At 72.8% G+C, this 50,589-nt stretch carries 55 protein-coding genes; 28 read left to right on the top strand and 27 right to left on the bottom strand.

From position 1 onward, the window contains the following. Positions 1 to 17: 17 nt before the first annotated feature. On the bottom strand, positions 18 to 479 hold the full coding sequence (locus tag FV227_RS12670; protein WP_147842697.1) for a tRNA (cytidine(34)-2'-O)-methyltransferase: 462 nt from the start codon (positions 477 to 479) through the stop codon (positions 18 to 20). A gap of 168 nt (positions 480 to 647) precedes the next feature. Here FV227_RS12670 and FV227_RS12665 point away from each other — a divergent pair, with 168 nt between their 5' ends. The 14 genes from FV227_RS12665 (at position 648) to coaA (ending at position 13,780) form a co-directional block, all read left to right on the top strand. After that, complete coding sequence (locus FV227_RS12665; RefSeq protein WP_147859056.1) at positions 648 to 2,531, top strand: ABC transporter ATP-binding protein; 1,884 nt, start codon at positions 648 to 650, stop codon at positions 2,529 to 2,531. A gap of 98 nt (positions 2,532 to 2,629) precedes the next feature. Beyond that, positions 2,630 to 4,066, top strand: a complete 1,437-nt coding sequence (locus tag FV227_RS12660) for an MATE family efflux transporter (RefSeq protein WP_147859055.1) — start codon at positions 2,630 to 2,632, stop codon at positions 4,064 to 4,066. A 214-nt stretch (positions 4,067 to 4,280) separates the two neighbouring features. After that, the gene (gene petA / locus FV227_RS12655; RefSeq protein ID WP_147842694.1) at positions 4,281 to 4,853 is read left to right on the top strand and encodes a ubiquinol-cytochrome c reductase iron-sulfur subunit; all 573 of its coding nucleotides are present in this window, start codon (positions 4,281 to 4,283) and stop codon (positions 4,851 to 4,853) included. 17 nt (positions 4,854 to 4,870) lie between these two features. Then, a complete protein-coding gene (locus tag FV227_RS12650) occupies positions 4,871 to 6,157 on the top strand; it encodes a cytochrome b N-terminal domain-containing protein (RefSeq protein WP_147725806.1) in 1,287 nt (428 codons plus the stop codon). A gap of 20 nt (positions 6,158 to 6,177) precedes the next feature. Continuing rightward, entirely contained in the window at positions 6,178 to 7,089 is a 912-nt protein-coding gene (locus FV227_RS12645; RefSeq protein WP_147725805.1) for a cytochrome c1, read from the top strand. A 263-nt stretch (positions 7,090 to 7,352) separates the two neighbouring features. Continuing rightward, entirely contained in the window at positions 7,353 to 8,228 is an 876-nt protein-coding gene (locus FV227_RS12640; RefSeq protein ID WP_147725804.1) for an S-methyl-5'-thioadenosine phosphorylase, read from the top strand. A gap of 88 nt (positions 8,229 to 8,316) precedes the next feature. Beyond that, positions 8,317 to 8,904 carry an imidazoleglycerol-phosphate dehydratase HisB gene (hisB, locus tag FV227_RS12635; protein ID WP_147725803.1) on the top strand — a complete coding sequence of 196 codons (588 nt, stop codon included), beginning with the start codon at positions 8,317 to 8,319 and terminating at the stop codon, positions 8,902 to 8,904. A gap of 87 nt (positions 8,905 to 8,991) precedes the next feature. Beyond that, positions 8,992 to 9,471, top strand: a complete 480-nt coding sequence (locus FV227_RS12630) for a DUF2628 domain-containing protein (protein ID WP_147725814.1) — start codon at positions 8,992 to 8,994, stop codon at positions 9,469 to 9,471. Positions 9,472 to 9,493: 22 nt separating this feature from the next. Beyond that, positions 9,494 to 10,156 carry an imidazole glycerol phosphate synthase subunit HisH gene (gene hisH, locus FV227_RS12625; protein ID WP_147725802.1) on the top strand — a complete coding sequence of 221 codons (663 nt, stop codon included), beginning with the start codon at positions 9,494 to 9,496 and terminating at the stop codon, positions 10,154 to 10,156. Positions 10,157 to 10,200: 44 nt separating this feature from the next. Next, positions 10,201 to 10,947, top strand: coding sequence for a 1-(5-phosphoribosyl)-5-[(5-phosphoribosylamino)methylideneamino]imidazole-4-carboxamide isomerase (gene hisA, locus FV227_RS12620; protein ID WP_147725801.1), 747 nt, complete (start codon positions 10,201 to 10,203; stop codon positions 10,945 to 10,947). 37 nt (positions 10,948 to 10,984) lie between these two features. Beyond that, positions 10,985 to 11,470: a DUF29 domain-containing protein gene (locus tag FV227_RS12615; protein WP_147725800.1), complete on the top strand. Its 486-nt coding sequence runs from the start codon at positions 10,985 to 10,987 to the stop codon at positions 11,468 to 11,470. Between the two features lie 11 nt (positions 11,471 to 11,481). After that, positions 11,482 to 12,258 (top strand): imidazole glycerol phosphate synthase subunit HisF, encoded by a 777-nt coding sequence (hisF, locus tag FV227_RS12610; RefSeq protein WP_147725799.1) that lies wholly within the window; start codon positions 11,482 to 11,484, stop codon positions 12,256 to 12,258. Between the two features lie 191 nt (positions 12,259 to 12,449). Next, positions 12,450 to 12,773 (top strand): phosphoribosyl-ATP diphosphatase, encoded by a 324-nt coding sequence (locus tag FV227_RS12605; protein WP_147725798.1) that lies wholly within the window; start codon positions 12,450 to 12,452, stop codon positions 12,771 to 12,773. Beyond that, complete coding sequence (gene coaA, locus FV227_RS12600; RefSeq protein WP_147725797.1) at positions 12,770 to 13,780, top strand: type I pantothenate kinase; 1,011 nt, start codon at positions 12,770 to 12,772, stop codon at positions 13,778 to 13,780. The genes FV227_RS12605 and coaA overlap by 4 nt, the downstream gene beginning before the upstream one ends. An 8-nt stretch (positions 13,781 to 13,788) precedes the next feature. On the opposite strand, the gene thpR is transcribed toward coaA, so the two are convergent. After that, positions 13,789 to 14,328: an RNA 2',3'-cyclic phosphodiesterase gene (gene thpR / locus FV227_RS12595; protein WP_147842691.1), complete on the bottom strand. Its 540-nt coding sequence runs from the start codon at positions 14,326 to 14,328 to the stop codon at positions 13,789 to 13,791. 2 nt (positions 14,329 to 14,330) lie between these two features. Beyond that, positions 14,331 to 14,981 (bottom strand): arylesterase, encoded by a 651-nt coding sequence (locus tag FV227_RS12590; protein WP_147725795.1) that lies wholly within the window; start codon positions 14,979 to 14,981, stop codon positions 14,331 to 14,333. 207 nt (positions 14,982 to 15,188) lie between these two features. On the opposite strand from FV227_RS12590, the gene FV227_RS12585 reads away from it, so the two are divergent. The 3 genes from FV227_RS12585 (at position 15,189) to FV227_RS12575 (ending at position 19,492) form a co-directional block, all read left to right on the top strand. After that, on the top strand, positions 15,189 to 15,881 hold the full coding sequence (locus FV227_RS12585; RefSeq protein WP_147725813.1) for an ABC transporter ATP-binding protein: 693 nt from the start codon (positions 15,189 to 15,191) through the stop codon (positions 15,879 to 15,881). Then, positions 15,881 to 18,451 carry an FtsX-like permease family protein gene (locus FV227_RS12580; RefSeq protein ID WP_147859054.1) on the top strand — a complete coding sequence of 857 codons (2,571 nt, stop codon included), beginning with the start codon at positions 15,881 to 15,883 and terminating at the stop codon, positions 18,449 to 18,451. The genes FV227_RS12585 and FV227_RS12580 overlap by 1 nt, the downstream gene beginning before the upstream one ends. Before the next feature lie 273 nt (positions 18,452 to 18,724). Then, entirely contained in the window at positions 18,725 to 19,492 is a 768-nt protein-coding gene (locus tag FV227_RS12575; protein WP_147727233.1) for a Bax inhibitor-1/YccA family protein, read from the top strand. Between the two features lie 285 nt (positions 19,493 to 19,777). Here the strand turns inward: FV227_RS12575 and FV227_RS12570 are convergent, their stop codons facing one another. After that, on the bottom strand, positions 19,778 to 20,152 hold the full coding sequence (locus FV227_RS12570) for a DUF2794 domain-containing protein (protein ID WP_147727234.1): 375 nt from the start codon (positions 20,150 to 20,152) through the stop codon (positions 19,778 to 19,780). Between the two features lie 414 nt (positions 20,153 to 20,566). Between FV227_RS12570 and bluB the strand changes: the two genes are divergently transcribed. Both bluB and FV227_RS12560 read left to right on the top strand, forming a co-directional pair. After that, complete coding sequence (bluB, locus tag FV227_RS12565) at positions 20,567 to 21,214, top strand: 5,6-dimethylbenzimidazole synthase (protein WP_147727235.1); 648 nt, start codon at positions 20,567 to 20,569, stop codon at positions 21,212 to 21,214. Positions 21,215 to 21,387: 173 nt separating this feature from the next. Then, positions 21,388 to 21,903: a L,D-transpeptidase gene (locus tag FV227_RS12560; protein WP_147727236.1), complete on the top strand. Its 516-nt coding sequence runs from the start codon at positions 21,388 to 21,390 to the stop codon at positions 21,901 to 21,903. Positions 21,904 to 21,923: 20 nt separating this feature from the next. On the opposite strand, the gene FV227_RS12555 is transcribed toward FV227_RS12560, so the two are convergent. Beyond that, the gene (locus FV227_RS12555) at positions 21,924 to 22,232 is read right to left on the bottom strand and encodes a cupin domain-containing protein (RefSeq protein WP_147727237.1); all 309 of its coding nucleotides are present in this window, start codon (positions 22,230 to 22,232) and stop codon (positions 21,924 to 21,926) included. 78 nt (positions 22,233 to 22,310) lie between these two features. Then, positions 22,311 to 22,562: a DUF1674 domain-containing protein gene (locus FV227_RS12550; protein ID WP_147859053.1), complete on the bottom strand. Its 252-nt coding sequence runs from the start codon at positions 22,560 to 22,562 to the stop codon at positions 22,311 to 22,313. Between the two features lie 78 nt (positions 22,563 to 22,640). On the opposite strand from FV227_RS12550, the gene FV227_RS12545 reads away from it, so the two are divergent. After that, on the top strand, positions 22,641 to 24,071 hold the full coding sequence (locus tag FV227_RS12545) for an RsmB/NOP family class I SAM-dependent RNA methyltransferase (RefSeq protein ID WP_147859052.1): 1,431 nt from the start codon (positions 22,641 to 22,643) through the stop codon (positions 24,069 to 24,071). A gap of 139 nt (positions 24,072 to 24,210) precedes the next feature. Next, the gene (panD, locus tag FV227_RS12540; RefSeq protein WP_147729911.1) at positions 24,211 to 24,672 is read left to right on the top strand and encodes an aspartate 1-decarboxylase; all 462 of its coding nucleotides are present in this window, start codon (positions 24,211 to 24,213) and stop codon (positions 24,670 to 24,672) included. A gap of 57 nt (positions 24,673 to 24,729) precedes the next feature. Here panD and FV227_RS12535 read toward each other — a convergent pair whose 3' ends face one another. The 7 genes from FV227_RS12535 to miaB form a co-directional block, all read right to left on the bottom strand. Beyond that, the gene (locus tag FV227_RS12535; RefSeq protein WP_147844555.1) at positions 24,730 to 25,302 is read right to left on the bottom strand and encodes a YgjV family protein; all 573 of its coding nucleotides are present in this window, start codon (positions 25,300 to 25,302) and stop codon (positions 24,730 to 24,732) included. Between the two features lie 173 nt (positions 25,303 to 25,475). After that, the gene (locus tag FV227_RS12530; protein ID WP_147859058.1) at positions 25,476 to 26,621 is read right to left on the bottom strand and encodes an MFS transporter; all 1,146 of its coding nucleotides are present in this window, start codon (positions 26,619 to 26,621) and stop codon (positions 25,476 to 25,478) included. Between the two features lie 44 nt (positions 26,622 to 26,665). Next, on the bottom strand, positions 26,666 to 28,252 hold the full coding sequence (gene lnt / locus FV227_RS12525) for an apolipoprotein N-acyltransferase (protein ID WP_147859057.1): 1,587 nt from the start codon (positions 28,250 to 28,252) through the stop codon (positions 26,666 to 26,668). Positions 28,253 to 28,323: 71 nt separating this feature from the next. After that, entirely contained in the window at positions 28,324 to 29,496 is a 1,173-nt protein-coding gene (locus tag FV227_RS12520) for a hemolysin family protein (RefSeq protein WP_147859051.1), read from the bottom strand. 36 nt (positions 29,497 to 29,532) lie between these two features. Then, on the bottom strand, positions 29,533 to 30,039 hold the full coding sequence (ybeY, locus tag FV227_RS12515; RefSeq protein WP_147729656.1) for an rRNA maturation RNase YbeY: 507 nt from the start codon (positions 30,037 to 30,039) through the stop codon (positions 29,533 to 29,535). After that, positions 30,039 to 31,160: a PhoH family protein gene (locus tag FV227_RS12510; RefSeq protein WP_246686511.1), complete on the bottom strand. Its 1,122-nt coding sequence runs from the start codon at positions 31,158 to 31,160 to the stop codon at positions 30,039 to 30,041. Before FV227_RS12510 ends, ybeY begins: the two co-directional genes overlap by 1 nt. A gap of 31 nt (positions 31,161 to 31,191) precedes the next feature. Beyond that, positions 31,192 to 32,574: a tRNA (N6-isopentenyl adenosine(37)-C2)-methylthiotransferase MiaB gene (gene miaB / locus FV227_RS12505; RefSeq protein WP_147729193.1), complete on the bottom strand. Its 1,383-nt coding sequence runs from the start codon at positions 32,572 to 32,574 to the stop codon at positions 31,192 to 31,194. A 103-nt stretch (positions 32,575 to 32,677) separates the two neighbouring features. On the opposite strand from miaB, the gene FV227_RS12500 reads away from it, so the two are divergent. Further along, positions 32,678 to 32,983: a type II toxin-antitoxin system RelE/ParE family toxin gene (locus FV227_RS12500; protein ID WP_147729197.1), complete on the top strand. Its 306-nt coding sequence runs from the start codon at positions 32,678 to 32,680 to the stop codon at positions 32,981 to 32,983. After that, positions 32,980 to 33,279, top strand: coding sequence for an addiction module antidote protein (locus tag FV227_RS12495; RefSeq protein ID WP_147729194.1), 300 nt, complete (start codon positions 32,980 to 32,982; stop codon positions 33,277 to 33,279). Before FV227_RS12500 ends, FV227_RS12495 begins: the two co-directional genes overlap by 4 nt. A 6-nt stretch (positions 33,280 to 33,285) precedes the next feature. On the opposite strand, the gene FV227_RS12490 is transcribed toward FV227_RS12495, so the two are convergent. The 4 genes from FV227_RS12490 to FV227_RS12475 all read right to left on the bottom strand — a co-directional run bounded on the left by FV227_RS12490 (position 33,286) and on the right by FV227_RS12475 (position 36,251). Beyond that, on the bottom strand, positions 33,286 to 34,161 hold the full coding sequence (locus tag FV227_RS12490; RefSeq protein ID WP_147729195.1) for a lysophospholipid acyltransferase family protein: 876 nt from the start codon (positions 34,159 to 34,161) through the stop codon (positions 33,286 to 33,288). 7 nt (positions 34,162 to 34,168) lie between these two features. After that, positions 34,169 to 34,690, bottom strand: a complete 522-nt coding sequence (locus FV227_RS12485) for a GNAT family N-acetyltransferase (protein WP_147859049.1) — start codon at positions 34,688 to 34,690, stop codon at positions 34,169 to 34,171. A 115-nt stretch (positions 34,691 to 34,805) separates the two neighbouring features. Beyond that, positions 34,806 to 35,495 (bottom strand): tRNA (adenosine(37)-N6)-threonylcarbamoyltransferase complex dimerization subunit type 1 TsaB, encoded by a 690-nt coding sequence (gene tsaB / locus FV227_RS12480; RefSeq protein WP_147844002.1) that lies wholly within the window; start codon positions 35,493 to 35,495, stop codon positions 34,806 to 34,808. Between the two features lie 189 nt (positions 35,496 to 35,684). Further along, the gene (locus tag FV227_RS12475; protein ID WP_147859048.1) at positions 35,685 to 36,251 is read right to left on the bottom strand and encodes a NifU family protein; all 567 of its coding nucleotides are present in this window, start codon (positions 36,249 to 36,251) and stop codon (positions 35,685 to 35,687) included. A gap of 284 nt (positions 36,252 to 36,535) precedes the next feature. Between FV227_RS12475 and rplS the strand changes: the two genes are divergently transcribed. Beyond that, the gene (gene rplS / locus FV227_RS12470; RefSeq protein ID WP_147729513.1) at positions 36,536 to 36,931 is read left to right on the top strand and encodes a 50S ribosomal protein L19; all 396 of its coding nucleotides are present in this window, start codon (positions 36,536 to 36,538) and stop codon (positions 36,929 to 36,931) included. A gap of 102 nt (positions 36,932 to 37,033) precedes the next feature. Here rplS and FV227_RS12465 read toward each other — a convergent pair whose 3' ends face one another. The 9 genes from FV227_RS12465 to FV227_RS12425 all read right to left on the bottom strand — a co-directional run bounded on the left by FV227_RS12465 (position 37,034) and on the right by FV227_RS12425 (position 45,087). Beyond that, entirely contained in the window at positions 37,034 to 37,858 is an 825-nt protein-coding gene (locus FV227_RS12465; RefSeq protein WP_147859047.1) for an FTR1 family protein, read from the bottom strand. Positions 37,859 to 37,898: 40 nt separating this feature from the next. Further along, entirely contained in the window at positions 37,899 to 39,302 is a 1,404-nt protein-coding gene (locus tag FV227_RS12460; protein ID WP_147729275.1) for a 4Fe-4S binding protein, read from the bottom strand. 3 nt (positions 39,303 to 39,305) lie between these two features. Beyond that, positions 39,306 to 39,686 (bottom strand): cupredoxin domain-containing protein, encoded by a 381-nt coding sequence (locus FV227_RS12455; protein ID WP_147729274.1) that lies wholly within the window; start codon positions 39,684 to 39,686, stop codon positions 39,306 to 39,308. 2 nt (positions 39,687 to 39,688) lie between these two features. Further along, positions 39,689 to 40,240 carry an iron transporter gene (locus FV227_RS12450; RefSeq protein WP_147844021.1) on the bottom strand — a complete coding sequence of 184 codons (552 nt, stop codon included), beginning with the start codon at positions 40,238 to 40,240 and terminating at the stop codon, positions 39,689 to 39,691. Between the two features lie 187 nt (positions 40,241 to 40,427). Then, the gene (locus FV227_RS12445) at positions 40,428 to 41,030 is read right to left on the bottom strand and encodes a HupE/UreJ family protein (RefSeq protein ID WP_147859046.1); all 603 of its coding nucleotides are present in this window, start codon (positions 41,028 to 41,030) and stop codon (positions 40,428 to 40,430) included. 82 nt (positions 41,031 to 41,112) lie between these two features. Beyond that, positions 41,113 to 42,228, bottom strand: coding sequence for an aldo/keto reductase (locus FV227_RS12440; RefSeq protein WP_147729793.1), 1,116 nt, complete (start codon positions 42,226 to 42,228; stop codon positions 41,113 to 41,115). Positions 42,229 to 42,260: 32 nt separating this feature from the next. Further along, positions 42,261 to 42,941, bottom strand: coding sequence for a nickel pincer cofactor biosynthesis protein LarB (gene larB / locus FV227_RS12435; protein WP_147859045.1), 681 nt, complete (start codon positions 42,939 to 42,941; stop codon positions 42,261 to 42,263). After that, a complete protein-coding gene (locus FV227_RS12430; RefSeq protein ID WP_147859044.1) occupies positions 42,938 to 43,768 on the bottom strand; it encodes an adenine nucleotide alpha hydrolase in 831 nt (276 codons plus the stop codon). Before FV227_RS12430 ends, larB begins: the two co-directional genes overlap by 4 nt. Next, positions 43,765 to 45,087 (bottom strand): LarC family nickel insertion protein, encoded by a 1,323-nt coding sequence (locus tag FV227_RS12425; protein ID WP_147859043.1) that lies wholly within the window; start codon positions 45,085 to 45,087, stop codon positions 43,765 to 43,767. The genes FV227_RS12430 and FV227_RS12425 overlap by 4 nt, the downstream gene beginning before the upstream one ends. Before the next feature lie 222 nt (positions 45,088 to 45,309). Here FV227_RS12425 and FV227_RS12420 point away from each other — a divergent pair, with 222 nt between their 5' ends. The 3 genes from FV227_RS12420 to FV227_RS12410 all read left to right on the top strand — a co-directional run bounded on the left by FV227_RS12420 (position 45,310) and on the right by FV227_RS12410 (position 49,509). Then, positions 45,310 to 45,981: a metal ABC transporter permease gene (locus tag FV227_RS12420; protein WP_147729579.1), complete on the top strand. Its 672-nt coding sequence runs from the start codon at positions 45,310 to 45,312 to the stop codon at positions 45,979 to 45,981. A gap of 146 nt (positions 45,982 to 46,127) precedes the next feature. Next, positions 46,128 to 47,927, top strand: coding sequence for a nucleotide pyrophosphatase/phosphodiesterase family protein (locus FV227_RS12415; RefSeq protein ID WP_147859042.1), 1,800 nt, complete (start codon positions 46,128 to 46,130; stop codon positions 47,925 to 47,927). Between the two features lie 157 nt (positions 47,928 to 48,084). Beyond that, the gene (locus FV227_RS12410) at positions 48,085 to 49,509 is read left to right on the top strand and encodes a mannose-1-phosphate guanylyltransferase/mannose-6-phosphate isomerase (RefSeq protein ID WP_147859041.1); all 1,425 of its coding nucleotides are present in this window, start codon (positions 48,085 to 48,087) and stop codon (positions 49,507 to 49,509) included. Positions 49,510 to 49,584: 75 nt separating this feature from the next. Here FV227_RS12410 and FV227_RS12405 read toward each other — a convergent pair whose 3' ends face one another. Continuing rightward, on the bottom strand, positions 49,585 to 49,938 hold the full coding sequence (locus FV227_RS12405) for a hypothetical protein (protein WP_147729975.1): 354 nt from the start codon (positions 49,936 to 49,938) through the stop codon (positions 49,585 to 49,587). 361 nt (positions 49,939 to 50,299) lie between these two features. Between FV227_RS12405 and FV227_RS12400 the strand changes: the two genes are divergently transcribed. Beyond that, the coding region (locus FV227_RS12400; protein WP_147859040.1) for a hypothetical protein at positions 50,300 to 50,589 on the top strand (290 nt) is incomplete at its 3' end.

Here is a 50,589-nt window from a genome sequence, read left to right as displayed (position 1 = left end):
CGCGCGGGCCGGGCGGCTCAGGCCGTCGGCCCGGCCCCCTGCCGGATCGCCTCGCCGCAGATCATCGCCGCCGCGACCGCGACGTTGAGCGAGCGCATTCCGGCGCGGATCGGCACCACCACCCGCGCGTCGGCCGCGGCGTGGACCGCCTCGGGCACGCCGGCCGATTCGCGGCCCATCAGGATGCAGTCGCCGTCGCGGAAGGCGAAGCCCGTGTAGGGCAGGGCGCCCGCGGTGGTGGCGAGCACCAGGCGGATTCCTGCCTGGAGGCGCCATTCCGAGAACGCCGCCCAGGAACGGTGCCGGGTGATCGCGACGTGGTCGAGATAGTCGAGCCCCGAGCGGCGCAGGTGACGGTCGGACACGTCGAAGCCCGCCGGCTCGACGATCTCGACGGAGAGCCCGAGGCAGGCCGCCATGCGCAGCAGCGTGCCGGTGTTCTGGGGGATGTCGGGCTGGTAGAGCGCGAGGCGGAGCATGCTCCGGGGATATCCGCTTCGGCGCCGCCGACCAATCCACGCCGGCACGGCCGATCCGTGCCGACGCATGGCAGCCCCGACGCGCTGCGGCATCGCTCCCCGCTTGGCCGGGACGACCGCGGGCTTACATGAGGGTCACGCCTCCCCGACGCAAAGCACCGTGACACCATGTTCCTCGATTGGCTCGAGCGCCGCATCGACCCGTTCGCGCCCTTCGACGCGGAGCGGATGCCCCCCAAGACCGTGCTCGGCTTCGCCGCGTTCTACCTGCGCCCGATGCGGGCCGCGCTCGCCGCCCTGTTCGTCATCGCGGTGGTGGCGGGCACGGTCGAGGCCTCGCTCTACCTGCTGATGCGCTGGTTCATCGACCTGATGAACGGCGCCGACCGGACGACGCTGCTGCAGGATCATGGGCTCGCGCTGGCGCTCGCCGCGCTGTTCCTCGTGGTGGTGCGGCCGACCACGATCTGGCTGCACGAGGTCGCCTCGAACCAGCTCATCGTGCCGCAGACCACCAACCAGGTCCGCTGGCGCACCCACCTCTACACGCTCGGCCACTCGCTCTCGTACTTCCAGGGCGACTTCGCCGGCCGCCTTGCCAACCGCATCGTCCAGGTCGGCCCGGCGGTGCGCGAGATCGCGGTCGTGTTCATCGACACCCTGCTCTACGTGGCGATCTACGCGATCACCGCGGTCGGCCTGTTCTCGTCGATCTCGGTGTGGCTGGCCTTGCCGGTGGTGGCCTGGATCGCGGCCTATGCCGGGCTGACGGCGTGGTTCGTGCCGCGGGCGCGCGAGCGGTCGCACCGCACCGCCGAGACCCGCTCGGCGCTGGTCGGGCGGGTGGTCGACAGCTACACCAACATCCTCACCGTCAAGCTCTTCGCCCGCGACCGCGAGGAGCGCGCGGCCGTGCGCGAGGCGATCGACAGCAACACCCGGACCTACCTGCACCAGTTCCGGCTGGTGACGCTGACGACGACCCTGCTCGGCATCCTCAACAGCGCCCTGCTGCTCGCCACCGGCGCCCTGTGCCTGATGCTGTGGCAGCGCGGCGGCATGACCACGGGCGAGGCCGCCGCCGGCCTCGCGCTGGTGCTGCGCCTGCTCGCGATGTCGGGCTGGGTGATGCAGACCGTGCGCGGCGTGTTCGAGAACGTCGGCGTGATCCAGGAGAGCATGCAGACGATCAGCCGTCCGCACGGGCTCGTCGACGCGCCCGACGCCGCCGTGCTGAAGGTCGCGGGCGGGGACATCCGCTTCGAGAACGTCGGCTTCCATTACGGCCGCGGCGACGCCAATGTGATCGAGAACCTGTCGCTGCACATCCGGGCCGGCGAGAAGGTCGGGCTCGTCGGCGTCAGCGGCGCGGGCAAGACCACGATCACCTCGCTGCTGCTGCGCCTGCACGACGTCGAGAGCGGCCGCATCACCGTCGACGGCCAGGACATCGCGCGCGTCACGCAGGATTCGCTGCGGGGCGCCATCGCCATGGTCAGCCAGGACACCTCGCTGCTGCACCGCTCGATCCGCGACAACATCGCCTACGGCCGCCCCGACGCGACCATGGACGCGGTCGCCCGCGCCGCCGAGCTCGCCCATGCCGACGCCTTCATCCACGACCTCGTCGACCACAAGGGGCGGCGCGGCTACGACGCCCAGGTCGGCGAGCGCGGGGTGAAGCTCTCGGGCGGCCAGCGCCAGCGCATCGCCATCGCCCGGGTGATCCTCAAGGACGCCCCGGTGCTGATCCTCGACGAGGCGACCTCGGCGCTGGATTCGGAGGTCGAGGCGGCGATCCAGGAGAGCCTCGACACCCTGATGCAGGGCAAGACCGTGCTCGCCATCGCCCACCGGCTCTCGACCATCGCGGCGCTCGACCGCCTCGTGGTCATCGACGAGGGCCGCATCGTCGAGGAGGGGACGCATGCCGAGCTGATCGGCCGCGGCGGCCTCTACGCCCGATTGTGGGAGCGCCAGTCCGGCGGCTTCCTGCCCGACCGGGCGCCCAAACCCGAGCCCCGTCGGATTTCCGACGCGTTGCCGGGGTAGAACGCGCGGAACTAGAGCCCGGAATGACGGGGAGGGCATAGGACCTCTCTTCATTCAAATGGGCGGCCGCGCCGGCCAAATCATCGAAAGACCAAGACATGCCGGCATTCGGCCTCGCGGCCTCGGCCGGGGAGGGGCGGCCTCCCGTCCGGCGAGCGTGGATCGCGGAGCTGCGCGCGACCCTCGCGCTCGCCGCGCCCCTCGTCCTCACCAACCTCGCCCAGCACGGGCTGATCACCGCCGACACGGTGATGCTCGGCCGCCTGGGCGCGCCCGAGCTCGCGGCGGCGACGCTGGCCACCAGCCTGTACTTCATCCTGTTCATCTGCGGCATCGGCCTGACCTCGGCGGTGGCGCCCCTGATCGCGGAGGCGCTCGGGCGCGACCGCACCGATTCGGACGCCGTGCGCCGCCTCGTGCGGGCCGGGTTCTGGGCCGCGACCCTCGTCGCGATCCCGCTGATGCTCGGGCTGTGGCACACGCGGGCGCTGCTGGAAGCGATCGGCGAGCCGCCGGCGCTGGCCGAGGATGCCGGCCGCTACATGCGCGCGCTGCAATGGGCGATGTGGCCGGCCCTGCTGTTCATGGTGCTGCGCGGCACCTTCGCGGCGCTGGAGCGCCCGAGCTGGCCGCTCGCCGCCAGCCTGATAGCGCTGCCGGTCAATATCGGCCTCGGGGTCTGGCTCGCCTTCGAGGGCCCCGGACGCCTCGGCATGGGGCTGGTCGGGGTCGGCATCGCCACCACCTGCGCCGCGTTCTTCACCCTCCTCGTGCTCGTCGCGGTGATCCTGCGCGACCGCGGCCTGCGCCGGTACCGGCTGCTGCACCGGGTCTGGCGCTTCGATGCGAAGCGCCTCTCGGCCCTGTTCCGCCTCGGCCTGCCGATGGCGGGGACGGGGCTCGCGGAAGCCGGCCTGTTCGAGGCGGCGGTGCTCGGCATGGGGCTGTTCGGCGCGGCCCAGCTCGCCGCGCACGCGGTGGCGATCCAGATCGCGGCGCTCTGCTTCATGGTCCCGAACGGGGTCGCGCAGGGCGCCACCGTGCGCGTCGGCCTGCGGCACGGCGCGCACGACCCGCAGGGCGTGCGGCTCGCCGGCCGCGTCGCGCTGGCGCTCGGCTTCGGCTTCATGACGGCCTGCGCCAGCCTCCAGCTCGGCGCGCCGCGCCTGCTGATCGGGCTGTTCCTCGACGTCGAGGCACCCGCCAACGCCGCGGTGATGCCCTACGCGGTCGGCTTCCTCGGCTTCGCCGCCCTGTTCGCGGTGGCCGACGGGGTCCAGTCCGTCGCCCTCGGGATGCTGCGCGGCCTGCAAGATACGAAGGTGCCGATGCTGATCGCCGTCGGCGGCTACTGGGGCATCGGCGTACCCGCCGGCGCGGCGCTCGCCTGGGGGGCGGGGCTGCAGGGCTACGGGATCTGGCTCGGTTTCTGCGCCGGCCTGTTCGTCGTCGCGATCCTGCTCACCGCCCGCTGGCGCCGCCTGATCGCGCTTCGGGACCGCAGGCCCGGGCCCGCCGGGCCGCCCGCGCGATAGGAAACCCGATCCGTGTCGTCCTCCGGCACAGCTTGGCTTGACTTCGGGCGACGTGCGGTCGCATTGCACAGATTAGAACGATGATGCTCTGGTCCGCTCCGCACGGGCGGTCCGACGCGGCGGGCGAGATCGGATTCCCATCCGCCCGGGAGCGCTCCGCCGACCTGCCCGACGCCACGAGATCGGGCGACGGCACACTGGGAGATTGACGACCTTGGCGAACACCTCCGCCGCCGCGTCCACCGGCACCGCCGCCCCGGACGGAACCCGCCGCGACTTCCTGTACCTGGCCACCGGCGCGGGCGCCGCCGTCGGCGTCGGCGCCGTCGCCTGGCCCTTCGTCGCCTCGATGGCGCCGGACGCCGCCACCATCGCCGCCGGCGCGCCGATCGACGTCGACCTCGCCCCGATCACCGACGGCCAGATCATCAACGTGTTCTGGCGCGGCAAGCTGATCTTCGTCCGCAAGCTCACCGAGAAGGAGGTGACGGACATGAAGGCGATCCCGGAGAGCCAGCTCTCCGATCCGGCTCCCTTCGGCACGCGGGTGAAGAAGGGCCACGACCAGTGGCTCGTGGTCTACGGCAACTGCACCCATCTCGGCTGCGTGCCGATCGGCCACCAGGGCAACTTCGAGGGCTGGGCCTGCCCCTGCCACGGCTCGCAGTTCGACGCGGTCGGCCGCGTCCGCCGCGGCCCCGCCCCGATCAACCTTCCGATCCCGCCCTATTCCTTCCAGACCGACGCGAAGATCCGCATCGGCGAGGAAGCCAAGGCCGCGGCCTGAGACACGAGGGACCGCCCATGAGCGCTCACGCCAACGCCTACGTCCCCAAGAGCCGCCTCGCGAAGTGGTTCGAGGCCCGCCTGCCGATCGTCGGGCTGGTGCACTCGTCGTTCGTCGCCTTCCCGGTGCCGCGCAACCTGAACTACTTCTGGACCTTCGGCGCGATCCTGATCGCCTTCCTCGGCATCCAGATCGTCACCGGCGTCTGGCTCGCGATGCACTACGAGCCCTCGGCGACCCAGGCGTTCAACTCCGTCGAGCACATCATGCGCGACGTGAACTACGGCTGGCTGCTGCGCTACGCCCACGCCAACGGCGCGTCGATGTTCTTCGTCGCGGTCTACGTGCACATCTTCCGGGCGCTGTATTACGGGTCGTACAAGGCCCCGCGCGAGGTGCTCTACATCCTCGGCGTGATCATCTACCTCCTGATGATGGCGACCGCCTTCCTCGGCTACACCCTGCCCTGGGGCCAGATGAGCTTCTGGGGCGCGACCGTCATCACCAACATCCTCGCCGCGATCCCCGTGGTCGGCGACACCATCCAGAGCCTGCTCTGGGGCGGATACTCGGTCGGCAACCCGACGATCAACCGCTTCTTCTCGCTGCACTACCTGCTGCCGTGGATGATCGCCGGCGTCGTGGTGCTCCACGTCTGGGCGCTGCACGTCACCGGCCAGAACAACCCGACCGGCATCCCGATCAAGTCCTCGAAGGACGCGGTGCCCTTCACCCCCTACGCCACGATCAAGGATGTGTTCGCCACCGTGGTGTTCATGATCCTGTTCGCGTGGTTCATCTTCTACCAGCCGAACTATCTCGGCCACGCCGACAACTACGTCCCGGCCAACCCCGCCGTGACCCCGGCCCACATCGTGCCCGAATGGTACTTCCTGCCGTTCTACGCGATCCTGCGCGCGGTGCCGTCGAAGCTCGGCGGCGTGATCCTGATGTTCTCGGCGGTGCTGATCCTCGCGCTTGCGCCGTGGCTCGACACCTCGCGGGTGCGCTCGTGCAACTACCGGCCGATCTACCGCCAGTTCTTCTGGCTGTTCCTAGCGGTCACGGTCATCCTCGGCTGGCTCGGCGCCAAGCCGCCGGAAGGCGGCTACGTCATCGCCTCGCAGATCTGCACCTTCTACTACTTCGCCCACTTCCTCCTCGTGATGCCGATCGTCGGCCTGATCGAGACGCCGAAGGCGCTGCCCGGGTCGATCCTGGAGAGCGTGACCGGGCCGGGCAAGCAGGTGAGCGGGTCCGGGCTGCCGGCGGGCGCCGCCGCGGCGCCGACGACCAAGGGCTGAGGGCAGGACCGGAACCGACGATGAAACTCTCGAGCCTTCTCGCCGCCTCCCTGCTGGCGCTCTCCCTCGGCGCCCCGCTGGGCTCCTCGGCGGCCTCCGCCGAGGACGCGCATGGCGGCAACCAGCCGCCCCGCCTCCAGTGGAGCTACGCCGGCGTGTTCGGCCGCTTCGACCAGGCGCAGCTCCAGCGCGGGTTCCAGGTCTACAAGGAGGTCTGCTCCGCCTGCCACTCGATGAAGCTCGTGGACTTCCGCAACCTCGCGGAGGAGGGCGGTCCCGACTTCTCGGAGAGCCAAGTCAAGGCGCTCGCCGCGACCTACCAGGTCAAGGACGGCCCGAACGACGCCGGCGAGATGTTCGAGCGGCCCGGCCGCCCGGCCGACAAGTTCCCGCCGCCCTTCCCGAACGACCAGGCGGCGGCGGCGGCCAACGGCGGCAAGGCGCCGCCGGACTTCTCGGTGCTGGCCAAGGCCCGCACCTTCGAGCGCGGCTTCCCGTGGTTCATCACCGACGCGCTGCCCTTCGTCGGCTATTCCGAGCAGGGCGTGGACTACATCCACGCGGTGCTGAACGGCTACGAGGAGCCCCCGAAGGGCACCGACGTGCCGGACGGCGTGCACTACAACAAGTACTATCCCGGCCACCTGATCGCGATGCCGAACCCGATCAGCGACGGCCAGGTGACCTACCCGAAGAACGAGGCCGGCCAGCCGGTCGTGCCGGAGACGGTCGACCAGTACACCCGCGACGTGGCGGCCTTCATGGCCTGGGCCGCCGAGCCGCACATGATGGCGCGCAAGGCGCTCGGCTTCCGGGTGATCCTGTTCCTGATCCTGCTCTCGGGGCTGCTGTACTACGTCAAGAAGCGGGTCTGGGCCGACGTCGGCGGCGAGGTCCACGGCCTCCAGCCCGAGCTGCACAAGGCGGGTTGACCGCCCGATCGATCCACGGACGACCGAACGGGCCCCTCGCGGGGCCCGTTCGCGTTTTTGCCGCGCGCGCAGTTCGTGATAGCGGGACGCGGAGATCTCGACCTCGCCGAGACCTGCGCGGGTCCCTTCCCCCGGGGGAAGGAGGACAGGATGAGGGGTGTGCGCCGTCCGGAGAGGTCACGCCCCTCACCCCACCCCTCTTCCCATGGAGAGGGAGCCCCGCAGCGGCTCCTACGCGCCACCTTCGACAACGGACGATCGACATGACGGCAGCGGTGCTCGGTGTGATGGGCGGGTCGGGGGTCTACGACCTGCCGGGGCTCGAGGACGTGCGCGAGGAGCGGGTGGCGTCGCCCTGGGGCGAGCCGTCCGACGCTCTGCGGATCGGGCGCATCGGGGACACCAAGGTGGTGTTCCTGGCCCGCCACGGCCGCGGGCACCGCCTCTCCCCGTCCGGCATCGACTACCGCGCCAACATCGACGCGCTGAAGCGGGCCGGCGTCACCGACCTCGTCGCGCTGTCGGCCTGCGGCTCGTTCCGCAACGAGCTGCATCCGGGCCTGTTCGTGCTCGTCGACCAGTTCGTCGACCGGACGGTGGGGCGCGCGTCCTCGTTCTTCGGGAACGGCTGCGTCGCCCACGTCTCGCTCGCCCACCCGGTCGGCCCGAACCTGCAGAAGCGCATCGCGAACGCGGCGGAGGCGGAGGGGATCGCCGTGCATCGCGGCGGCACCTACGTCTGCATGGAGGGGCCGCAATTCTCCTCGCTCGCCGAATCGAAGAGCTACAAGGCGCAAGGGTTCGACGTGATCGGCATGACCAACATGCCCGAGGCCAAGCTCGCCCGCGAGGCCGAGATCACCTACGCCACCATCGCGATGGTCACCGACTTCGACTGCTGGCATCCGGGCCACGACGCGGTCGACGTGGCCTCGGTCGTCGCGGTGGCGCGGGCCAACGCCGACAAGGCCGCCCGCCTCGTGGCGCGGCTCGCCCGCGACCTGCCCGCGACCCGCGAGGATTGCCCGGCCGGCTCGCACCGGGCGCTCGACGGCGCGATCATGACGGCGCCGTCCCACCGCGACCCGGACCTGCTGGCCAAGCTCGACGCGGTGGCGGGGCGCGTGCTCAAGGATTGAGCCGAGCCCTTCCCCCGGCGACGGCTTCCGCACTAGAAGGCACGAAAGCCGGCCGCGTCGGCCCGGCGAACGAACACTCACGAAGACCATGCGCAGCGCCAGCATCAGCCGGAAGACGGCGGAGACCGACGTGTCGGTCTCGATCGACCTCGACGGCACCGGCAAGGCCGGGATCGCCACCGGGGTCGGCTTCCTCGACCACATGCTCGAGCTGTTCGCCCGGCACGGCCTGTTCGACGTCGAGGCGCGGGTGACCGGCGACCTGCACGTCGACCAGCACCACACGGTGGAGGATTGCGGCATCGCGCTCGGCCAGGCCTTCGCGAAGGCGCTCGGCGACAAGCGCGGCATCGCCCGCTACGCCGACATCCACATGCCGATGGACGAGACGTTGAGCCGGGTCGCGATCGACATCTCGGGCAGGCCGTTCCTGGTGTTCCGCACCGCCTTCCGCGTCGAGAAAATCGGTGCCTTCGACACCGAGCTGGTGCGCGAGTGGTTCCAGGCCTTCGCCATGAACGCCGGCATCACGCTCCACGTCGAGACGTTCTACGGCGACAACGCCCATCACATCGCCGAGAGCTGCTTCAAGGGGCTGGCCCGCGCCTTGCGGAAGGCCGTCGCGGTCGATCCCCGCGAGGAGGGACGCGTTCCCTCGACCAAGGGTTCGCTCTAGGCGAGGATCGCGGACGGCCGTCGCGGCGGGCTCGCGCAGCCGCCTCCGGCGTTCCGCCGACAGGAAAGGGAAGGGGTCGCCATGAGGATGCGCAGCTACACGCTCCATCTGCCGCACGAGGCCCGCTCCGGCGAGGCGCACGACCTCGACCGGGCGCAGCTGGTGCCGGACGGGTTCTCGTGGGCGGCCTTCGCCTTCTCGGTGCTGTGGTTCCTCTATCACCGCCTCTGGCTCGCAGCCCTGCTGGTGCTGGCCGGGCTCGGCGCCACCGCGCTCGTCGGCTACGGCCTCGGCCTGTCGCCCGCCGCCGGCACCGCGATCACGCTGCTGGTCCTGGTGCTGATCGGGCTCGAGGCGTCCTCGCTCCGGCGCTGGACGCTCGCCCGCAACGGCCGGCCGGCGCGCGACGCGGTGGTGGCCTTCAACGCCGACGAGGCCGAAGCCAAGGCGATGACGCGCTGGCTCGACCCCGCCCCCGCGCCGACCGTCCGGGCCTCGACCGCGTTCGCGGGCAACCGCGCGGCCGAGCCTGTGATCGGCCTGTTTCCCGCGCAGGGCGGCCGGTGAGCGTCTTCGAGGAACAACGACCGTGAGCGCCGAGACCGTCGCGATCATCGATTACGGGTCGGGCAACCTGCACTCGGCGGCCAAGGCCTTCGAGCGGGCGGCCCGCGAGGCCGGGCTGCCGGAGACCCGCATCGTCGTCACCGGCGATCCGGACGCGGTCGCGCGCGCTGACCGGATCGTGCTCCCCGGGGTCGGCGCCTACGCCGATTGCCGCCGCGGGCTCGACGCCGTCCCCGGCCTCGTGGCGGCGATGACCGATGCCGCCATCGGGTCGGGGCGTCCCTTCCTCGGCATCTGCGTCGGCATGCAGCTGATGGGAACGCGCGGCCTCGAATACGAGACCACGGAAGGCCTCGGCTGGATCTCCGGCGACGTCGGCCCGATCCGGCCGTCCGACCCCACGCTCAAGATCCCGCACATGGGCTGGAACACCCTGACGCCGTCCCGCGACCATCCGCTGCTCGACGGCATCCGCACCGGGCCGGACGGGCTGCACGCCTACTTCGTGCACAGCTTCGCCCTGAAGGCGGATCGCCCGGACGAGGTCGTCGCCGAGGCGGCCTACGGCGGTCCCGTCACCGCGATGGTGGCGCGCGACAACCTCGCCGGCACCCAGTTCCACCCGGAGAAGAGCCAGCATCTCGGGCTGGCCCTGCTTGCGAACTTTCTGCGCTGGCGGCCGTAACCGCCGCGCCCTCCGTCGAACGATCAGAAGAAACGAGCGTCCGCGTGATCCTGTATCCGGCCATCGATCTCAAGGAAGGACACTGCGTCCGCCTCGTGCAGGGCGACATGGCCCAGGCCGTGGTGTTCAACGACGACCCGGCGGCGCAGGCCCGGGCCTTCGCCGAGCAGGGCTTCTCCTGGCTCCACGTGGTCGACCTCGACGGTGCCTTCGCCGGGGCGCCGATGAACGCGGCCGCCGTCGACGCGATCCTCGCCCAGGTCGACATCCCGGTGCAGCTCGGGGGCGGCATCCGCGAGATGCGCACGCTGGAGGGCTGGCTCGAGAAGGGCGTCGCCCGGGTGATCATCGGCACGGCGGCCGTGCGCGACCCGGCCTTCGTCCACGAGGCGGCGCGGCGCCATCCCGGCAGGATCGCGGTGGGCATCGACGCCAAGGACGGGCGCGTCGCGGTGGCGGGCTGGGCCGAGACCTCGAGCATGACCGCCGAGGACCTCGGCCGCCGGTTCGAGGATGCCGGCGTCTCGGCGATCATCTACACCGACATCGCCCGCGACGGCATCCTGAAGGGCCTCAACATCGAGATGACGGTGGCGCTCGCCGAAGCCGTGAGCATCCCGGTGATCGCGTCGGGCGGCCTCGCCTCGATCGAGGACGTGCACCGCCTGCTCGAGCCCGATTGCGCGATGCTGGCCGGTGCGATCACGGGGCGCGCCCTCTACGACGGCCGCATCGACCCGCGCGCGGCGCTGTTCGCGATCAGGGCGGCGCGCGGAGGCGGCGCTTCGTGATAGGCTCGCCCGGTCAAGGGTTTGCCGGGAGGCGGCGATGACGGCTTCGGCGAAGGCGGCGCGACCGGCCGAGACCGGGACGGCCTACGCGGACGACTTCTACACCTGGACGCAGGAGCAGGGGGCACGCCTCCGGGCGGGCGACCTGACCGGCCTCGATCGGGAGAACCTCGCCGAGGAGATCGAGAGCTTGGGTCGCAGCCAGTTCAGCAGCCTCGTCGGCGCGTGGCGCATCGTCCTGCTGCATATGCTCAAGTGGGATCACCAGCCATCGCGACGGACGCGAAGCTGGGTGATCTCGATCGCGACGCATCGGGTGGCTGCGGCCGACGAGCTGGCGGACAGTCCCGGCCTGAAGAGCCGTCGGGTGGAAGCGATGGAACGCGCCTACCGCCGCGCCCGTCTCGAAGCGGCTGACGAGACCGGCCTTCCGCTGAAGACCTTTCCCGAAACCTGCCCCTACACCCACGACGAGATGCTCACGCGTCCCTTCGCGATCGACCCCGACGACACGACCGCCTGAAGGCTCCCAGCGTGCTCAAGACCCGCATCATCCCCTGCCTCGACGTCAAGGACGGCCGCGTCGTCAAGGGCGTGAAGTTCCTCGAGCTGCGCGACGCGGGCGATCCGGTCGAGGCGGCCAAGGCCTACGACGCGGCCGGGGCCGACGAGCTCTGCTTCCTCGACATCACCGCGAGCCACGAGGCGCGCGGCACCCTGCTCGACGTGGTGAGCCGCACGGCGGAGGCCTGCTTCATGCCGCTCACCGTCGGCGGCGGCGTGCGCGCGGTCGCGGACGTGCGCGCGCTGCTGCTCGCCGGCGCCGACAAGGTCGCGATCAACACCGCGGCCGTGAACGATCCCGACCTCGTCGCTCGGGCCGCCGAGAAGTTCGGCGCGCAATGCGTCGTGGTGGCGATCGACGCCAAGCGCACCTCCGCGCCGGGCGAGCCGGACGCGTGGCAGATCTTCACCCATGGCGGCCGCACCCCCACCGGCCTCGACGCGATCGCCTTCGCCCGCACGGTGGCGGCCAAGGGAGCGGGCGAATTGCTCGTCACCTCCATGGACCGGGACGGGACGCGCTCGGGCTACGACCTCGCGCTGATCCGCGCCGTCGCCGACGCGGTGACCGTGCCGGTGATCGCCTCGGGCGGCGTCGGCGGGCTCGACGACCTCGTGGCCGGCGTCGCCGAAGGCCATGCCAGCGCGGTGCTCGCGGCCTCGATCTTCCATTTCGGGGAAGCCAGCGTCGCCGAGGCCAAGGCGCACATGGCGGCGGCCGGCCTCGCGATGCGGCTGGACGCCTGACCCGAGATCGGGAAGACGCCGGGGGCCGCGGCCGGATCCGGCACCATTTTTCCGACAATTCCACCCGCCCGTCGCGCAAATGCGGGTGGCGAGGCGCTGCTGTGCCGGCTCCCGTCTTGCCCGGCGCCCGCCGTTGACGCAGGTTCCGGCGACGGCATCGTCGTTTCCGAACCCTGCCGCACGGGTCCTCTATGTCCGCCTACACCCTCGACGACCTCGCCCGCCTGGTGGCGAGCCGCGCCGGCACCGCGCCCGACCAATCGTACACGGCCAAGCTGCTCGCGGGCGGCCCGGCCAAGGCCGCCAAGAAGCTCGGCGAGGAGGCGGTGGAGGCCGCCATCGCCGCGGTGCAGGGCGACAAGACCGGGCTGACCAACGAGGCGGCGGACGTGCTCTACCACCTCGTGGTGCTGCTGCGCGCCGGCGGCGTCGAGCTCTCCGCGGTGATGGCGGAGCTGGAGCGCCGCACGGCGCAGAGCGGCATCGCCGAGAAGGCGTCGAGGCCGCCGGCATGAAGGCGGCCGCGCTCGCCGCCGGCCAGACCCCGGTGACGGGGCAGAACCCGGTCACCGGCGACGGGTCGGAGCGGCTGTCGCCCTACCGCCTGTTCAGCCGCGAATCCTGGGCGCAGCTGCGCGCCGACACGCCGCTGACGCTGACGCAGGAGGACATCGAGCGCCTGCAATCGCTGAACGACCCGATCTCGGTGGAGGAGGTGGTCGCGATCTACCTGCCGCTGTCGCGGCTGCTCGCGCTCTACGTCGCGGCGAGCCAGGGCCTGTTCAAGGCGACCCAGCGATTCCTGATGGCCGAGCGCGAGACCAAGGCGCCCTACATCATCGGGCTCGCCGGATCGGTGGCGGTGGGCAAGTCGACCACGGCCCGCGTGCTCGCCGCGCTGCTCGCGCGCTGGCCGAACACCCCGAAGGTCGACCTCGTCACCACCGACGGGTTCCTGCTGCCGAACGCCGCGCTCGCCGCGCAGGGCATCATGGACCGGAAGGGATTTCCCGAGAGCTACGACACCGCCGCCCTGCTGCAGTTCCTGCACGACGTGAAATCGGGCCGGAAGCGCGTCACCGCTCCGCTCTACTCGCACCTCGTCTACGACCGGGTGGACGGCGAGGAGCGGGTGGTCGAGAGCCCCGACATCCTGATCGTCGAGGGCCTGAACGTGCTGCAGCCGGCCCGCCTACCGCGCGACGGCACCGCGATTCCGTTCGTCTCCGACTTCTTCGACTTCTCGATCTACCTCGACGGGCACGAGGACGATCTGCACCGCTGGTACGTGATGCGCTTCATGCGCCTGCGGCAGACCGCGTTCCGCGACCCCCGCTCGTATTTCCGCAAGTACGCCGAGGTGCCCGAATCGGAAGCGCTCGCCATCGCCGACCGGCTGTGGACGACGATCAACCTGCCGAACCTGCGCGACAACATCCTGCCGACCCGCCAGCGCGCCAGCCTGATCCTGGCCAAGGGCGCGAGCCACCGCATCGAGAGCGTCGCGCTGCGGCGGTTGTAGGACCCCGCTCAGGCGAACGGAAACGCCGCCTCCGCGACATAGGGCCCGCCCCCGGTCGAGTCGCGCGCCGAGTACAGCACCACCTGCGTCGCGGAAAAGCGCAGCGGCGTGAAGATCGGCGCCTGCGACAGGTACATCGCCACCGCCTCGGGCGTGGCCTCGCGGCGCAGGCGCGCCAGCGTCACGTGCGGCACGAACCTGCGCCGTTCCGGCTCGGCGCCCGCCCGGCGGATCAGGCGCTCCTGCTCGGCCTGGAGGTCCATCAGATCGGCGTTGGCGGCGACGCTGGCGAGCAGCGCGCGCGGCTTGTCGCCGCCGAACACCGAGAGGCCGTCCAGCACCACCTCGAGCGCCGGCCGCGCCCGCATCTCCGACAGCGCCTCGACCGCGTCCTCGGCAAGCGCGACCGGCACGTTGCCGAGGAAGCGCAGGGTGACGTGGTGATCCGACGGCTCGATCCAGCGTGCGCCCTGCAGGCCGCCGCGGAACGGCGCCAGCCCGGCGGCGATCTCAGGCGGGAGGCCGAGCGCCGTGAACAGGCGCGGCATCGCTAACGAGCCCCGGCCGGGAGCCGCCCGAGGAAGGTCTCGACCGAGGGCAGGATGCCGGCCACGATCACGTCGACGCCCTTGGCGTTCGGGTGGAGCCCGTCGTCGAGGGTGTAGGCGCGGTCGCCGACCATGCCGGCCATGAAGAACGGGTACAGCACGAGGTCGTAGGTCCGGGCGAGATCCGGGTAGATCGCGTCGAAGCGCGCGACGTAGTCGGGCCCGAGGTTGGTCGAGGCCCGCATGCCGGCGAGCAGCACCGGGATGCCGCGCGCCTTCAGCCGCGTCACGATCGCCTCCAGCGCCTTCCGCGTCACGGCGGGATCGGTGCCGCGCAGCATGTCGTTGGCGCCGAGCTCCAGGATCACCCCGTCGGTGCCGTCGGGCACCGACCAGTCGACCCGGTCGAGGCCGTTGGTGGCGGTCTCGCCCGAGACGCCGGCATTGGCGACCGTCACCGTCCGGCCTTTCGCCGCGAGCGCCCGCTCCAGCACCGCCGGGAAGGCGGAGCTCGCCGGAAGGCGGTAGCCCGCGGTGAGGCTGTCGCCGAGCGCGACGAGCCGGATCGGCTTCGATTCGGGCTTCGGATCCGCCTTGGCCGGCGCGAGGCCCGCCATCGACAGGACCAGCCCCGCTGCGGCAAAGAGCGCCATCAGCGCCGCCCTGCGCCGGCCATCATGGCGTGGCTCCGTCGCGCTCGCCATATCGGGCCCGCGCGCATCGCCCGGCACGGGTCGTGCCGGAGCGCACCGAACGTTCGTCCGCCAACCGTGATCTCCGTCCCGCATGTTCGCCATCCGCCACAGATCGGCTCGACCGTGACCGCCGACAACCCCTCTCCCGGCAAGACCTCGCCTGCCATGTCCGCGTCCGGGACGCCAGCCATCGCTCTCTCTGGCATCGACCTCAGCCTCGGGCGGGGGGCCGCCCGCGTCCACGTGCTGCGCGGCATCTCGCTCGACGTCGGCCGCGGCGAGGCGGTCGGCCTCGTCGGGCCGTCGGGCTCCGGCAAGTCGACCCTGCTGATGGTGATGGCGGGCCTCGAGCGGCCCGATGCCGGCGCGATCCGGATCGAGGGCACCGACCTCGGCGCCCTCGACGAGGACGCGCTCGCGCGCTTCCGCGGCCGGCGGATCGGCATCGTGTTCCAGGCCTTCCACCTCGTCCCGACGATGACCGCCCTGGAGAACGTCGCCCTGCCGCTGGAGCTGGCCGACAAGCCGGACGCCCATGCCCGCGCCCGGCGGGAACTCGAAGCCGTCGGCCTCGGCCACCGGCTGCACCACTACCCGGCCCAGCTCTCGGGCGGCGAGCAGCAGCGCGTCGCCATCGCCCGCGCCGTGGCACCGGACCCGGCGATCCTGGTCGCCGACGAGCCGACGGGCAATCTCGACGAGGCGACCGGCCGCCAGATCGTCGACCTGCTGTTCGCGCTGAAGCGCGACCGCGGCGCGACGCTCGTCCTCGTCACCCACGATCCGGGGCTCGCCCGCCTCTGCGACCGCACCGTGCGCCTGCGCTCGGGGCGGATCGAGGAGCCGGTGGCGGCCTGATGCACGGCACCCTCTCCCAGCCCCGGCCGACGCCCGCCTCGCGCCTGCCGCTGACCCTGCGCCTCGCGCTGCGCGAGCTCCGCGGGGGCTTGCGCGGCTTCGCCGTGTTTCTCGCCTGCATCGCGCTCGGCGTCGCGGCGATCGCCGGGGTCGCCTCGATCTCGCGCTCGCTGTCGGACGGGCTCGGCCGCGAGGGCAAGCGCATCCTCGGCGGCGACCTCAGCTACAGCCTGATCAACCGCGAGGCGACGGAGCCGGAGCGCGCGGTGCTCGACGCGCAGGGGCGTGTCGACGTGGTCGCCTCGCTCCGCGCCATGGCGGTGGCGGGCGAGGGCGCGGCGCTGGTCGAGCTGAAGGCGGTCGATGCCGGCTACCCGACCGCCGGAGAGCTCGTCACCGAGCCGCAGGCGCCCCTCGCCGACCTGCTGGCCGAGCGTGACAGGATCGACGGCGCGCTCGCCGACCCGGCGCTGCTGACCCGCCTCGACCTCAAGGTCGGCGACCGGATCACGCTCGCCGGCCGGCCCTTCGCCATCCGCGCGACCCTCGTCTCGGAGCCCGACAAGATCGCCGGCGGCATCGGCTTCGGGCCGCGGCTGATCGTGTCGCAAGATGCGCTGCGCCGCACCGGCCTGGTCCAGCCGGGAAGCCTTAACCGCTGGAGCTACCGGCTGCTGCTGCCCGGCGCCGACGATGCGGGCCTCGACGCCGCCGCCGCCCGGATCGCGGCGGCCGCTCCGCAGGCCGGCTGGGAGATGCGGGCGCGCACCAATGCCGACCCGCGGTTCTCCAAGAGCATCGAGCGCTTCACCCAGTTCCTGACGCTGGTCGGCCTCACCGCGCTGATCGTCGGCGGGGTCGGCGTCGCCAACGCCGTCAACGCCTTCGTCGAGCGCAAGCGCCCCTCGATCGCGACCCTGAAGAGCGTCGGTGCGCCGGGCTCGAAGGTCGTCGCCTTGTACCTGACGCAGGTGATGCTGATCGCCGGGCTCGGCACGGCGATCGGGCTCACTGTGGGCGCCGCGCTGCCCTTCGCCCTCGACGCGCTGTTCCGGGACAGCCTGCCCCTGCCGCTGAACCCGACGCTGGCGCCCCTCGAGCTGCTCCAGGCGGCGGCCTACGGGCTCCTCACGGCCCTGGCCTTCGCGATCACGCCCCTGGGGCGCGCCCACGACGTCCCGGTCTCGGGGCTGTTTCGCGACGCCGTCGACCCGGCAGCCAGCGGCATCCGCCCGCGCTACCGGGCGACCCTGGCGCTGGCGCTCGCCGCCCTGGTGGGGCTCGCCGTCGGCACCGCCTTCGACCGGCGCGTGGCGCTGATCTTCATCGCCGCCGCCGGCCTCGCCTTCGGCCTGCTGCGGCTGGTCGCGGTCGGCGTGATGGCGCTCGCCCGCCGGCTGCCGCATCCGCGGCGGGCCGCGCCGCGGATGGCCTTGGCCAACCTCCACCGCCCCGGCGCCCTGACGCCGGCCATCGTCCTCTCCCTCGGCCTCGGCGTGACCCTGCTGGTGACCCTGAGCCTGATCGACGTGAACGTGCGCCGCACCATCTCGGCGACCCTTCCGGCGCGCGCGCCGAACCTGTTCTTCCTGGACATCCCGGCCGCCGATTCGGGCGCCTTCCACGACTTCCTCGCGCGCCAGGCGCCCAGCGCCAAGATCGAGCGGGTGCCGATGATGCGTGGCCGCATCGTGGCGCTGGACGACGTCCCGGCCGAGAAGATCCGCCCGCCGGAGGACGCCGCCTGGGTCCTCGACGGCGACCGGGGCATCACCTACGCCGAGGACGTGCCAGAGGGCTCGACGCTCACCGCAGGCACGTGGTGGAACGCGGAACAAGCCAGGACGCCGCTGGTCTCGTTCGAAGCGGATCTCGCGAAAAACCTCGGCCTCAAGGTCGGCAGCCGCGTCACCGTCAACGTGCTCGGGCGGAACCTCACCGCCACCATCGCCAACCTGCGCAAGGTCGAGTGGCGCAACCTCGGCATCAACTTCGTGATGGTGTTCTCCCCCGGCACCTTCCGCGGCGCGCCGCACTCGGACCTGGCGACGCTCACCCTGCCCGGGGGCACCGACGGCGCGGTCGAGAACCGGATCCTGCGCGACGTCGCCAAGGCGTTCCCCTCCGTCACCAGCGTACGGGTGAAGGACGCCCTCGATGCCGTCGGCGACCTCGTCGGCCGGCTGGTGCTGGCGATCCGCGGCGCGAGCGCGGTGGCGGTGCTGGCGAGCCTGTTCGTGCTGGCCGGCGCCATCGCCGCGGGGCACCGGGCGCGGCTCTACGACGCCGTGGTGCTGAAGGTGCTCGGCGCGACCCGCGGACGGCTGCTGGCCGCCTACGGCCTCGAATACGGGGCGCTCGGCCTCGTCACCGCCCTGTTCGGGCTGCTCGCCGGCACGCTCGCCGGCTGGGTGATCGTCACCCGGGTGATGCGCCTCGACTTCGTCCTCGACCTGTCGGGGGCGTTGGCGGCGGCCGCGGCCGCGGTGGTGCTCGCCGTGGTGCTGGGGCTCGCCGGGACCTGGCGCATCCTCGGCCAGAAGCCTGCACCGTACCTGCGGCAGTCGTGACCCTTGCGTATCCCCCGCGTGAGCTTGCCGCGATCGTGAACGACGGCATCGGGAGCCGTCGGCGAAGTAGCAGCGAACTTTAATCCCAGACTTCGTGAACAAATTTCACCCGCGGGGATTCATCGAAAGCGCTTTTTCAAGCTCTGCCGGGCTCTTGTGCGGGGCGGCCGAAAGCAACATATTCCGACACGAGGCGCTCGATGGCGCCAGAGGTCCCCTGCGTGGGCCTCGTCTCAAACACCACGCACGAGCGAGCCTTCCGAGGTCACTCCCATGGCATTCGACAACTCTCCCTTCCGCTACGGCGCCCAGGCGCCGTCGCAGGCCGGCACCCAGGTCGCGTTCGACCAGGGCCTGCGGACCTTCATGCTCGGCGTCTACAACAACATGGTCGTCGGGCTCGGCATCTCCGGCCTCGTCGCGCTCGGCCTCAACATGGCCGCCACCACCGCGACCGCGAGCGGCCGCCTCGCCCTGACCCCGTTCGGCCAGACGCTCTATAACAGCCCGCTCAAGTGGGTTCTGATGTTCGCCCCGCTCGCCTTCATCCTGGTCTTCTCGATGCGGATGGACCGGATGTCGGCCTCGTCGGCGCGGACGATGTTCTTCGCCTTCGCGGCGGTGATGGGCGCCTCGATGTCGACGCTGCTGCTGGTGTTCACCGGCGCCAGCGTGGTGCGGGTGTTCTTCATCACCTCGGCGACCTTCGGCGCGCTGAGCCTCTACGGCTACACCACCAAGCGCAGCCTCTCGGGGATGGGCTCGTTCCTGATGATGGGCCTGATCGGCATCATCATCGCCTCGATCGTCAACATCTTCCTGGCCTCGTCGGCGCTGCAGTTCGCCGTCTCGGTGCTCGGCGTGCTGATCTTCGCGGGGCTCACCGCCTACGACACCCAGAAGCTGAAGGAGATGTATCTCTCCAGCGGCTTCGACGGCGAAGCGGCGGCCAAGATGTCGGTCAACGGCGCGCTGACGCTGTACCTCGACTTCATCAACATGTTCCAGTTCCTGCTCTCGCTCCTCGGCGACCGCCGCTGAGCGAAAACGGACCGGACGAACGAAGAAGGCCCCGGCGGAAACGCCGGGGCCTTCTTCGTTCCGGGGGAGCTACGCTTACGCCGCGCCACTTCCCCCAGCGGGCAATGTCCGCCCTGCGCAGCCCCGGGATGACGGGGAGGGTCCGGAAAAGGAATCTGAAGATGTGCGAGGCCGATCGCCTGCCCGGGGGAAGGCCCCCCCGCGCCGCGATCCGGGCGCGCAGCGAGCGTACCATCGGCCAAGACGGCACCGGACGAAGGATCGCCGCGCAGAAATCCGAACGCTTCACACGGCCCGCAGGGGCTTCTCCAGCACCGCGAGCACGCGGGCGAGGTCGGTGCCGCGCTTGAGCACCACGCCGGTGGCGGCGACCACGGCGTAGGCGCCCTGGCGGCGCGCGAGCTTCGGGTCCTTCTCGATCCGGTAGAGCGGCATCTCGGAGGTGCGGCGGTAGATCGAGAACACCGCCTTGTCGCGGCGGAAGTCGAGGGCGTAGTCGCGCCACTCCCCCTCCGCGACCCGGCGGCCGTAGAGGTTGAAGATCGTGCGCAGCTCGTGCCGATCGAACGCGATCTGCGGGGCGGTGGATGGGCTCGGGAAGGGGACCACGCGGGCCGTCGAATCGTCTGTCCGGATCTCGCCGCTCGTCCGCTCGGTCATCGTTCCTCCGCCGTCGGCCTGCCGCCGTCGTCTTGCCGTCAGCCGCTGAGGATGGGCCTCGGGTGGCCGGGCCGCAAGAGTCCCGCGGCGGCGATCCGATTCGTTGCGGACGGGACACGCACAAGAAACAAATGCCGCGCTTTCGCCCCGATCGCGCCTTTCCCGAGCCGCGTTGCGGCGCGACAACGAAGGCCGAACCCTCGTCGGGTCGTGCCCGTCGACGCCCGAATCCCGAGCTCCCCAGCCCTCGGGCGTCACCGGATCCCACGACGCGACATCCCAGAGGTTTCGAGACCCAAGGACTTCAGGCCGCCCGCGAGGGCGGCCTTTTTTTGTGCCCGCCCGGCCCGTTCGATCTCCCCGGGGCCCACGGGCAGCGGGAAGGCGCAAAACCCGCTATGAGGCGGACCGACCATGACCGACCCCCGCCCGCCCCGCTTCGACGACGACTTCCGGCAGGCGCTCGACGACCTGTTCGCGTGGCGCCGCGACGTGCGCCGCTTCCGGCCCGACCCGGTGGACGAGGCCCTGCTCCGCCAGAGCCTGGCGGCGGCCCATCGCAGCCCTTCCGTCGGCAACAGCCAGCCGTGGCGCTTCGTGCGCGTCGCCGACCCCGAGCGCCGCGCCGGCGTGGTCGCGAGCTTCGAGCGCTGCAACGCCGATGCGGCCCTGCGCTACGCCGACGCCCGCCAGGCGCAGTATCGCGCCCTGAAGCTCGCGGGCCTGCGCGAGGCGCCGGTGCACCTGGCGGTCTTCTGCGACGAGGCGACCGAGGCGGGCCACGGCCTCGGTCGCGCGACCATGCCGGAGATGCTGCGCTACTCCGTGGTCGGCGCCGTGCAGACCTTCTGGCTCGCCGCCCGCGCCCGCGGCCTCGGCACCGGATGGGTCTCGATCCTCGAGCCGGCGCGCATCGCGGCGCTGCTGGACGTGCCGGGCAGCTGGCACCTCGTCGCCTACCTCTGCGTCGGCTGGCCCGTCGAGGAGCATGCCGACCCCGAGCTCGTCCGCCACGGCTGGCAGGCCCAGGACGCGACGGCGCTGGATCTGATCGAGCGGTAAAGCAGATCTTTCGACGGACGATCGCCTTTATCACGATCAAGCCCGGCGCTTTTTACCGTCTTCCCCGAAGACGGTGAGCAAGCCCGCAGTCGTCGCAGGATGAGCTGGAACGCCGAGCTTGGCCGTGGATTATTGCTGCAGCGAACGGTCACGCTTTGCAGGAAGATCCCAAGATGTCGGTCAGGAAGTACGTGTCCACGAGCCTCGGCGGCGCGCTGCTGGCCGGTCTCGTCGCGGGGGCGCCGGCCCTGGCACGCGAGGTGGTGCCGTTCTCGGACGGGGTGATGCCGGGCTCGGTGGTGATCAGCGTCTCGCAGCGCCGGCTCTACCTCGTGAACGGCGACGGAACCGCGATCCGCTACCCCGTCGCGGTCGGCAAGCCGGGCAAGCAGTGGTTCGGCACCAAGTCGATCGACGGCAAGTACGTGCAGCCGGCATGGTCGCCGCCGAGCGAGGTCAAGCGCGACAACCCGCGCCTGCCGAACCTGATCGCCGGCGGCTCGCCGCACAACCCGATGGGCGCCGCCGCGATGACGCTGTCGGGCGGCGAATACGCCATCCACGGCACCAACCGCCCGAGCTCGGTCGGCACCTGGGCCTCCTACGGCTGCATCCGGATGTACAACCAGGACGTGGTCGACCTCTACGACCGCGTCTCGGTCGGCACCCCGGTCTACGTGACGCACTGAACGCCCCGGAGCCCGCGGGATTAGGCGGCGGGCGGGGCCGTCGCCTCGATCGCCGTGAAGGTCTCCAGGATGTGGTAGGTGTGCGCGATGCCGGCCGGCACGCAGTAGGAATCGCCGGGCTCCAGTGCGACCGTCCGGTCCTCGAGCACCAGCTTGGCCCGGCCGGCGATCACGTAGCCCACGGTCTCGTGCTCCGAGGTGGTGCTCGGCTTGTCGTCGGTCGGCGGCTCGTCGCGCCACATCCGCATGGCGACCAGCGCGCCCTTCGCGAGCGCGATCTCGCCGTCGGCGCCGCTTGGCGCATCCTTGCTCGATACCTTGGTCGCCATCGGGTCCCTCGTCTCGCCGTATGCTTCGCGAGCCCAACAGCGGGCCGGCACGGTCGTTCCGGCCGGCGAGGCGCGACGTCAGAAGTCGACGGCGAGCCCCTTCACCTCCCAGTCGTCGTAGCGGACCGGCTCCAGGCCGCCGCGCCCGAGGCGCTCGGGGGCGGCCGAGACCGCGGCGGCCCGCGCGTCGATCGCCCTGCGGCGCTCGGCCGCCTCCGCCAGGGCGCGCGCGGCCGCCGGGGTGAGGGGACGGGGGGCGGTCCCGCCGCCGTCCTCGACGTGTTCGGTCCGGGCTTCGTCGGTCCCGTCGCGGCTGGTTTCACCTTGCATCGGACTCGCTCAAGTGGGAGGGCATCGGGGTCCGGCGGCAGCACGCCGGCACGAAGGGTCTTTCAGGAAGTGGCATCCATGGGCAGAGGGCGCAACGCGTCCGGGCCGGCGCGGGCGGCGGGCGCGACCAAGGGTCCGCGCCCGGGGCCGAAATCGCCGCCGAAATCCGCACCGGAGGCGGTCGAGGCGGACGTCGCCGGCCTCGCCGCGCGCCGGGTGGCGCACGCCGTCGTCGCCGACCTGCTGGGCAAGAACCGCGCCCTCGCCCTGGAGGATGCGCTGGCCCAGGCGTCCCGCGTCGCGGGGCTCGACGCCGGCGATGCCGGTCTGGCGCGGGCCATCGCCACGGTCACCTTCCGCCGCCTCGGCTTCCTCCGGCGCGCGCTCGCCGCGCGGATGGAGCAGGGCCTGCCCGAGGACAAGCCGCGCCTCGTCGCGCTGCTCGCCACCGGCGCCGCCCAGATCCTCGACCTCGCCGTTCCCGACCATGCCGCGGTCGACCTCGCGGTGCGCCTGGCCAAGGCCGATCCGCAGGCGCGGCATCTCGCCGGCCTCGTCAACGCGGTGCTGCGCCGGGTCGTGCGCGAGCGCGAGGCGATCCTGGCCGAATGCGACGACCCGCTCGAGGCCAACACCCCGGATTGGCTGGCCGCGCGCTGGCGCGAGGCCTACGGGCCGGAGAAAGCCGCCGCCATCGCCCGCGCGCACCTGGCCGGCGCCGCGATCGACCTGACGCTGAAGGGCGAGGCCGGCGACTGGGCCGAGCGCCTCGGCGCGGCGGCGCTGCCCACCGGCTCGCTCCGGCTCGGCGACCTGCGGGTGCCGGTCTCCGAGCTTCCCGGCTTCGCCGATGGCGCGTGGTGGGTGCAGGATGCCGCCGCCGCGATCCCCGCGCGGCTCCTCGGCGCGCAGCCCGGCGAGCGCATCGCCGACCTCTGCGCCGCGCCGGGCGGCAAGACCGCGCAGCTCGCGAGCCGGGGCGCCGTGGTGACCGCGCTGGACCGTTCGGCCCCGCGCCTGGAGCGCTTGTCCGAAAACCTCGCCCGGCTCGGGCTGACCGCCGAGGTGGTCGTCGGCGACGCGCTCGCCTTCGAGCCCCCAAAGCCGTTCGACGCGGTGCTGCTCGACGCGCCGTGCTCGGCCACCGGCACGATCCGCCGCCATCCGGACGTCGCCTGGACCAAGACCGAATCCGACCTGATCCGCCTGCACCTCCTCCAGGCGCGCCTGCTCGACAAGGCCGCGACCCTGGTGCGGCCGGGCGGGCGCCTCGTCTACTGCACCTGCTCGCTGGAGCAGGAGGAGGGCGAGCGCCAGGTCGCCGCCTTCCTGAAGCGCAACGCCGCGTTCGAGCGGGTGCCGGTGCGGGCGGACGAGGTCGGCGGCGTCGACGGCGTGATCAACGCCGACGGCGACCTGCGCACGCTCCCGGCCGACCTCGAAGGCTCGGACAGCCGGCGCGGCGGCCTCGACGGCTTCTTCGCGAGCCGGCTGCGGCACAAGGGGTAGCGCGGGGGGCAGGGGAGCGTCCCGACCGGCCGATTGCCACGCAGGCATGCGCCGCCGTAGGAAGCGCGACGCGACCGCCCCGACTCGGAGGTGCGGCCGCGCATCGCCGGGCCGACGTCGCCCGGCTCGGGGGAGCATGATGCAGAGCTTCGTTCGGGCCAAGCTGCACGGCATCCGCGTGACGGGCGCCGACCTGAACTATCACGGCTCGATCACGCTCGATGCCGACCTCTGCCGCGAGGCGGGGCTCGATCCGCTCGAATTCGTCGAGATCTGGAACAAGATGTCGGGGGCGCGGATCAGCACCTACGTGCTGTACGGCCCCGCCGGCTCGCGCTGCTGCGTCCTGAACGGCGCCGCCGCCCGCACCTGCCAGGTCGGCGACGAGGTCATCATTGCCTCGGCGAGCTACGGCGGCGTCGACGACGTGATCGCCCACAAGCCGCGCGTGCTGATCTTCGGCGACGGCAACGCCGTGGTCGACCGGGTCGTCTACGACGTATTCCGCGACGACGAGGGCCGGCTCGACATGCGCATCCTCGAAGCGGAGACGGGCGCCGAGGAGCCGCCGCGGGTGGCGACCCACATCCGCGTGGCGTGAGCGTCGCGCCCCCTCGGGACGGAGGAGGGAAGCGGCGTCGCCCGCCGCGGCGCGGCCTCAGGTGGCGGGGAGCGCCCGCGGCGCCGGGCGCCGCTGATGCCGGACCAGCGACAGGGCCAGCCCCGACAGGGTCAGCAGGTCGCAGGTGAGCCCGAAGACCGAGCCGACGAGGCCGTTGTGGACGGCCCAGCACAGGCTGGCGCCGAGGAAGAGGCGCCGCATGCCCTGCGGATCGCCCTGGAGGCGGGCAGCCGTCGCCAGGAGGGCGCCGAGCCCGGCGCAGGCCGACGGCCAGCCGGACCAGGTCGCCAGCGTCGTCCCGGCGGCGACCAGCGTCGTCGCGGCGAAGAGTGGTGCCACCCAGGCGGCACGGCCCGCGGGCCCGATCGCCTGCGCCGAGACGAGGTTCTGCAGCAGGGCGATGGCGCACATCGCCGTGCCGGTGAGCGCGCCGAGATGCAGGTAGTGCAGGCCGAAGGCGGCGGCGCATCCGGCCGAGGCGAGAAGCATCCCGCGCCGATGCGGCAGGATCCCGGCGGCGAAGCCGAGCAGCAGGCCGAGGGTTCCGAAGAGGTCGAGATGCGGCTTCGCCGCGGCCCATCCGCTCAGGGCCAACGTCATCAGGGTCATGGTCCGCGCCCGGTCGGCGCGGAAGCGCGCCGCACTGGCGGCAGGCGCTAGGTCGTCATGGTAACCGGTCGGTTAACGGGCATTTCGGGTGCCCGCCCCCGTCGCTGCGGCGCAACCGCAGATCACCGCGTGGGGCGGCGCGGGCGGGACCCTCCGACGGGGGCCGGAAGCCTCTACGCCGTGCCGGCGGCTCGGGCCGCCGCGCCGACCGCCCGGTCGCGCCCGGCGCCCATCCCGGCGACGCCCGCCGCCGCGATGATCGTCGCGAACAGGGCGGCCGGGAGGACCCAGCCGTCGGTGGCGTCGTGGGCGAGGCCGAAGCCGAGGGGGCCGAGCGAGGCGAAGACGTAGCCGATCCCCTGCGCCATCGCCGAGAGGGCGCCGGCCGAGGCGGCGTCGCGGGTGCGCAGGACGAGGAGGCTCAAGCCCAGCCCGAAGCAGCCGCCGATGCCGAGGCCGAGGAGCCCGGAGGCGGGGAACCGCAGGCTCTCCGGTCCGAAGGCGAGGACGAGGAAGCCGGTCAGCGTCGCGGCCAGCACCGCGACGATCCAGCCGCGCTGGTCGCGCACGCGCGCGGCCAGCATCGCCACGACGAGGGCGCCCGGCGCCTGATGCAGCGTCACCACCGAGGCGACGAGGCCGGCATCCAGCGCCGGGAGCCCGCGCCCCTGCAGGATCGCCGGCAGCCAGCCGAACAGCACGTAGGCGAGCGAGGATTGCAGGCCCATGAAGGCGGTGACCTGCCAGGCCAGCGGATCGCGCAGGAGCCGGCCCGGCGCGGCCGCCGACGACCGCTCCGGCACGGCCCGGCTCAACGGTGCCCAGGCGAGGGCGGCGACGACCGCCGGCAGCGCCCAGACCGCGAGCGCCAGCGGCCAGCCCCGGCCGATCGCCTGCTCCAGCGGCACCGCGAGGCCGGCGCCGGCGGCGGCCCCGAGGCAGAGCGTCATGGTGTAGAGCCCGGTCATCGCCCCGGCGCGGCCGGGGAAGTCGCGCTTGACCACGGCCGGCAGCAGCACGTTGGCGAGCCCGATGCCGAAGGCGGCGACCGCGGTGCCGGCGAACAGCGCCGCGACACCGCCGAGGCCGCGCAGGGCCAGGCCGGCCGCGACCACGACGATGCCGAGGAGCACGCCGCGGTCGGCGCCGAGCCGTCGCAGGATCAGCGGCGTCAGCGCGCAGGCGAGGCCGAGGCAGAGGACGGGGAGGGTGGTCAGCACCGCGGCCCCCGCCGCGGAGAGACCCGTCGCCGCGCGGATGGACGAGAGCAGCGGCCCGACGGTGCTCAGCGCCGGGCGCAGGTTGAACGCCACCGCCATCAGGCCGCAGGTCAGCAGGAGGGGCGGGATGCGCCGCGCCGCCCTCACGCGAGCCGCCGGGCCCGGAGGGCGCCCGCGAGGCAGGCGGCGAGCATCGCCGCGAAGGGCCAGTCGCCGGCCCGGCCGTAGAGGGTGCCGCCGAGGATGCGGACGGGCAGGTCGGCATCGAGCACCGCCTCCTGCTCGATCGGCAGCTGCGCGACGACGCGCCCGTGCGCGTCGATCACCGCCGAGATCCCGGTGTTGGCGTCGCGCACCAGCGGCAGGCCCTCCTCGACGGCGCGCAGGCGGGCCTGCGCCAGGTGCTGGCGCGGGCCAGGCGTGTCGCCGAACCAGGCGTCGTTGGTCACGTTCAGGATCAGGCCGGGGGGCCGATCGGCGGCGGTGGCGCCGGCCGGCAGGATCGCGCCGGGGAAGATCGCCTCGTAGCAGATCGTCGCCGCCACCGGCGGCAGGCCCGGCACGTTGAGGATGCGCTGGCCGGCGAGCGTCCCGGCCGAGAAGCCGCCCGGCACGGCCACGAACTGGCGCAGGCCCACCGCCCGCAGGGCCGCGTCGAGGGGCGCGGGCAGGTACTCGCCGAACGGCACGAGGTGGACCTTGTCGTAGCTGTCGACGATGCGGCCGCCGGGCTCGATCGCCATGATCGCGTTGAAGTAGCGCAGGCGCTCGCCGGGCAGCGGCTCCTCGGCGCGGGCCGCGCCGGTGATCAGGTGCTGGCCGGGCTCCAGCCCGGCGCCGACCTGCGCCATCGCCGCGGGATCGCGCTGGATCAGGAACGGGAAGGCCGATTCCGGCCAGAGGATGTGCGTCGGCGCCGCCTCGCCGGCCTCCGGCGGGCGCCGGCTCAGCTCGACGTAGCGGTCGACGATGTCCTGCCGGTTCTCGGGGCGGAACTTCGCGTCCTGAGGCAAGTTCGGCTGCACCAGCCGCAGGCGCACCCCGGCGACGGTGGGGTCGGGATCGGGCCCGACCCGCTCCGCGCCGTGGAGCGCCATGGCGGCCAGCACGATCGCGGCGGCGGCCGTCGGGCCGAGGCGGCTGCGCGGATGCGAGCCGGTGGCGAGCGTCGCCGGCGCGGCGCAGACGAGGACGGCGAGCAGCGTCAGGCCGTAGAGCCCGACGAGGGAGGCCGACTGCATCAGCCAGAGGTTCTGGCCGAGCGCCATGCCGAGGGTGTTCCAGGGGAAGCCGGTGAAGACGTGCCCGCGCACCCACTCGGCGCCCGCCAGCCCGAAGGCGAGGCCGGCGATGCGCGCCGGGCCGCGGACCCAGAGCAGGCCGGCGACGGCGAAGCCCGCGGCGTAGAACAGCCCGAGCGCCAGCGGCAGGCCGACGACGCCGAGCGGCAGCGCCCACAGGAACTCGTCGGCCTCCACGAGGAAGGCCGAGCCGAGCCACCACAGCCCGGCGAACAGGTAGCCGAAGCCCCAGGCCCAGCCGACCAGCGCGCAGGGGCGGAGCCGGGCGGCGACCGTGCTGCGCGAGCCCGCCGCCCCGTCCACCAGCCAGACCGCGACGACGAGGGACACGGCCAGCGCGGGCAGGAGGCCGAAGGGCGGCATCGCCAGCGCGCCGACGCTGCCGGCGAGGAAGCTCAGGGCGAGCCGGCGCCAGCCGCGCAGCAGCATGACGCCGTTGGCCAGGCGCGCGGCCGCGCCGCCCGGCAGCGTGGCTGCTGGGGGCGCTTCGGGAGCCGGCGTCACGGTGCGGGCGTCTCGATCGCGTTGACGGCAGGGGGCGCGGCGGGCGGGGGCAGGGCGAGCGGCACGGCGGAGGCCGCGATGCGTGCGGGCCCGCGCTGGAAGCGCAGGCGCTTGAGGCGGCGCGGGTCGGCGTCGAGCACCTCGAACTCGAGGTCGCCGGGGCCGGCGATGAGCTCGCCGCGCGAGGGCACGCGGCCGGCCAGCGTCACGATCATGCCGCCGATCGTGTCGATCTCCTCGGCCATCTCGCCCACCGCCGCGACGAGGTCGACGCCGGTGGCCTCGGAGACCTCCGCCAGCGGCGCACGGGCATCGGCCACGAACACCTCGGCCTCGCCCTCGAGGCGCTGGACGAGGCGGCCCTCGACCACGTCGTGCTCGTCCTCGATGTCGCCGACCACCATCTCGATCAGGTCCTCGATCGAGATCAGCCCGTCGGTGCCGCCGTACTCGTCGATGACGAGCGCCATGTGGGTGCGGGTCGCCTGCATCCGCACCAGCAGGTCGATCGCCGGCATCGAGGGCGGCACGAACAGCACCGGCCGCTGGATGCGGGTGGAGGCGAGCGTCGCGGTGAGGTCGACGTTGCCGAGGTTGAGCGTGCGCAGGGCGCGGGCGGGCGCCCGGCGCACCCGCGGGGCGGGCTTCTGCGCGTCCTTCAGCGCATCCTTGGCCGCCTCGGCCTCGGCGGGGGCGGGCGTCGCGCCGTTGGCGGCGGCCGCGGCGCTGCGGCGCGGGGCGGCCTCGGCCCGCGCGGCGATGTGGTCCACGAAGTCGCGGATGTGGACCATGCCGCGCGGGTCGTCGAGCGTCTCGCCGTAGACCGGCAGGCGGGAATGGCCGGCGGTGCGGAACAGCTTCAGCAGGTCGCCGAGGCTGGTCTCGACCGAGACCGCGACGATGTCGGCCCGCGGGATCATCACGTCGTCGACGCGCACCTTGTGCAGCCCGAGGACGTTCTTGAGCATGGCGCGCTCGAGCGGCGAGAACGCGTTCTCACCCGAATCGGGCTCGGCCAGGGCCTCTTCGATGTCGCCGCGCAGCGAATCGCGCGGTTTCAGGTGCAGCACCTGGAGGAGGCGGTCGTACCAGGGCTCGCGCGCACCCGATTCCGCCTCGTTGGAACTGAGCGCGGCCTGGGCCGCGCCGCGACTTCGATCGTGGGTCATGTCTCTCGTGTCTGGGATCGGTTGGGACGTCGTCGCTCAGCCGGCCGCGGAGTCCGCGTAAGGGTCGGGCACGCCGAGGGTCGCGAGCGCCGCGACCTCCAGGGCCTCCATGGCCTCCGCGTCCGCGTCGCCGGTCTCGTGGTCCTGACCGAGCAGGTGGAGGGTGCCATGAACCAGGAGATGCGCGAGGTGGTGGACGAGCGGCTTCGACTGCTCGGCACTTTCGCGCACCAACGTGTCGTACGCAAGAACGACGTCGCCGAGCGGCACCGCGACGCCGGCATGGGCGGGCTGCGGCGAGGACGGAAACGACAGCACGTTGGTGGGCCGGTCCTTGCCCCGCCAGGTCCGGTTGAGCGCCTGCACGGTGGCGTCGTCGGCGAGCAGGACGCTGACCTCGACCGGGCCGGCGGGCGGCTCGGGGGCCGCGGCGAGACCGGCCTCGACGGCGCGAATCACGAAGGCTTCGAGGTCGGGGACCGCGCCGCTCCAGCGTTCGTCCTCGATCGCCACCTCGACCACCATGTCGATCGCGTGCCCCATCACGCGAGCGGCCGCCGCCGCGGGTTCGGGTTGCGGTCGGCATCCGCCTCGCCGTGGGCCGCGCCCTCGTAGGCGGTGACGATGCGGCGCACGAGGTCGTGGCGGACCACGTCCTTGTCCCGGAAGTTGATGCGGCCGATGCCCTCGACGCCGTCGAGCACCCGCACCGCCTCGACCAGCCCCGACTTCTGCCCCGGCGGCAGGTCGACCTGGGAGGGATCGCCGGTGACGATCATCCGCGAGTTCTCGCCGAGCCGGGTCAGGAACATCTTCATCTGCATCGAGGTGGTGTTCTGCGCCTCGTCCAGCAGCACGATCGCGTTGGTGAGCGTGCGCCCGCGCATGAAGGCCAGCGGCGCGATCTCGATCACCCCGGTCTGCAGGCCGCGGTCGACGTGGCGCGCCTCCATGAAGTCGTAGAGCGCGTCGTAGATCGGGCGCAGGTACGGGTCGACCTTGTCGCGCATGTCGCCGGGGAGGAAGCCGAGGCGCTCGCCGGCCTCGACCGCCGGGCGCGAGAGGATCAGCCGCTCGGCGTGGCCCTGCTCCAGCAGCGAGACCGCGTGGCCGACGGCGAGCCAGGTCTTGCCGGTGCCGGCCGGACCCTCGGCGAAGACGAGCTCGTTGGCGCGCAGGGCCTTGATGTAGGCGTCCTGTGCCGCGTTCCGGGCGCGGACCGCGCCGCGCTTGCGCGTGGCGATCTGCTCGAAATGCGGCCGGTCCGGCTCGGCGGCGATGGCGGCCGCCGGGAACAGCTGGCCCTGGACGGTGGCCTCCTGGATCGCGCCGTCGACGTCGCCCAGCGTCAGGGCGCTGCCGCCGGTCCGCACGCGGGCGTAGAGCTTCTCGAACACCCGGCGGGCACGCTCGGTCGCGTCCGGCGAGCCCTTGAGCACGACGTGGTTGCCCAGCGCGGTGGCCGTCACCTCCAGCCGGCGCTCGATATGCGCGACGTTCTGGTCGTACTGGCCGAAGACGAGGCTCGCGAGGCGGTTGTCGTCGAAGGTCAGCGAGACCTCGACCGGCTCGTCGTGGCCGAAGCCCGGGCCGAGCGGCCGCGCGGCGGGCCCGCGCCCGCGCAAGGGGCCGCTGCGCCCGGCCGTTCCGTCGAATGACGCCACGAACACTCCCTTCATCGCCCGGCCCGCCGCCCTACGCGGCCGCCGCGGCCTCGATCGCCGCGCCGAACAGGCTGTTGGTCCCCGCCTCGACGATGCGCACGGGCACGACCTGCCCGATACGGGAGGTGGGGGCGTCGAACTGAACGGCGAGCAGGTGCGGCGTCTTGCCCGCGACCTGGCCGGGCCTGCGGCCGGCCTTCTCGACCAGGACCTCGACCACCTGCCCCACCGCCGCGCGCTGGAACGCGTGGCGCTGCGCGTCGAGCAGCGCCTGCAGCGCGTGCAGGCGGCCGGTCATCACGTCCTCCGGGACCGCGTCGCTGCGCTCGGCGGCCGGCGTGCCGGGGCGCGGGCTGTACTTGAAGGAATAGGCGCTCTCGAACCCGATGTCGGAGACGAGCCGCATCGTGTCGGCGAACTCGGCGTCGGTCTCGCCGGGAAAGCCGACGATGAAGTCCGAGGACAGGGCGATGTCGGGGCGGGCCCTGCGGACGCGGTCGATGATCCGCCGGTAGGCGTCCCCGGTGTGGCGCCGGTTCATCGCGGACAGGATCCGGTCGGAGCCCGACTGCACCGGAAGGTGCAGGTAGGGCATCAGCGCCGGGATCTCGGCATGGGCCGCGATCAGGTCGTCGCCCATGTCGTTGGGGTGGCTCGTGGTGTAGCGGATCCGCGCGATGCCCGGCACGCGCGCCACCGCGCGGATCAGATCGGCCAGCGTCGCCGCGCCGCCGTCGGCCCCGAGCCCGTGATAGGCGTTCACGTTCTGGCCGACGAGGCCGATCTCGCGGACCCCACCGGCGGCGAGCTTCTCCGCCTCCGCGACGACGGCGGCGACGGAACGCGAGACCTCGGCGCCGCGGGTGTAGGGCACCACGCAGAACGCGCAGAACTTGTCGCAGCCCTCCTGCACCGTGAGGAAGGCGGAGACGCCCGCGGTGCGGCGCGCCGGCAGGTGGTCGAACTTGTCCTCGACGGGGAATTCGGTGTCGACCACGCGCCTGGCATGCGAGCGGGCGAGCAGGTCCGGCAGCCGATGGTAGCTCTGCGGCCCGACGACCACGTCCACCACGGGCGCGCGGTGCAGGATCTCGGAGCCTTCCGCCTGCGCGACGCAGCCGGCGACGACGATGCGGGTGTCGCGGCCTTCGAGCTTCCGCGCGTCCTTGAGCACGCGCAGCCGGCCGAGCTCGGAATAGACCTTCTCGGCCGCCTTCTCGCGGATGTGGCAGGTGTTGAGCACCACCACGTCCGCCTCCTCGACGGCGTCGGTGGCGGAGAACCCCTGCTCGGCCAGGACGTCCGCCATGCGGGCGGCGTCGTAGGCGTTCATCTGGCAGCCGTAGGATTTGACGAAGGCTTTTTTCGACACCGCGTCGGGTCCCGGGTTCCTTGGGATACGGCGCGCGAACATCTCTGCGGCCGAGGCGGCACGCCTCTATCATAGATCCGGCCCGCCGTCGCGACCCGGTCCGAGCGCTTGCCAGTCCGTATCCTATAGAATACGAACATTTAGGATTCCGGTCCGACGCACGGCTGATTTCGATGCTTGGCTCGGCGCCTTGCGGGATCCGCGTGCCAAGGCGCGGATCGCGATCCGGATCGACCGTCTCGCTCTGGGCAATGCCGGCGACGCGAAGCCGGTCGGCTCCGGGGTGAGCGAGATGCGCATCGATTACGGACCTGGCTACCGACTGTACTTCATCCGTCGCGGCGAAGCCCTGATCGTTCTGCTCTGCGGCGGAGACAAGGGCAGCCAGCAACGGGATATCGTGCGGGCCAGGGCGCTGGCCGCAGATCTGAAGGATGGAGACGGCGGATGACCGAGACGCAGCCCTACGATTCGGCAGACTATCTCGAGACCGACGAGGCGCTGGCGGAATACCTCACCGCGGCCTTCGAGGAAGGAGACACGGCGCTCTTCCGCCACGCGCTCGGCGTCGCCGCCCGCGCCCGCGGCATGACGCGGATCGCCCGCACCTCCGGCCTGTCGCGCGAGAGCCTGTACAAGGCCCTCTCCGAGGAGGGCAATCCGAGCCTCGATACGACGGTGCGCGTCCTGAGGGCGATGAACCTGCGGCTGACGGCGACCGTGCCGCACGCGACCGAACCGGCCTGACGGGATTCAGGCGGCCGCCGTGCCGTCCGTGAGGCCCGGCAGCGGCCGGGCGGGCGCGTGGCCCGGCACCCCCGCGTGGCCCTGCATCGCCCCCGGGCCCTTCATCGCGGCGCGGACGGCGGCCTCGGCCTGGACCGTGACGGCCTTGCGGTCGGTGCCGGCCTCGAAGGCGATCGGCTGGCCCCAGACCACGTGGACGTCGATCGGCCCGCGCTCGAAGAACAGGGCGAGATGGGGGGCGAGGTCCATGTCGCCGTACCACGCGATCTCGGGGCGCTCGGCCCGGCCCACGGGCAGGCCGTTGCGGCGCGGATAGGTGATCGCCAGGGGCTGCAGGCGGATGCGGTCGAGGCCGCCGTCGGCCCCTCGCGCCTGGATCGCGGCCCGCGCCGCGCCGACGAGCGAGGAGCGGAACGGCAGCAGGCGGGTGCCGTCGCCGGTGGTGCCCTCGGCGAACAGCACCACGAGCTCGCCCCGCGCCAGCCGGTCGCCGATCGCGGCGTTGACGGTCGCGGTCGCGCCGCGCCGCGCCCGGTCGATGAACACCGTGCGCTGGAGGGCGGCGAGCGTGCCGATCACCGGCCAGCCGGCGATCTCGGACTTCGCCACGAAGGAGAGCGGCCGCAGCGAGCCGACGGCGATGATGTCGAGCCAGGAGACGTGGTTGGCGAGCACCAGCGCGGCCTCGCCGGGGCGGGGCGGGGTGCCGCTCTGCGTCACGCGCACCGAGAACAGGGCCAGGAACACCCGGTGGAACAGCGCCGGCGCGAGGCCCCATCCGCGGCGCTCGCCGAAGCGCAGGGCCAGCCAGTGCGGACCGGCGAGCAGCGCGAAGGCCAGCGCGCAGACGACCAGGCGCAGGGCCACCCCGACGCGCGTCACCGGGCGCTCACGTCAGGTCGGCGCGCATGGTGAGCGCGGTCGCGCGGCTGCCGTCGGCCTGCGCGTAGTAGCCGGTCCGCGTGCCCACCCGGATGAACCCGTGCCGGGCGTAGAGCTTGAGCGCGGGCGCATTGCCCTCGTCGACCTCCAGGTGGACCTGCGCGACGCCGATCAGCGCCAGGTGCCCGAGATGCTCGCGCAGCAGCCGATGGCTCAGGCCGCCGCCGCGGGCGGAGGGCGCCAGCACGACGGTGAGGATCTCGGCCTCGTCGGCGACCTTGCGGGACAGGATGAAGCCCTGCATCGCGCCGGCCCGCCACAGGGCGTGCCCCTGCGTCGCGCGCTCGCACAGCATCCGCTCGAACTCGTGCGCGTCCCAGGGCCGCGCGAAGGCGGTGGCGTGGAGCCGGGCGAGCGTGCGCGCCTGGTCGGCCTCGCGCAAGGGCGCGACGTAGGGCTCGGGGCCCCAGGCCTCCCACCAGGCGAGCCACCATTCCAGCGGCCAGAAGGGCGAGACCGGGCGGCTCATGCCTGTGGCCCTCGATGCCGCCGCATCGCGGGCGATCCGCCGCATCGGCGGCGCGCCTTCGCGCTTGCCGGCGGCCGAAGGCCGCTGGAACGGTCCGAGCGATGAGGCTTGCGTGTCATCGGCGGGCGATCCGCGCGTGGTCCTGCGGCTGGGCGTCGGCCCCGCGCAGGTACATCGGCCGGGGCAGGGCCTGGGCCGGGTCGGCGACCAGGCCGAGCGAGGCGACCCAGGCGATGTCGGGCCCGCCGGCGCCCGCGACGTCGACCGCGATCCCGCGGGCCCGGAGCACGGCCGCCAGGAGGGCGGCACCGGAGCCGACGAGGGTGACGGGGCCGGCCCCGAGCCGGTCGGCGGCCTCCTCGAGGCGCAGGTGCGTCGGCGGCACGACGATGCCGTCGCCCGCGCTCATCGCCTGGAGGTAGACCGCACCGTGGCGGGCATCGATCGCGGCGGCGATCAGGCCGTCGCCGTTCAGCGCCAGCTGCGGCGCCAGCAGCGCCGAGAGGGTGGTGACCCCGACCACGGGAATGCCGGCGGCGAGGCCGACGGCGCGGGCCGCCGACAGGCCGACGCGCAGGCCGGTGTAGCTGCCGGGGCCGACGGTGACGGCGACGCGGGACAGGCCCTCGAACCCGGCCTCGAACCGGGCCATCACCCGCTCGACCAGCGGCAGCAGCGCCTCGGCGTGGCCGCGGGCGAGCGTCATGGATTCCTGCGCGAGCAGATCGACGGACCCGTCGGCCGCCTCGGTCGCGACGCAGGCCGAGCAGAGCTCGAGTGCCGTGTCGATGGCCAGGATATGCACGCCCACTCCCGTTCGCCGGGGCTTCGCTCCCGTCCGCCCTCTGAAGGAAGCCGCGAGCCTAAGCCAAAACGGCCGCGCCCGTCAGTGCGGGGCGGCCGTCGGCGCGCGGTTCGGGAGAAGGTGTTGCAAAGGCGCTTCGGGTGCCGGCTGGGCGCGCACCCTAAGCGCCGCGATTTCGAAGCGCCGGTCTCAGACCGCCTGGACTTCCCGGATCTCGGGCAGGAAGTGCTTGAACAGGTTCTGCACGCCGTGCCGGAGCGTCGCGGTCGAGGACGGGCAGCCGGAGCAGGCGCCCTTCATCTCCAGGTAGACGACGCCTTCCTTGTAGCCGCGGAAGGTGATGTCGCCGCCGTCGCCCGCCACCGCCGGGCGCACGCGGGTCTCGAGCAGGTCCTTGATCGTCACCACGGTGTCGTGGTCGGCGGCGTCGTAGAATTCCTCGGCGGCGTCGTCGGCCTGCGCGGAGCCTTCCGCCATCACCGGCGCGCCGGACTGGAAGTGCTCCATGATCGCGCCCAGAAGGGCCGGCTTGACCTGCGGCCACTCGTCGACGCCGTCGGCCTTGGTCACCGAGATGAAGTCGTGGCCGAAATACACGCCGGCGACGCCGGGCACGTCGAACAGGCGCTGCGCCAGGGGCGAGCGGGCGGCGCCGTCCGCGTCCTTGGCCTCGAAGGTGCCCTCCTGCAGCACCACCCGGCCGGGCAGGAACTTCAGGGTGGCGGGGTTCGGGGTCGCTTCGGTCTGGATGAACATGTCTGACAGGATCCTCGTCCGCTGCGCCGGTTCAAGGCCGGCCGGGAACGGCGCGTCTCGCGCCATCCTCCATGTGGACCGCGGACCGGATTTTCTCAACCGGGGCGGGCAATCGACGGGCCCCGCCGGCAATGGGCAATCGCCGCCGGCAATCGACGGGCGCGGCCGGCAATCGACAAGCGCGTGGGCTTGGTGTATCGCGGCGCCAACTCAAAACAGGATGCCGAAATCCTGACGCCCGCAAGCCCATCCGGGGCAGCGCGGCGCGACGGCCGGAGCTATTCATGAACATCATCCAGCAGCTCGAGCAGGAAGAAGTCGCTCGACTGAACAAGACCATCCCCGACTTCCAGCCCGGCGACACGGTGATCGTGAACGTCAAGGTCAAGGAAGGCGAGCGCACCCGCGTCCAGGCCTACGAGGGCGTGGTGATCGCGCGCTCCGGCGGCGGCCTCAACGAGAGCTTCACCGTCCGCAAGATCTCCTACGGCGAGGGCGTCGAGCGCCTGTTCCCGGTCCACGGCCCGCTGATCGATTCGATCAAGGTGGTGCGCCGCGGCAAGGTACGCCGGGCCAAGCTGTACTACCTGCGCGATCGCCGCGGTAAGTCCGCCCGCATCGCCGAGCGCACCGACAAGAACAAGGGCAAGGCGAAGGCCGCGCCGGCCGCCGCCGAGTAGTCCGCGCCTCCCCGTACGGGGAGCGGACGCGACGAGAAAAGCCCGCCGCGATCCGATCGCGGCGGGCTTTTCGTTGCCGCGGTTGCGTGCCGGCCGAGGCGCTCAGGCGGTGCGCAGGGCCCGGCGCTTGCTCGAGGCGGTCACCTGCATCAGCCCGACCATCACCAGGATCGTGCCGACGTAGACGATGCCCTGGAGCGCGGTCGGGCGGTCGGTGTAGCCGACGAGCGCGTGCAGCACGCGGCCCGGCCAGCCGTTCTCCGGGATCAGGCCGGACGAGTTCCACAGGATCTGGTCGAGCCCGGTGACGATGCCGGCGTTCGACAGGAACTGCGCCGCCTGCGCCGCGAGGCCGGCGGCGAGGAAGATGATCAGCGCGCTCGTCACCGAGAACACGTAGCGGCTCGGGATCGCGGCGAGGCCGAAATAGCTGATGCCCGAGAGCAGGGCGCCTGCGCCGACGCCGGCGAGCGCCCCGGCCTGCAGGTCGGCCCCCGACGCCCCCGAGGCGACGAGGCCGTAGAGGAACAGCACCAGCTCCGCGCCCTCGCGCAGGATCGCCGCGCCGACGACCAGCGCCAGCGCCGCCGCGGTGCGCTGCCCGGAGCGGACGGCCTCGCCCGCCGCCCGCAGCTCGCCCGCGAGCTCGCGCCCGTGGGCCGCCATCCAGGTGTTGTGCCAGACCAGCATCAGCACGGCGACGATGAGCACGGCGGCGTTGAGCAGGTCCTGCCCCGCGCCCTCGAACGCGTCCGAGATCTTCTCGGCGAACAGCGCGACGAGGGCGGCGCCGGCCAGGCCCCCGACGATGCCGAGCGCGACCCAGCGGCCGCGCCCGGGAATGCCGCGGGTGGCCGCCAGCACGATCGAGATGATGAGGCCCGCCTCGATGACCTCGCGGAAGGCGATGACGAAGGCTCCGATCATGCGGATATCCCGGCTTTCGCGTTGATGGGGCGCTCGCGCGCTACCAGATCCAGAACAGAAGCGCCCAGTTCGCCACCGCGAGGCCCGCGGCGGCACCGATGCACAGGGTTGTGGCGACCCGGCGCGGGCCGCCGGCCGACAGGCCGGCGATCCGCCAGGCCAGCCAGAGGCTCCACAGGCTGGCCCCGCCGAGGAGGCCGGCGCGGACCTCGTCGACGAAGGGCAGGACGAAGCCCTCGCCGCGCAGGAAGGTGACCGTGAGCGCCGAGAGGCCGAGGAAGACGCCGCAGCCGGCGATCGGGATCAGCGCCTGCGTCAGGTGGTGGAAGCGGGCGGTGGACCACGGCCCGCCCGCGCGGGTCGCGAGCGCGACCAGGCCGGTCAGCGCGAGCCCGATGCCGAGGCAGGCGGCGGCGATGTAGGCGAGCAGCATCGCGCCGTCGAGGAGGGTGAGCACGTCGTTGTGCTCGGGGTAGTTCGTCAGCACGAACCACGGCGCCGAGGTCTCCAGCGGCCAGGTGACGCCGCGCTCGATCAGCCAGGTGGCGAGCCACTGCTTGCCGTCGATGTACCAGGGGCTCGACGACCACTGGAACGCGCCGACGGCGAGGCCCATCATGCCGAACAGGATCAGCACGGTCTGGTCGAGGGAGGGCTCGTCGCCGGCCACGTGGACGATCTCGTGGTTGGGCGAACGGCGGGCCAGCCGCACGGCGCCGCGATAGCCGCTGCAGCGCCCGCACATGTGGCAGGCGCCCGAGCCGCGCATGGTCTTCACCGCCACGAGGGGCGCGCAGTTGAAGCCTTGCCCCGGCTTCGGCTTCGGCGAGGCGCTCCAGGCGGCGCCGTCGACCTGGAAGCTCACCGGCGCGAGCTTGGAGAGCACCGCGAACACGCCGTTGACCGGGCAGAGGTAGCGGCACCACACCCGCTTGTTGCGCCCGTACACGGCGCCGACGAGGATCGCCGCCACGGTCGAGCCGCCGAGCACGGCGAGCACCGGCTTCGGGTAGCCGTAGACGCTGACCATCTGGCCGTAGACCGTGGTGCCGGCGAACGCCAGGAACGGCCACCCGCCCCAGGTGATCCAGCGCGGCACGGCGCGGCCGAGGCTCCACCGGCTGGCGAACTCGGTGAGCGTGCCTTCGGGGCACAGCACCCCGCACCAGGCGCGCCCGGCGATGACCATGCTGAGCAGCACGAACGGCCACCAGATGCCCCAGAACGCGAATTGCGCCGCCAGCGTCAGGTTCGACCAGAGATGGGCGCCGCGGTCGGGCAGCGGCAGGAAGGCAGGCACGGCCACGAGCACGACGTAGATGCCGACCACCGCCCACTGGATGGTGCGCAGCACGCCGCCGTGCCGGCGGAGCCAGTCGCCGAAGTCGGCGAGGCGTCCGTCGATCCAGGCCTCCCGGCCGGGGCTGAGGGTCGCGCCGGCCACCGGCTACTTCGCCACCGAGTCCTTGGCCACCAGCGTCGCCTTCGCCTCCGGATGGAAGTCGTCGAAGACGTCGTAGCTGCCAGGATCGAGGGTGCGGAAGATGATCGACGAGGTCGAGCCGGCGGCGAGCGCCTTTTCGCGCTTCAGCTCGAGGCTCTCGAACTCCACCGGCGAGGTTCCGGTGTTCGAGATCTCCAGCTTGAAGCGGGTCTTGGCCGGAACCTCGATGATCGCGGGCAGGATCACGCCGTCCTTCATCTCGACCTTGATCACCGGCATGTCGTCGGCGCGCGCGGCCCGAGGCGCCAGGAGAAGCGGCGCCAGGAGAAGCGGTGCGAGGGCGAGCAGCGCCCAGCGGGCGGGAAGACCGGTCGCGGCCTGCATCCTCAGTACGCGCCCTTCTTGCCGATGCCGGCGAAGGTGAAGTCCTGGGTGATGTCGAACGGCTTGAACCACTCGGCCACCCCGGTCTCCTTGTCGACGTGGCGGCCGAAATGGGCGTGCGGGCCGGGGGGCGCCACGGTGAGCTTGAGGCGGTAGCGGCCCGGCCCGAACAGCTTGACGTTGTCGCCGTAATGCGGGCCGTCGTTGGCGACCATGCCCATCAGCGGCCCCGAGACCTTCTGGTCGGTGGGCTTGTCGCCGTCGAGCTTCACCACCTCGAAGGTCACGGTCAGCGACGGCACGAAGTCGCCCTCGGCGAAGCCGTTGCGGTTGTCCTTGGCGGCGCGGATGTCGGCCTCGAGGTGCAGGTCGGACTGCGCCGCCGCGCGCATCATGTCGGGCGGGTCCATCTCGATCGGCTGCAGGTACACCGCCGCGACCTCGAGACCGTTCTGGGTCACGTGGGGCCCGACGGGGATCTCCTTGGCGACCGCGGAGGCGGTGAGGCCGGCCAGGCCGGCGAGCAGGGGGAGGGTGAGACGGAGCGCGCGCATGGGATGCATCGCATACCCGGCCGCGCCGAAATTGGAAGAGGCTTGTTCGTCACATGCTCAAATCATAATCGTTCCAAACTGGGAACTATAAAGTCCAGGTTGGTGAAAATCAGCCGGCTTGAAAGATGAATCATAGATCTCGGAAGCTCGAACTCCGGCGGGTGCCTGCCCCGCCGGAGGTCTCGACTTAGAAATGCCCTGCGAGCAGCACGACGCCGGAGGCGACCACCGCGCCGCCGAGCATGGGAGCCATGACCGTACGGCGGGTGCCGGCCGCGATCGCCAGGCCAAGGCCGAGGCCGGCGGCGTGGAGCAGGGCGGTGCCGGCGAGGAACCCGAGGCCGTAGACGAGGCCGGAGGCGGTCTCGGGCATCTCCGCGCCGTGGGCATAGCCGTGGAACGCGGCAAAGCCGCCGACGAGGGCGCCGAGCGCGGCGACCGGAAGTCGGAGGCCGAACGCGGCCGCGAGGCCGAAGGCGACCACCGACAGGGCGATCCCGGTCTCGGCCACCGGCAGGCCGAGGCCGGAGACCTCGACGCCCGCCATGCCGAGCCCGGCGCCCGCCGCCATCAGCGCCAGGAAGGCCGCGGGCAGCGCCCACAGGGCCCGGCCGCCGCGCAGGGCCGCCAGCAGCCCGACCGCGACCATGGCGAGGACGTGGTCGGCTCCGCTCACCGGGTGCAGGAAGCCGTGGACGAGGCCCGCGGCCTCGCCGTGGCCGGGATGGGCGAGCGCCGCCTGCGGCAGCAGGACGAGGGCGGGAAGAGCGAGGGCGGCGAGACGCTTCATGGGGTGTCCTGACGGTCTGGTCGGGTCGATCATCGGATGGATAGGCGGCGGGCGCCAGGGGTCACCGACACCCTGGCAAAAATCACTCCATCGTCGGGGCGAGGGTCTTCACCCCCGGGACGTCCTCCCCGAGCCACGCCGCGTTCTTGGCGGTGCCGTCGAAGGTCGCGCTGGTCTTGAACAGCTCGTACTTGCCTTCGAGCGCGTAGGGGCGGCTGCGCCCGAGCAGCTCGGCGACCGCCGCCTTGTCCATCGGCCGGAAGGTCTTCACCGCCTCGAACGCCTGGTCGAGGTCGCGCTGGCTCTGGATGCCGGTGATCAGCACCGAGACCGGCAGGTTGAGGCCGAAATGCAGGTACTCGATCGGCTTGATCGGCGCGTCGCTCTTCAGGATGACGCCGTCGCCGAAGGTCTTCATGCCGAGCGCGGCGATGCCGTTCTGCACGAGGTAGGGCAGGACGAGGTGGCCGAACGAGCGGAAATGCGCGTCCATGACGTTGAGCGGCATCTGCACCGAATCGAACTGGAACCCGCGCTCGTGGGCGACCTCCAGCATCTGCAGATGGATGCGCGGGTCCTTGTGCCCGGTGAAGCCGATGTAGCGCAGCTTGCCCGCCTTCTTCGCCTCGACGAAGGCCTCCATCGCGCCGCCCTCGGCGAAGACCCGGTCCGGGTCGTCGTAGCGCAGGATCTCGTGGTGCTGGACGAGGTCGATCCGGTCGGTGCGCAGGCGGTGCAGCGAGGCGTCGATCTGCTTCGTCGCCTCCTCCTTGGTGCGCCCGTCCATCTTGGACATCAGGAACACCTTGTCGCGCCGGCTGCCTTCCTGCAGCGCCGCGCCCATGCGCAGCTCGGAGCGGCCCTCGTTGTAGTCCCAGCAATTGTCCATGAAGGTGATGCCGCGCTCGATCCCCTGGTGGATCAGCCGCGTCGCCTCGTCGTCCGTCACCGCGCTCTTGCCGAGGTGGAACCCGCCCATGCCGATGGCCGAGATCTTGTCGGAATGGCGCCCGAAGGCGCGATAGAGCATCTCGCCGCGGCGCTCGCCCGGATCGGTGACGAGGGGGAGGCTCGCGGGATCGGACGGCCGGTTGCCGGGCAGGGCCGTCGGGTCGACGGCCGCGGTGGCGGTGCTGCCGCCGGCTGCGGCGAGGCCCGCGCCGACGACGGCGCTCTGAAGGAAGCTGCGGCGTTCCATGGGATTCTCCTAAGTTCGGGCGACGGATCGGTTCAGCCGGCCGCCCGGAGGCGTTCGGCGGTGTGGAGCAGGCGCAGGGCGGCGCAGGCCGCGCCGTAGCCGTTGTCGATGTTGACGACCGCGAGGCCGGGGGCGCAGCTCGCGAGCATCGCGTCGAGCGCCGTGCGGCCGCCCGCGGCGACGCCGTAGCCGACCGAGGTCGGCACGCCGATCACCGCGCCGGCGACGAGGCCGCCGAGCACGCTGGGCAGCGCCGCGTCCATGCCGGCGACGCAGATCACCACCGGATGCGCGCGGATCTCGTCGAGGCGCCGGGTCAGCCGCCACAGGCCGGCGACGCCGACATCGGCGACGAGGGTCGCCGCGCAACCCTGGTAGGCCAGCGTCCGCAACGCCTCGCGGGCGACCGGCACGTCGGAGGTGCCGGCCGCGACCACGGCGATGCGGGCCGGCCCCTCGACCGGACGGGCAGCACCGAAGACGGCGGTGCGCGAGACCGGGCAGTAATCCAGCGCCGCGCGGTGGGCCGCCTGCAGGGCGGCGTGCTTGTCCGCGTCGAGGCGGGTCAGGAGGAAGCGCGCCTCCCGCTCGACCGCAGCAGCGAGGATCGCGTCGATCTGCGCGGCGGACTTGCCGGCGCAGAACACCGCCTCCTCGAGGCCGATCCGCTCGGCGCGGGCGAAATCCAGGGTGAACTCGTCGGAAACGCTCATGCCCGGGCCCCGCCGCCGACGAGAAAGGCGCTGCCGGTGCGGTAGGGCTCGAAGCGGACCGCGTTCGCGGCGAGGCGTCCCGGTGCCTGCGCCGCGATCCAGCCTTCGAGCGCGTCCCGGCCGCCGGCATCGAGCGCCGCGAGGCTCGCCGGATCGAGCTCGACGACGATCCCCGCGGCGCGCACGCGGCAACGCACGGCGCGGCCCGGCTCCGCCCGGGTCGCCAGCGCGGCCCCGACGCGGCGCTCGACCGCGTGGATGAAGGCCAGCACCTCCGGCTCGATGCGGATGCCGGTCTCGACCCGGCTCGACAGGCAGGGGGCGGAGGGCAGCTCGGCCACCGCGCCGAGGCCGAGATCGCGGCTCAGCCGCCGCACCGCCGCCTTGTCGAGGCCGGCCTCGACGTAGGGGTGGCGGACGCCGTAGCCGGCCGCGGCGTCGAGGCCGGGCCGGTACTCGCCGAGGTCGTCGAGGTTGGCGCCCGAGACCATCGGCCGGTCGGTGACGCCGCGGATCGCGCCGTAGAGATTGGTCTTGCAGAAGAAGCAGCGGTTCACCGGGTTGGCGCGATAGGCCGGATCGGAGAACTCGCCGGCCTCGATCACCCGCAGGCTCCAGCCGGCGCGCGCCGCCTCGGCGCGGACGCGGTCGGTGGCTTCCGCCGGCACGGCGGGGGAGGCGGCATGCACCATCAGCGCGGCGTCGGCGCCGAGCACGCGATGGGCGAGCGCCGCCAGCGTCAGGCTGTCGACGCCGCCGCTCACCGCCACGGCGACGGACCCGATCTCGCGCAGGACGGCCTCGAGCCGGGTGGAAAGGGCGCTCACGACGTCGGCTCCGGGCTCTCGAGGGCGATCCGCTCGGCCTCGCGGCGCAGGGCGGCCCGGGCGGCGTGGCCGCCGAGCGACCGGGCGTCGTCGGCCTCGGCCTTGGCGGTGCGCCCGCCCGGCCGCTCCGCGAGCTTGACCCGCACGTCCCGGCCTTCGACCGCGACGGTCGTGGCCCGGCGGGGCAGGGCGCGGCCGGCGACGAGCGCGTGGCGCAGGCCGATCGTCGCGGTCTCGGAGAAGCACGCGGCGACCACGGCATCGAGGGCGTCGGCGCGGGCGAGCAGGCGGACATGCGCCATCATCCGGCCCTTCTTGCCGAAGACCGGCATCTGCACGACGTCGAGCACGTCGTCCCGCATCCGCAGGCGGTCGAGCCCCATGGCCAAGTCCTCGCCGGACTGGTCGTCGACCTCGAACTCGATCACCGCGATCGTGCGATGGTCCGGATGCGTCTCCAGCGCCGCCATCGGGGCCGCGTCATCGAAGGCGAGCACCCGCACGCAGTTGCTCAGGCCGGGCAGGCGCCTGGTGCCGAAGCCGACGCCGGAGCGCCCGAGACGACGCGGGCCGCTCGGCGCCGATCCGGCCCCGCCGCAGAGATGGCGCAGGATCGCGGCGCCGGTGGGCGTCACCCGCTCGCCCGGCACGCCGTCGTCGCGGGTCGGGAAGCCGTCGAGCAGCAGCGCGGTCGCCGGGGCCGGTACCGGCAGCAGGCCGTGCTGCGTGCGCACCATCCCGGAGCCGAGGGGGAGGGCGCCGACGCTCCATCGCGTGGCGCCGAGCGCGGCGACGAGGTGGGCGGCGGCGACGATGTCGGCGATCGAATCCCAGGCGCCGACCTCGTGGAACGCCACCTGCTCGACCGCGATGCCGTGCACGCGCGCCTCCGCCTCGGCGAGGTGGCCGAAGATCGCGAGCGCGTGCCCACGCACCGCCGCTTCGAGATCGGCGCGTTCGAGCGCGACGCGGATCTCGGACCACGGGCGGTGATCGTGACCGTGGTCGCCCGCGTGGGCGTGGGCGTGCGACGAGCCGTGCGCAGGATCGTGATCGTGGGGGCCGTGCGCGTGATGGCCGTGCGCGTGCCGGTCCGCGCCCTGCGGCGCGGGACCGGGCTCGCCGGGCCCGGAGACCAGGAAGCGGCTGCCCTGGAGCACGCCGTCGTTGTGCGGCAGCACGCGGCAGGCGACGCCCGCCCGGCTCGCCGCGCGGACGCTCGCCGACACGCCCTCGGTGTGCTCGGGAAAGGCGTCGAGGAGGGCGGCGACGAACATGTCGCCGGCCATGCCGCCGACCGCGTCGAGGTGGATCTGCATGCCTGTCCGATGGTGGAGCGAGCGAAAGGCCCGTCGGTTCGAACACCAGATCGGCCGGAAAGGTTTCGCGGCAAGGCCCCGCGGCCGAGCCCCGGCGAGGCGGATGGCCGCGCCGGCCGGCGGGTGCCGGGCCCGGTGCCGGCATGATAGCGGTCGGGCCGCAGCCGCAGGCTTTCGGACGATCGTGCCGGATGGTCGGGCCTTCCCAACGACAGGACCCTCATGACACGCCTCCCGCTTCTCGCCCTCGCCGGCCTCCTGTCGATCGGCGGCGCCCAGGCCGCCCCGGTCGTCGAGCGCCTGCGCGGCACGATCGAGGCGGTCGCGCCCGGCGCGATCACCCTGAAGACCATCGACGGCGTGTCGGAGACGATCGCGCTCGGCGACGACACCAAGTTCGTCTCGGTGGTCAAGGCCAGCCTCGACGACGTGAAGGAGGGCACCTTCATCGGCACCGCCACCAAGGGCGAGAGCCCGCGCACCGCGATCGAGGTCGTGCTGTTCCCCGAAGCCATGCGCGGCACCGGCGAGGGCCATTACGGCTGGGACGCGATCCCCGACACCACCGCCGGCGGCGCCCGGGTGAAGAGCGCCATGACCAATGGCACGGTCAAGGCCGACGCCCCGGCCCCCCGGGTGAAGAGCGCGATGACCAACGGCACCGTGTCGGCCAGCGCCGCCGGCGGCGGGGAGCGCACGCTGACCGTGACCTACAAGGACGGCGCGCAGACGGTGGTCGTGCCGCCCCAGGTGCCGGTGGTGACCTTCGAGCCGGCCGACCGGGCGGTCCTGAAGCCCGGCGCCAAGGCCTTCGTCACCGCGGCCCGCGACGGCAGCGCGTTGAGCGCCCGCCGGGTCGCCGTCGGCAAGGACGGGCTGACACCGCCGATGTAGGCGTCGCGCCCCGATCGCGCGGGCGGGCCGGGGATTCCGACCCGCCCGCCGCCCCGCCCGCGTTCGTCGTCACACGGACGTCATGGGGACGTGGGGAGAAGCGGCCCCGAGCCGCGTTCCAGCCGGCGCTTCAGGAGACGACGGCGATGCGTGCGATCCTCAACGGCGTCATCGTCGCCGGCCTGCTCGGCACCGCCGCCGCGGCGGCCGAGCGCCCCCGCAACGTGATCCTGTTCGTCCCCGACGGGATGCGCGCCGGGATGGTCACCCCGGAGACCGCGCCCGCCATGGCGGCGCTGCGCGACCAGGGCGTGAACCTCGCCAACAGCCATTCGCTGTTCCCGACCTTCACCACCGCCAACGGCTCGGCGATGGCGACCGGCCACCACCTCGGCGACACCGGCGACTTCTCGAACACGATCTACGTCGGCAAGCCGGTCGCGGCGCAGAACGGGACGGTGACGCCCTTCGTCGAGAACGATGCGGTGCTCGGCGAGATGAACGGCTTCTTCAACGGCGACTGGCTCAACGAGGAGACGGTGCTGCGGGCCGCCGCCAAGGCCGGGATCAGCACCGCGGCGATCGGCAAGCTCGGGCCGACCCTCAATTTCGACAACACCAGCCGCGACGGCGCCCCGACGATCATCGTCGACGACGACACCGGCTCGGCGCGCGGCATCCCCTTCAGCGCCGAGATGCGGGGCCTGCTGGCGGCCGGCGGCCTGCCGCTGGCCGCCCCCTCGCGCGGGGAGAACGGCAAGGCCGGCGACGCGACGACGCCGGGCACGCTGGTCGCCAACGTCGCGCAGCAGGCCTACTTCGTCGACGTCGCCACGAAGGTCGTGCTGCCGCTGTTCAAGGCCCGCGGAAAACCGTTCGTGCTGGTCTACTGGTCGCGCGACCCGGACGCCGTGCAGCACAACCACGGCGACAGCCTCGGCAAGCTCGTGCCCGGCATCAACGGGCCGACCTCGCTCGCCGGCATCCGCAACGCCGACGACAACCTCGCGGCGCTGCGCCGGGCGCTGGACGCGCTCGGGCTGGCCGACACCACCGACATCGTCGTCGCCGCCGACCACGGCTTCTCGACCATCTCGAAGGAGAGCGCGACGAGCCCGTCGGCGAAGACCGCGCTTCCCGGCGTGCCCGCGGGGCAGCTGCCGCCGGGCTTCCTCGCGCTCGACCTCGCGGCCGCCCTCGGCCTGCCGCTGCACGAGCCCGATGCGAGCGCCGCCCCCGTCCTCGCCGGCCAGCGGCCGAAGCTCGGCAACGCGCTGCTCGGCCCCGACCCGAAGGCGCCGGACCTCGTCGTCGCGGTCAACGGCGGCTCGGACCTCGTCTACCTGCCGAAGGGCGACAGGGCGCTCGCCGCGCGCACGATCGCGGCGCTCCTGGCGCAGGACTACGTCAGCGGCCTCTTCGTCGACGACGCGCTCGGGCGCTTCCCCGGCACGCTGCCGCTCTCGGCGGTGAACCTGAAGGGCGAGGCCGCGACGCCGACGCCGGCGATCGTCGTCAACTTCCGCTCGTACAGCACCGGCTGCGCCAACCCGGAGACCTGCGTCGTCGAGGTCGCCGACACGGCGCTGCAGCAGGGCCAGGGCATGCACGGCAGCTTCAGCCGGGCCGACACCCACAACTTCATGGCCGCGATCGGCCCGAGCTTCAAGGCCGGCTTCGTCGACCCGCTGCCGGTGAGCAACGCCGATGTCGGGCAGACGCTCGCCGCCCTGCTCAAGCTCGAGATCCCCGCCAAGGGCCGCCTGATCGGCCGCCCGATGCGGGAGGCGATGCGGGAGGCTCCGGTGCCGCAGGCGCAGGCCGGCACGCTCCGCTCGGAACCGTCGCCGGCGGGCCTGACCACGGTGCTGCGCTTCCAGCAGGTCGGGGACCAGCGCTACTTCGATGCGGCCGGGTTCCCGGGGCGGACGTTCGGGCTGGAGTGAGGCCGCCGGCCGAGGCGCCCGACGCCGGGCGTTTGCCATCACGACGGATTCGCGGCCGGCCGGACCGGCATCGAGTCGCCTCGCGGCGGCGCGGGCGCTACCGTGGGTTCGCCGAGACCGGGCCGTGCGGCCCGGTCCCAGGAACAGGAGTCGTCCGATGAGCACCGCCCGCATCCTGCCCGTGATCCTGTGCGGCGGCTCGGGCACGCGGCTGTGGCCGGTATCGCGCGAGAGCATGCCGAAGCAGTTCGCGCGGCTGGTGGACGCGTCGGAGTCGACGTTCCAGGCCACCGCGCGGCGGGTGGGCGACGCGGCGGTCTTCGCCCGGCCGGCGGTGATCGCGGCGGCCGAGTCGCGCTTCATCGTCGCCGAGCAGCTGGCCCAGGCCGGGATGTCCGCCGACATCATCCTAGAGCCGGAGGGGCGCGACTCGGCCGCCGCCGTGGCGGTGGCGGCCTTGCACGCGGCCAAGGCAGACCCGGAGGCGGTGGTGCTGATCATGGCCGCCGACCACGTGATCGGCGACGTGCCGGCCTTCGCCGCCGCCGTGCGCACGGCGGCGGTCGGCGCGCGGGCCGGCTACACCATGACGCTCGGCATCGAGCCGACGCGCCCGGCGACCGATTACGGCTACATCCGCCGCGGGGGGGCGCTGCCGGAGGCCGAGGGCGCCTTCGCGGTGGCGCGCTTCGTCGAGAAGCCGGATGCGGAGGGCGCCGCCGCGCTGATCGCGGAGGGCGCCCTGTGGAACTCGGGCTACTTCCTGTTCCGGGCCGACCTGATGCTGGCCGAGCTCGAGGCGCACGCGCCCGCGGTGCTCTCCGCCGCCCGCGCGGCGCTGGAGCGGGCCGGCGTCGACCTCGACTTCGTCCGCCTGGACGCGGCGGCGTTCGGGCAGGCGCCCAAGATCTCGATCGACTACGCGGTGATGGAGCGCACGACGCGCGCCGGCGTGCTGCCGGTGTCGTTCCCGTGGTCGGACGTCGGCACCTGGGACGCGGTCTGGCAGGTGCTGCCGCAGGACGCCGCCGGCAACGCGGTGCGCGGCCGGGTCGAGCTCCTGGGCACGCGCAACAGCCTGGTGCACAGCGAGGGCGAGGGGCTGACCACGGTGGTCGGCCTCGACGACGTGGTGGTGGTGGCGACCCCCGATGCGGTGCTGGTCGCCTCGAAGTCGCAGTCGGGCCGGGTCAAGGAGCTGGTCGGGGTGCTGCGGGCCCGGGCCCATCCGGAGGCCGACGCGCACCGGCGGATGTACCGGCCCTGGGGCTGGTACCAGCGCGTCGACATCGGCGAGCGCTTCCAGGTCAAGCGCATCATGGTGACGCCGGGCGGGCGCCTGTCGCTGCAGAAGCACCATCACCGCGCCGAGCACTGGGTGGTGGTGAAGGGCACGGCGGAGGTGACGCTGGGCGAGCGCCTCGTCCTCGTCCACGAGAACGAGGCGGTGTACCTGCCGATCGGCTCGCTGCACCGCCTGACCAACCCCGGCAGGATCCCGCTCGAGCTGATCGAGGTCCAGGTCGGCTCCTATACCGGCGAGGACGACATCATCCGCGTCGAGGACGTCTACGGGCGGTGACGCGCGGGCGCGCCCGGCAGATGCATCCGATCCTCTGAACGACCCGGCCGCCGTCGGCGCGGGAATTGCCGGCGCTCAGTTGCGCAGCATCGCGATCCAGGACGAGACCGGGTCGACGACGTAGGCGGCGACCGAGGCCGCCCAGGCGCGGGCACGGGCCGGCAGCGAGCGGGCATCGCGTCCGGCCTCGACGTCGCGGGCGGCCATCAGCGCCGCGACGACGGCGTCCTCGCGCTCCTTGCATTCGTCGAGGGCGTTGCGCTGCGAGCCGGCGCGCCCCTGGGCCGGCGGCTGGTGCGCATAGGCTTCCCGCACGCAGTCGCGCCACGCCTGCTCCAGCGCCGCCGGGTCGGCCGCCCGCGGCGCCTGCGCAGCCGCGCAGGGCAGAGCGTTCAGGGACAGGAGGACAGCGAGGACGGGCATCCGCATGCGCGACGGTATCGCCGATTCGGGGCCGGCTCGGCAAGAACGAAGCGGCAACACGTTCGCGTGCATGCGCATGCCCCCGCTTATCCCCGCGCCGCGCGGGTCGAGCGGGTCGAGCGAGACGCTGCCGATCATCGCCGCGCCGGCGCACGGGTCTCGCGGGTTTTCGCGCGCGATCCGCACGCGTCGGCCGGCGGCTTAGGGGCGGATTAACCAAACGCGCGCCCAATACGGATCAGTCGCAGTTCTCTCGATCCCCGCACGGCCGACCCCATCGGCCGGCCCGCCGCCCGCCGATCCGTCGCGGGCGCGGGCCGGACGCTGCGCGGCTGCGGGCACCGGGTCGCCTTCGAGTCGAGTCCGCATGCCTCATCACCCGCGCTCCTCCTGCGGCCTCACGCGTCCCGCCCGCCGCCGGCGGGCACGCCGCCACCCGATCCTTCGCAACACGCTCGCCGCCCTGCTCTGCCTCGTCACCCTCGAGGGCGTGCCGCCGGGCGGCGGGACCGAGCCGGTGCCGCAGGTCGCGAGCCTCCAGGCCCGCAGCACCGGGTCGACCGCCCTCGCCCCCCTGTTCGATCCCCGGCCGATGCTGGGCCCGGAGGCCGGCGCGGACCGTCAGGGCGCGCCCCTCGGCGCCGCGCTCACCCCGCC

This window comes from Methylobacterium sp. WL119 (assembly GCF_008039875.1).
In the GTDB taxonomy this organism is placed as follows: domain Bacteria; phylum Pseudomonadota; class Alphaproteobacteria; order Rhizobiales; family Beijerinckiaceae; genus Methylobacterium.
This window is presented reverse-complemented; position numbering and strand designations above follow the sequence as displayed.

Bases quoted from the DNA above. Each gene is read 5' to 3' on its own strand.
- FV227_RS12670 (WP_147842697.1), bottom strand. From the start codon at position 479: ATGCTCCGCCTCGCGCTCTACCAGCCCGACATCCCCCAGAACACCGGC.
- FV227_RS12665 (WP_147859056.1), top strand. From the start codon at position 648: ATGTTCCTCGATTGGCTCGAGCGCCGCATCGACCCGTTCGCGCCCTTC.
- FV227_RS12660 (WP_147859055.1), top strand. From the start codon at position 2,630: ATGCCGGCATTCGGCCTCGCGGCCTCGGCCGGGGAGGGGCGGCCTCCC.
- FV227_RS12650 (WP_147725806.1), top strand. From the start codon at position 4,871: ATGAGCGCTCACGCCAACGCCTACGTCCCCAAGAGCCGCCTCGCGAAG.
- FV227_RS12645 (WP_147725805.1), top strand. From the start codon at position 6,178: ATGAAACTCTCGAGCCTTCTCGCCGCCTCCCTGCTGGCGCTCTCCCTC.
- FV227_RS12640 (WP_147725804.1), top strand. From the start codon at position 7,353: ATGACGGCAGCGGTGCTCGGTGTGATGGGCGGGTCGGGGGTCTACGAC.
- hisB (WP_147725803.1), top strand. From the start codon at position 8,317: ATGCGCAGCGCCAGCATCAGCCGGAAGACGGCGGAGACCGACGTGTCG.
- FV227_RS12630 (WP_147725814.1), top strand. From the start codon at position 8,992: ATGCGCAGCTACACGCTCCATCTGCCGCACGAGGCCCGCTCCGGCGAG.
- FV227_RS12615 (WP_147725800.1), top strand. From the start codon at position 10,985: ATGACGGCTTCGGCGAAGGCGGCGCGACCGGCCGAGACCGGGACGGCC.
- FV227_RS12605 (WP_147725798.1), top strand. From the start codon at position 12,450: ATGTCCGCCTACACCCTCGACGACCTCGCCCGCCTGGTGGCGAGCCGC.
- coaA (WP_147725797.1), top strand. From the start codon at position 12,770: ATGAAGGCGGCCGCGCTCGCCGCCGGCCAGACCCCGGTGACGGGGCAG.
- thpR (WP_147842691.1), bottom strand. From the start codon at position 14,328: ATGCCGCGCCTGTTCACGGCGCTCGGCCTCCCGCCTGAGATCGCCGCC.
- FV227_RS12590 (WP_147725795.1), bottom strand. From the start codon at position 14,981: ATGGCGCTCTTTGCCGCAGCGGGGCTGGTCCTGTCGATGGCGGGCCTC.
- FV227_RS12585 (WP_147725813.1), top strand. From the start codon at position 15,189: ATGTCCGCGTCCGGGACGCCAGCCATCGCTCTCTCTGGCATCGACCTC.
- FV227_RS12580 (WP_147859054.1), top strand. From the start codon at position 15,881: ATGCACGGCACCCTCTCCCAGCCCCGGCCGACGCCCGCCTCGCGCCTG.
- FV227_RS12575 (WP_147727233.1), top strand. From the start codon at position 18,725: ATGGCATTCGACAACTCTCCCTTCCGCTACGGCGCCCAGGCGCCGTCG.
- FV227_RS12570 (WP_147727234.1), bottom strand. From the start codon at position 20,152: ATGACCGAGCGGACGAGCGGCGAGATCCGGACAGACGATTCGACGGCC.
- bluB (WP_147727235.1), top strand. From the start codon at position 20,567: ATGACCGACCCCCGCCCGCCCCGCTTCGACGACGACTTCCGGCAGGCG.
- FV227_RS12560 (WP_147727236.1), top strand. From the start codon at position 21,388: ATGTCGGTCAGGAAGTACGTGTCCACGAGCCTCGGCGGCGCGCTGCTG.
- FV227_RS12555 (WP_147727237.1), bottom strand. From the start codon at position 22,232: ATGGCGACCAAGGTATCGAGCAAGGATGCGCCAAGCGGCGCCGACGGC.
- FV227_RS12550 (WP_147859053.1), bottom strand. From the start codon at position 22,562: ATGCAAGGTGAAACCAGCCGCGACGGGACCGACGAAGCCCGGACCGAA.
- FV227_RS12545 (WP_147859052.1), top strand. From the start codon at position 22,641: ATGGGCAGAGGGCGCAACGCGTCCGGGCCGGCGCGGGCGGCGGGCGCG.
- panD (WP_147729911.1), top strand. From the start codon at position 24,211: ATGCAGAGCTTCGTTCGGGCCAAGCTGCACGGCATCCGCGTGACGGGC.
- FV227_RS12535 (WP_147844555.1), bottom strand. From the start codon at position 25,302: ATGACCCTGATGACGTTGGCCCTGAGCGGATGGGCCGCGGCGAAGCCG.
- FV227_RS12530 (WP_147859058.1), bottom strand. From the start codon at position 26,621: ATGGCGGTGGCGTTCAACCTGCGCCCGGCGCTGAGCACCGTCGGGCCG.
- lnt (WP_147859057.1), bottom strand. From the start codon at position 28,252: ATGCTGCTGCGCGGCTGGCGCCGGCTCGCCCTGAGCTTCCTCGCCGGC.
- FV227_RS12520 (WP_147859051.1), bottom strand. From the start codon at position 29,496: ATGACCCACGATCGAAGTCGCGGCGCGGCCCAGGCCGCGCTCAGTTCC.
- ybeY (WP_147729656.1), bottom strand. From the start codon at position 30,039: ATGGGGCACGCGATCGACATGGTGGTCGAGGTGGCGATCGAGGACGAA.
- miaB (WP_147729193.1), bottom strand. From the start codon at position 32,574: ATGTTCGCGCGCCGTATCCCAAGGAACCCGGGACCCGACGCGGTGTCG.
- FV227_RS12495 (WP_147729194.1), top strand. From the start codon at position 32,980: ATGACCGAGACGCAGCCCTACGATTCGGCAGACTATCTCGAGACCGAC.
- FV227_RS12485 (WP_147859049.1), bottom strand. From the start codon at position 34,690: ATGAGCCGCCCGGTCTCGCCCTTCTGGCCGCTGGAATGGTGGCTCGCC.
- FV227_RS12475 (WP_147859048.1), bottom strand. From the start codon at position 36,251: ATGTTCATCCAGACCGAAGCGACCCCGAACCCCGCCACCCTGAAGTTC.
- rplS (WP_147729513.1), top strand. From the start codon at position 36,536: ATGAACATCATCCAGCAGCTCGAGCAGGAAGAAGTCGCTCGACTGAAC.
- FV227_RS12465 (WP_147859047.1), bottom strand. From the start codon at position 37,858: ATGATCGGAGCCTTCGTCATCGCCTTCCGCGAGGTCATCGAGGCGGGC.
- FV227_RS12455 (WP_147729274.1), bottom strand. From the start codon at position 39,686: ATGCAGGCCGCGACCGGTCTTCCCGCCCGCTGGGCGCTGCTCGCCCTC.
- FV227_RS12450 (WP_147844021.1), bottom strand. From the start codon at position 40,240: ATGCGCGCGCTCCGTCTCACCCTCCCCCTGCTCGCCGGCCTGGCCGGC.
- FV227_RS12445 (WP_147859046.1), bottom strand. From the start codon at position 41,030: ATGAAGCGTCTCGCCGCCCTCGCTCTTCCCGCCCTCGTCCTGCTGCCG.
- FV227_RS12440 (WP_147729793.1), bottom strand. From the start codon at position 42,228: ATGGAACGCCGCAGCTTCCTTCAGAGCGCCGTCGTCGGCGCGGGCCTC.
- larB (WP_147859045.1), bottom strand. From the start codon at position 42,941: ATGAGCGTTTCCGACGAGTTCACCCTGGATTTCGCCCGCGCCGAGCGG.
- FV227_RS12425 (WP_147859043.1), bottom strand. From the start codon at position 45,087: ATGCAGATCCACCTCGACGCGGTCGGCGGCATGGCCGGCGACATGTTC.
- FV227_RS12420 (WP_147729579.1), top strand. From the start codon at position 45,310: ATGACACGCCTCCCGCTTCTCGCCCTCGCCGGCCTCCTGTCGATCGGC.
- FV227_RS12415 (WP_147859042.1), top strand. From the start codon at position 46,128: ATGCGTGCGATCCTCAACGGCGTCATCGTCGCCGGCCTGCTCGGCACC.
- FV227_RS12410 (WP_147859041.1), top strand. From the start codon at position 48,085: ATGAGCACCGCCCGCATCCTGCCCGTGATCCTGTGCGGCGGCTCGGGC.
- FV227_RS12405 (WP_147729975.1), bottom strand. From the start codon at position 49,938: ATGCGGATGCCCGTCCTCGCTGTCCTCCTGTCCCTGAACGCTCTGCCC.